This window comes from Microseira wollei NIES-4236 (assembly GCF_020521235.1).
GTDB lineage: Bacteria > Cyanobacteriota > Cyanobacteriia > Cyanobacteriales > Aerosakkonemataceae > Microseira > Microseira wollei.
On the sequence record NZ_BLAY01000001.1, the window covers coordinates 115,344 to 172,437 of the forward strand.

Genomic DNA, 57,094 nt, shown 5'->3' on the forward strand with positions numbered 1-57,094 from the left:
CGCCAATTTTCATGCACCGTGAAGTAAAACAGGCAAACACTTAAAATATGAGTCAGCGCCAAAAATGGTTTCATCTGACGAAAACATCCTTCTGCGATACCTTGTTCTAAAACCTTGAGCAGATGTTCGTGTAAGCTTAAAACGTTGCACTCTTTGAAATAAATTCCTTGATTTTGGCTTGCTTCTTGAAACCACAACATTTGACGTTGAGGATTCTGAGCTTCGTTTGCGATCGCAAGGCGAACGATCTGCTTCAGCGCTTCTTCGGGAGACAACCCATCTAAATTCAACTGCTCAAGCTTCGTTTGGACTTCATCTACCGGACGTTGTAAAACTGCGCGATACAAGCTTTCTTTGTTCTCAAAATAGTAGTGAAGCGTCGCCGTTGTTACCTTAGCACGAGTAGCGATCGCACTCATTCGCGCACCGTTTAACCCATGCCGTGAAAATTCTTGCTCTGCGGCATCCAAAATTTGCTGTTGTGTCATCTGGGCATCTCGGAATGGGCGGACTGATTTCGCTCCTCGCTTACTGGGTCGAACCACGGCATTTTAGCTCATTGTTTGCCTTTCTATCGTATCAAAAAGCTAGTTAAACTGACTATTTTCAATCTTTTACTTGACAACTTGACAAATATTTGATAAACTTACTGATTAATCAGTAAGTTTATTTTTGCGGTTATGAAGCAATTGCAAGGCTCACCGTGGCTCTTGGCACATCGTTCTATGCTGAAGCCGAATCAACCGATGAAAGTTTCTCTATTGGGTAACGATTATGTGCTTTGGCAAGACAGTCATGGCACGATTAGCGCCTTGCCGAATGCTTGTCCTCATATGGGCGCAATGCTGTCAGAGGGTTGGTGTGTGAATAAACCCGATGGTAGTAGTGGGATCGCCTGTCCTTTTCATGGATTAGAATTCGATCGTTCGGGTTGCACAGTTCTGCCCGGTTCCAATAAACAAACCAAATCGCTTTTGCAACCATTAGAGTTGATCGTTCAGGGAGATTTTATTTGGTCTTATGGTGGATATGAACAGAAAATTCCTATTCCCTCGATTATGAATGAAATTGCGGCAGAGTACGAGTTTATTGGAGTGACGGGAGAACGCAGTCTGCCAACAGACATTCTGAGTTTACTGTTGAATATGCACGATTACAACCATCAAAACGGCACTCATCGAGAATTATTTGAAATCGCAGAAGTGCAGCTGAAAAAGTTTATCGACGAAGGGCTACATTCTCATGCTTACTTGTCACAACCGAGGAAGCAACCTAAGTGGCGTGACATTCTGAAAAACCCTGGTCAACTGGCGATGCCAAAGGTGCTGGAAGCACACCTAGAAAACTTTTTCCCGTTCATGGGATTGCTGCATGGTGAGGATAAATTATTAAGCCTGAAGGAATGCCATTTTTACCTTCCAGAAGCCGAGAATCAATCTCGCGTATTTGTGTTGATGTATATGAAAGCTCATTCGGCGATCGCACACTTGCTCAAAGGCAATTTGCTGAAGTTGATTGATGTGGTCGTAGAGCAAGACGCAAATATTTTGAGTAAGATTTACGCCAATACACCACAGGGGATAAAATTGAACAATGAAGTGGGAATGGATTGGGTAAGGCGGAATTTTAATAGTTTTCCCACAGTCGTAGAACCAAATTTATCTCGGTAGTTGCTGCTCTCCCGTACGTGCGATAATTTTTATAGCAGTTTGCGACTTAGTGGAATACAGCCCTTGGGGCTTTGTTTGTGTAGCGGCAGCATTAATGCTGCCGCTACACAAACAGAGCAACGCAAGACAAGGGCTATTAAATTATGCAAAATAAAGTGTATTCTATCAAGTCGCTTTCCCGCTATAATCAATAGACTTCGACCATATCTCTTGTGGGATAGGCGACACGAGCAGTCAAAGAGTTTCTTTTTTGGAGAGGTCTATTTCACCTAGTTTGAATTGAGGGTCGCGAAACCCAACATGGTAAGCTTGGATAGTTGGGTTTCGTACCTCAACAGCACTGACGCAAAGAATCTAAAAGTAGGGTGCGTTAGACGAGAGTACGGCACCGCAACCACTATATATAGAGTCACTGCGTAACTCCTGCTCAACCCAACCTACAAGTCAGTTTGTGGTGCAAGTAGTAACTCAAATTGCCAGTTATCTCATGCATAGCGGCTAATGGCTCAATCAGGAAAAATGCTATATTAGCAATTAGCAATTAGCAATTAGCAAAATTTATGGACATCTCAGAAGATTATGAATTGAGTAACCTAGATTTTTACAGAAAAAATCATGGGTTACAGCTTTATTACAATTGGGCGGGCGAAGTTTGGTGGCAAGAATCACCAGACAAGACCAAAGAGAAATTATTCTCCATTATTGGCATGAATGCGACCAAAGTATTCATCAAACCCGATTCCGAATCCGGCGAAGTGGGGTATCGGATCAATCGGGAAATCGGTTTATTTTGCGACCCTTTGACGCAAGAAATTCTGCATTATTGGCAGCCGCCCCAAGCAAGTCAAGCCGTACCTGTCGTCCATATTGCTAACCGAATTGTACAAGGTGCTGTTAAAGAAAAGAAGTTTATTATTCCTGGGGGTCAAGCATATCTCACCTCGGTGCTAGAAATTCCCTTGGAATATCCGCATCCTTTAGCCGGAAATCCTCAATACTCGGACTATTGCCCCGGAGAAAAATTCCAGGGAGTTGAGTATTTTACATCCCATATTTGCCGCCCCGGTGTTGCGGATGTTCCACCTGCTAAATGGGCGAGAGATTGTCCCTGGATGCCTTGGATGAAGTTAGGATATGGTCATCCAGCACGATTGAGGTTTGAAACAACCATATCGAGGGTAGAGTTATTCGAGCAGTTGCATCCAAAGTTGGTCAATCTTGTCAGGGAAAAACTACCGATTTATGAATTCGCCCCTTCAGAAAGCGATGAACCAAACATGACGAGTACGCTGTATTTTAAGAAACATTTTGATTCCTACTTGAGGGGAGATGTTTTCCCAATAGAAGAAACTTGTTGATTTTAGCGTTGGTTGTATTACGATGCTTGTGCTTTATACTGATTGTGACTTAGGTGCGATCGCTCTGATTTTACAGCAGATTGCAGCCCGTGATGGTACACCTTCGTTTGTGTAGCGGCAGCATTAATGCTGCCGCTACACAAACCAAGCCATAAGGCTTTCCCTCACTCGGAAAGGAATGCGCTGTAAGTCAAGTTCTCCATTCAGATTCAGGAATTTCTGCACCTTGAAAGATACTGCGTAATGTGCCGATAGGCAAGGTTTTGCCTCGATGTTCGGGTACAATTACTTGAAGTCCAAGCAATTCATTCCTCCATTTGCGATGACTACCTTTCTGGGAAATCAGTTGAAATCCATATTGGCTCAAAATGCTTTCAACTTCCCTAGCTGTCATCCGACGGATACGACTACTCATTAAACACTAACCTCCAGTGCGATCGCATCTGGCGGTAACTCAATTGGATCGCGTTGTAAATAAAGTTCAATTGCTTCACGAATATTTTCTAAAGCTTCCTGTTGAGTTTCTCCTGCTGAAGTGCAGCCAGGTAACTCTGGACACCAAACTGCGTATTCACCTGTTTCTGGATCTGCTTCTAGAATTACGCGCCATTTCATAGCTAGTTCCTCTTAAGTTTTTCTATTGTAACGAATTACTTTAGGACGGTTTTGTTCATCGTAAAAATGGCATCGAACGGCATCGCAAACCATTTCCCGTAAGGTTTCTATATCATCAGCTTGAGTAAAAATCGATTCACCTAGCGCCCTAGCGGTATAGCCGCCGTCTGGATCGGTTTCAACTATAAAGACTATTTCAGTCAGAGCTAATCTTGCTTGAGTTTGTCCTTTATACTGATTATGACTTAAGTGCGATATGCCTCCGCAACGCTCGCGCGAACGCTTTGAACGGTTGTTGGCAGATCAAATCTTGCACCAGACACTCACCCGCCAGAGAATAAATTCTCTGGCTAATAGCGAAAGTCCACTTAAGTGGACTGGAATACCATCAACAGCCCACTTGAGTGGACTTTAGCTAAAAGCCTTTGGACTTGAGTCCACGGCGGGCGCAAAGCACAGGTGCAATATCTGAAGATAGACACTAATTTAGCGTAGAAAGCACAACCATTTCTAACCTACAATCCAAAAAAAGATCGGTTATAACCCTTTGATATATTGCCTCAGTACAGGTGGCAGATCGTAAAAACTTCCTTGTTGTTCTATCAAGCAGCGCCGCGATAAAGATTGCAGCGCGTTGAGTAAATCTGACGCTGACATTGTGCCATTTTCTAGCAATTTTGCCAGGTTGACTGGTGAGCTTTCTTTAGCCAACAACGAGAGGACTTGTTTCTCGATTTCGGATAAGCGATCGCACTGCTCCTGTAAAACATCTTTCAAATCTTCTGGCAACAATATGGTATCATTTGGTAAGAACTCAGTCACGCATCCTCCCAACTCAATAATCTGAGTCGCCACGCTTTTTAACCATAACGGATTGCCTTGGTAGCGGTGAATGAGTGCTGAATAATTATCGATTTCTCCTAACCCTTTATCTCTCAGAATTTCCCATCCAGCAGCGGTGTCTAAACCAGTGAGTTGTAAGGTACGAATGGGAGTGTTTTGGCTTTCTCTTTGAGGAACTTCTCTCGGTTGTTCCCAACCGATTAAAAGAAAGCAACTTTGATGGGATAATTTTTCTATCTGTTTGAAAAAAGAGCGATATTCTTCGTATCCCGCCTTATACTTTCCTGCCAATTCGCCGCTACTGAAAAGATTGTGAACGTCATCTAATACGACTAAACAGCGATGCTTTTGTAAATATTTAATTAGTGATAAATTTTTGGATAAATCTGGGTTTTCTGATTGGGATAAAAACTGTATCAGTTTATCTTGAAATTCTGTTAGGGTGGGAGATGATTCTAGACTGCACCAAATGACATATTCAAACTCATCTTTTATTTGTTGAACGAGTTGCACAGCTAGTGTTGTTTTGCCGATACCGCTGATGCCAGTGAGGGCTATTAAGCGACAGCGTTGTTGTAAAATCCAGGTGGTGAGGGTTTCGAGTTCCGGAGTGCGATGGTAGAAAGCACCCAACTCCGGCATCTCGCTTAAATCTTGATGTAAAGTTTTAGTTTGTTTTGGGTTGAATGTTTCCTCATTATGTGGGTGTGAGTTTGGTATATCTGGCGGGTGTCTAGCTTCTCCACAGGTGTTAAAGATACCAATCCCTACAACGTCTTTTGCAAAATTGGAGACATTTGAAACTTGCCATCTCTCCATTGCCGAGCGAAAATTTGATTTACTAACCTCTTCACCTAACTCTTCTGAAAGTATGCGCCATAATTTTGAGCCAACATCCCTGACATAACTCTCATTACAGTGACTCTCCTCAGCAATTTTGGTGTATTTCTCACCTTGCATAGTTCCCCGCAGAATCGCCTCTTGCAAATCATCAAGATGCTGACCCGTCTTGGCAAACACTATGTGGTCAGCCATTTTTAACACTTCTTTAAGATTCATGCAGTATTGATGGTAAGTGTCGTGATTTTCCGTATTATACCTAACATTTTCCAACATTTTATGGCATTTTCCAACATTTTTCAATCAGCGAGTTTGAATGGCAGACAAAATTGCCAACAAAATTGAACATTTTTGAGCTAGACAAACCTTTAATTTATAAGGAAAATAGCATAAATATTAAAGCGTAAATTTAAGCAGCTTCAGAGTCGGTAAAAAAGTCATGCCGTCATTAAAAGCTACTCAAAATGGGTGGTATTCACATGAGCAATATAAGAGTTTTTATAGATGGCATTGTCTACTCGCTTCAATGGTTTGGTGGATTAGTTACATATTGGAATAATGTAATTCTTCATCTAGGTATTTCGACCGAGCGCAAATTGAGTTTAGAAATGACTGTGGCAAACAATAACTACTTTCCTAGCTCTGAACTAGGTAAATATTTAACCTTAGTTACTGAGGAATCTAGACAAGAGTACGATTTATTTCATTCCACATACTACACGTTGCCACAAAATATTGAGTTGAAACAAATTTTAACAGTTCACGATACAATTTACGAAGATTTTTCAGAATACTTCATTCATGAAGCTAATTTCCAAAAGTTCATGAAACGAAAAAAATCTTGTATCAATCTAGCCGCTCATATAGTTGCTGTTAGCAATACAACCAAGGCGAATCTCCTACAACATTATGAAATCAGCCCTGCTCAGATTACAGTAATTCATCATGGCATTTCAAGTGTTTTTCACAATGCAAGACTCCTGGCGAATGAAAAAATACAAAAAGATATAAACAAGTTTTTTATTGATAAGCCTTTTTTGCTTTTTGTTGGAGGGAGAAGGTATTATAAAAATTTTGTTTTACTGCTAAAAGCTTTTGCTATATCGAAAATAAATCAAAACTTCATTCTTGTAGTCGTTGGAAGTGAGCGGAGTTTCTTTGATGAAGAAATGGAAATAATAGACAAGTTCAAATTGCCAACCCAGATTAAATTATTAGGATTTGTAAAATTGGAAGAATTGATATCGATCTACTTATCAGCCTATGGTTTTATTTTCCCAACAATGGCTGAAGGCTTTGGCTTACCGCTACTTGAAGCAATGGCGTGTGAAATTCCAGTAGTGTGTTCTGATATACCAGTTTTGCGAGAAGTTGGTGGAGTTTCCCCAATTTATTTTAATCCTCATGATGTAAATTCTTTGGTACAAGCAATTGAAGAGTTAGTCTTTAGCAGTCCAAAGGAGCGCATTCTTAAAGGAAAACAAAGAAGCCTAGAGTTTCAATGGCAAAAATCTGTCCAAGAACTTATTAATGTTTATAGTAAAGTTTTAAATTTATAAAACTTTTTCAATCTTTTGAATTTACTTAAGTTACAAAATAGGTAAAAAATGATGATGAAGCCCTCTAAGTTAAACTTTCGTACTCACTACAAACCTACCAATGAGACATTGTTGTTTAACACGTTAACTGGCGCATTTTTTGCTCTAGACGAAGAGACGATTGCAAAAGTTGATCGCATTTTTTACACAGGTGACAGTTGCAATGAGGATCAACTAATTCAAGAATTGACTGAGCAGGGTTTCCTTGTTTCCGATGAATTTGATGAAGTTGCAGTTGTTCTAGAACGAAGCAGGCTTGGCATTAGAGATAGTAATAGGCTAGATGTCATTATTATGCCAAATATGAACTGTAACTTTGCATGTCCATATTGCTATGAAGATCATCAAAAATCAGCAATGAGTGATGAAGTTGAGGAACGTCTTGTCACTTGGCTTGAAAAAATGATACCCCGTTTCAAGGTAGTGCTAATTAGTTGGTTTGGGGGTGAACCCCTTCTTAGCTATGATACTGTTGCGAGAGTGCAAGAGAAGGCTCGCAATCTTTGTCAAGAATCGAATGTGAGTTTTTCCTCTCATATAACAACCAATGGTTATCTCCTCAGTCCTGAACGATCTCAAAAATTGACTGAATTAGGCTTGTACAGCTATCAAATAACAATGGATGGCCCTCCTAAAATCCACAATCAAATGAGGGTTTTACGCGGAGGTGGGGACTCATTTGATCGTGTAATGTCAAATATCTGTTCCTTGGCAAAAACGCATCCAGAGGTTAGTGTTAAGCTGCGAATCAATTACAACGATGCTAATATAAACACGATTCCTGACTTACTGCACCTATTTCCTGAAGATGTGAGATCAAACCTCAATATTGTTTGTGAACGTATCTTTGGTGAAGAATATGGAAAGTTTTTAGACCCAATGCCAGAGCGACAAGTAGCTACGACTGTGGAAGATATTTATGAGTATGCTCGTCGCTTAGGTTTTACCGTTACGATGAATGATTTGTCACCAGGCAAACTTACATATTGCTATGCTGACAGAGTTAATCAATTTGTCCTCAATTATAACGGTGATGTGTTTAAATGCACGGTTGGTAAATTCAAAACAGAAGATCGTTTAGGATTTTTGGGAATTGATGGCACAATTCTGTGGGAAGGTGAAAAATTGAATCAGTGGAATTCAATTGCAGCATTTGAAGATAAATGCTTGTCATGTACCTTCATGCCTATGTGCATGGGAGGGTGTCGTAAACTACGGGGAATTGAAGGAACTGTAGGTGAAGACTGCACACTCCCTTTTTCAGGACTAGATAAACGCCTACAGCATCGTTATGCTACAGAATGCGGTCAAAATATCAACATCATTGTAGGTAAGTAAAAACCTTGTCTGTAGCGAATCTAGTGTTATGTTCAACCAAATCTAAACATAGGAGTCTTTCATGAAAAAAATCCAAGCGGCAAAAAGTGAGGCGGACATCTGTCGTGTTGCTCTTCCTCAAGCAACCAAGGAGGAAGTAAAGAAAGCAACTTGTTCTTGCGTCAACCACCTATGTGGTTGTAAATAAAAGTTAGTATTCTCAGTGCAAGTGACTATCAATAATTTGTACTGAGAAGTTTTCTTTTCATGCTTTAACCATTGAGTGCAATCGCGTCTCTCCCATAGGTTGGGTTGATTGACGAAACCCAACATTCATCGGCGGTGAGGCTTTTGTGAAGAGCGATAATGCTACGCATCGCTTACGCGATCGCACCACCAAAACAAACAGCGATCGCGTTTTTCCTTTACGAATCTTGATTCCTTATGGTTAGGGAAAATAACGATAAAATTCTCTCCGATGTAAAACGCGCATCACTTCTATAACATCTCCGTTAACTTCTATCCCAATACGGTAATCGCCGATGCGAATGCGATAGCGACCAGCGTAACCTCGCATGGCTTTAATGTCAGGAATCTCCTCCAAAGTGTTGATTGCTTCTAGAGTTGTAAAAGCAAATTCGTAGATGCGTTGGAATGATGTCGAACTCTTCAATTGTTTCAGGTCTTTTAGAAAAGCCTGACGATATTGAACTTCCAAGATAATTATTCCTCAAGATAGGCTAAGGCTTGCGCTCGATCTAACAAGGGTGTATTAACAGCTTCATCCATTGCTTTGTTCAGGCAATAGTCTTCTACCGCGTCTTGAAGTTCCTCAAAGGAAGCATTTTCACTGGGTAACAGTTGTCGCCATAGGTCAATAGGAATTACCACAGCGATCGCATCTCCGTCTTTGTTCGTAAGATATTCAATATTTAGCATTGTTTTTATGTCAGACAAAAAAACGTTTATCGATTCTAGCTTATCAACAGAGTAGTCGAAGGGGCAAAGAGATCTCGAAACGTGCCGCAGACGATCGCATAAGGTAGCAAATACCATAGCATTGGCATAATCGTCATCTTCATCCACTAAGCACCAACTGATGGCGACAGAACCTTCTCCCTTACTGAAAAAAGCGCGATCGCACACCCCAAACAGTCCTTGCCTTGCGGACATCTGGTTTCAACCTGGGGAATCTGGGGAATCCGCTTTCAACCACAGCGTCTAGGTCGTCTTAGAATAAAAGAAAAGATTGTATAGATTTGTATCGCAACCTCAACCATAACAAAATCATGGCTGCTGCCGTATTAATCGAAAAACTCCAGAAACGCTACGGCAACGTCGAAGCCGTCAAAGACGTATCCTTCCAAGTAGAAGCGGGCGAGATTTTCGGCTTGCTTGGCCCCAACGGCGCTGGTAAAACTACTACCATCCGCTGTCTGTGTACCCTCGCCGCCCCAGATGCTGGCAAACTCGAAGTCTCCGGTATCTCCGTCACCGCCAATCCGAAAGCAGTCCGTCAGCGACTCGGTTACGTCGCCCAAGAAGTCGCCATCGATAAAATACTCACCGGGCGAGAACTCCTCCAACTGCAAGCCGCACTCTACCACCTTCCCGGCGCTGTCGCGAAAGATCGGATTAACGCGATGCTGAAATTGCTGGGATTGGCAGAATGGGCGGATAAAAAAACCGGCACTTATTCCGGTGGCATCCGCCGTAGGATAGATTTAGCCGCAGGATTGTTGCACAAACCCGATGTGTTGGTTTTGGACGAACCCACGGTAGGGTTAGATATCGAAAGTCGCGTCGTGATGTGGAATGTCTTGCGCCAGTTGCGGGATTCTGGTATTACCGTGTTGATGACGAGCCATTATTTAGAGGAAATCGACGCTTTGGCTGATAGAGTGGCAATTATTGATAAAGGCGTGGTTATTGCTTCTGGGACGCCTTCGGAGTTAAAAGATCGGGTGGGAGGCGATCGCATCACCCTCCGCATCCGCGAATTCACCCCCCCGGAAGAAGCCGCAAAAGCTAAAGACATGCTGCAAGCGCTACCTTTCGTCCAAGAAGTCATCCTCAACACCGCCCAAGGTAACTCGCTAAACTTAGTCGTAAAATCTCAAAGCGACGCCCTTTTAACCATTCAGCAATCTCTCCGCGATGCTGGATTACCTACTTTCGGTATTGCCCAATCTCGTCCTAGTTTAGATGATGTCTACCTGGCAGCAACGGGTAAAACGCTAATGGATGCGGAACTCGCCGCCGTGGGTACTCGCGATCCCAAGGCTGAGAAAAAGCAAAATATGAGATAGCCTACTCAATTGTGGGGTAGGCATCCTGCCTGCCCTAGATCTCTTAGACCTCTCCAGAAAATAAAGTCGAAGGTCGAGAAAATAAAGTCGAAGGCAGGCGAGACGCCCACCCCACAAGAGTTTTTGCAGAGATTTATTTTAAACCGCGAAGACGCGAAGAACGCGAAGGAAAAGAAAGATGACTACTACGAATTCTTCTCCATCTGAGATTAAGTGGCAGCCAGAGTCTGCGACTCAATCTGATGTGGCTGCACCGAGTTTTTTTGGGGAGTTGGTGCAAGAAACTTTGGCTTTAACTCGTCGCTTGTTTATTCAACTCCAGCGGCGACCTTCAACTTTAATTGCTGGGGTGATTCAACCTCTAATTTGGTTAGTTTTGTTCGGGGCGCTGTTTCAGAATGCCCCGAAAGGGATGTTTGGAAATAGTGTCGATTACGGACAATTTCTCATAGCTGGGATAATTGTTTTTACCGCTTTTAGTGGGGCGCTGAATGCTGGGTTGCCGGTGATGTTTGACCGGGAATTTGGCTTTCTCAATCGCTTGTTGGTTGCGCCTCTAGCGTCGCGGTTTTCGATTGTTTTCGCTTCGGCTATCTTTATCGTTACCCTCAGCGGCATTCAAACGGCAGCGATCGTCGCAGCGAGTGCTATGCTTGGTGTGGGATTGCCAGATCCGATTGGTTTGGGTTTGATGGCGCTGATTGTTTTGTTGCTGGTTGTAGGGGTAACTGCTTTAAGTTTGGGGTTAGCTTTTGCCCTTCCTGGTCACATTGAATTACTGGCGGTAATTTTTGTGACTAACTTGCCTTTGTTATTTGCCAGTACTGCCCTTGCTCCTCTTTCTTTTATGCCCAATTGGTTGCAAACAATTGCTACTCTCAATCCACTGAGTTACGCAATTGAGCCGATTCGTTATGTTTATCTTCATAACAGTTGGGCATTTAGCAGTGTAGTAATGCAGGCTCCTTGGGGTACTGTTTCTTTAGGCGGGGCGCTATTAATATTGTTGGTGCTGGATCTGGTGGCTTTGCTGAGCATTCAACCCCTGTTGCGTCGATCTTTTGCTTAAATTACCACAACCCTGCAAATCAGTAGGGGCACGGCGTAGATAACTTTTGATTTCTCCCCAAAAATTGTGAAATGTTCCCTACAGTTTGAAATAAATTTCAAGGGCACGGCGTAGATAACTTTTGATTTCTCCCCAAAGATTCTCAAAGGTTCCCTACACTTTGAAATAAATTTCAAGGCACGGCGTAGATAACTTTTGATTTCTCCCCAAAGATTGTAAAATGTTCCCTACTTTTGATTTCTACCCAAAGATTCTCAAATTTTCCCTACAGCTTGAAATAAATTTCAACGCTTCTTGTCCAAGATGTAAGCTTAACTATAGCCTTCTCTATTTGTGAGGAGTAAACCGCGATGTATGTAAAATTATTTACCAAGTTAGCGCTGAGCTTTTTAGCGGGAACTGCGATCGCATCAATTGTGCTGCCTCAACCAACCTGGGCACAATTCACAGATGCCCAGCCCCTGCAAGACTGGCAAAACCCAGAAAGTAACCGCGATCCGTTTTCTGGCAAAGGAGACGGCGCCGATGGGGCTTTCGACGTGTTCAATATGATACATCGGGCTAATCTCGGCCCTACGCGCAGTCTGGGTGAATTTAGTGAAGAACAGCAGGAAAGTCTCGATGCTGCTGCGGCGGAATTTCGCAAACAACAACAACAACGGCTTCAGTCTCCGAATGGGGTAGTCCCTGTGACTGGGGGAGAGGCGATCGCACCACCCCAGTCGGGTAACTGACGCCCAGATGGGAGGACGCTCTCTTAGCTGCAATCTCCCTCTTCCCCCTCAGGCAAAGAAACCCGGTTTCTCCGAAAAATCGTTGGGAAAGGAAACTCGAGATATGCCTCCCTTCCGCTGCGCGAACGACTCTTCACCTTTGTTTCTGGCAACGCCCTTGCGTAATATCGTTGACCGTTGCTAAGGAATTACGACCTGTAGGGGCAATTAGCAATTAGCAATTAGCAATTACCAATTACCAAGAAAGGCCGATCATTCCGATGCCTAAGGATTTGATATAAGTCCTGGATCGCTTAGCCGAAAATGAAGTTGCTCGGATCGTTGAACTGAGCTACACTCACCCCCAGAACGGTTAAGAACGACACACCGCTATTGTTACCGCTAAAGCCATTGCGATCGATGGTTAAGATCGTGTCTAAACCCCTCTCCTGAAAGCGGACGTGCCCTGAAGCAATGGGATTCGTTCCCCGGTAGCCAATATCGTCAAGCACGTTAGTTAGGTCAATTTTGTCGCTACCCACAACAAAATCAGTAATCGTGTCGCCTTTGTCGGCAAGGCGTCTGTAACGAAACACGTCATTGCCAAACCCACCCGTGAGGATATCCCGACCTTGAGAGCCAATGAAAGTGTCGCTACCATCGGTTCCCACCAGGGTTTCCCGACCGGGTTTTCCCTGGATAATCCTGCCCGGACGAGTGACACCGATGTTGTCGAACGCAATACCGTCGGTCGTTTCTAACGAATTCGAGAACTGCTGGAACTTAATTCGCACATCGCAACCCAAGGTCAAACCCTTTGATTGGGCGAACTCGCTGAGGTTGAAGGTGTAGGGTTGAAACTTCTTCGTGGCGTTGTTTCCAGTTAAGCTGACCAGACGGTACCAGTTAACGCCATCGACGCTGAGGGCAACCCCATCCGCATTCACCGAACCCTTGAAGGTTTCCGGCATGGGATTATCGGTATCGCTGTTTGTCTCCTTAACGACAAAGCTGAGTTCTACCCTATTCGCGCTTGTGCCATCAATGTGCAGGATGGCTTCGTTGAGGGAATTTCGCTGCTCATCTAACAAGACATCGTAGACCGCTTTAGAGATGCCATTGCCCGCACTGTCTAGCCGCAACTGGCGCGTGACAATGGCATTATTCTCCGTCGTCACCTGAATCCGTCCGGCTCCGGTAGAATTGGTTTCAAAGGCACGGGGCAAGTCGCCATCTTCAAAGTTTTCGATGAAATTGAGTTTGGCGGGGACGGGAGGGCCGAATACGGCTCGGTAAGCGTCGATCAGTCCGTATCCAGTCAGGTTGTCATAACCCGGTGCGCCGATATCTTTTGCCGTTGAGGTCAGGCGGTCATAAATTTGCTGGGGGGTGAAATTGGGGTTGGCTTGTTTCACCAAAGCGGCAATGGCAGCCGCATGAGGGGCAGACGCAGAAGTGCCGGAGAAGTTGGGGAAGCCATCGCCCTCCGGATCGCGGGTGAGGGGATCTAAATCCCCAAAGAAGCTAGTGTTGGTGCGTTGCACGGCGGCGGCTGTGGGTTTCTGGCGGATTTCTGGCGTTGCCTTGCGGGTGCCATCCGGGTTAAACAGAATCTCCACTGGACCAGCAGAGGTGAACAACGCGGGTTCTTCTTGAGCGAAATAGTCCGTGGCTGCTACCGTAAAGCTATTGACTGCAGCTGGATTCCCGAAAATGGTGGGACTGTTGGTGGCATATTCCTGCACTACCTTTTCACCGGGTGGAAGACCGGCAAGCGGCAGATATTTGATCCGTCCCGGTGCTTGGGTACCGGGGCGTAACGCGATCAGCAGATCGTACTCTGCCGTCTCCCCTGTGGAGTTAATGTTAAATAAAAAGGTAAATGGAGATTGCGACAAGGTGCTGTCATCCACAGACGCGACTAAAGATTTTGTAGCAGCGTCCAACAGAAAAACGTCTAAATCCGTATCAACTCCATTGGTTGTGAAGAAGGGGTCGTCCCATTGCAAACAAAGCAACGAGAAACCCGCAGGTAGCTTGATTCGCTGGAGAACGTCTACACCCGAACCGGGATCGAAGTCATAAAACTGGGGCTGCTGATTGTTGTAGAACAATTCGCCGAAGAATGGCAACAAAGTATCAAAATCTTGGTTGCCAGTGGTTGGGGTGGAGACAAAGTTAATCTGCTTGGAGTCGTAAGCGGTATTACCGAAATTCGTCGCTGCCGAAAAGTAAGCCACCCCCTTCTGGGTCACCACCTCATTTACCGCAGCGGCGACGACGCCATCTTGAAAAAACGGATCGTTCAACCAAACAATATCATCCACAATTATGTCTGCCCCAGCATTCGCCAGCGCGCGAATGTTATCAGCCATGAGGCTAGGACCGAACTCGCCTGTGATTCTGGATTTGTTTCCTGTGGCAAAGGCAAGGGAAGCACCCGGAGCCAGGTCGTGGATCAGTTGCATCATGGCGCGACCTTCATCAGGCTGTGCAGCATTAAAGGTAAACCCCGGGTCAATCACCTCAATGCTGGCGGGCAGTTCGCCATTGGCAATATTCTGCTGGAGTGTTGCAAAGCCTGGTATTGCAAACGCATCTACAACGTCATGGCTATCGCTGATGACGCCAATCTTTACCCCTGTGCCGTCATAGCCTTGGGGTAAGGCAGTCCGGACGCGATCGCTTTGGTGTATAAAATCTGCTTGGCTGAGGGCAGGACCGGCACTACCCATGGGACGGGGAACAGACAGCACTCCCATTAGCCCTTGTCCGACGAGGGAATCCATCTGGGACTGCAACCCTGAAATATTGGCAATCGGTAACCAGCCTTCCACAAAATGGCGGTTTTGATCTACTGTCGATACTTGCAAGCCCAAGGGTGTCAGACTGGGCAGCAAGCCGTTAGGATTATGAGCCGTGATTCTGACAGCGACTCTTTGCTGATTCTGATCGACCACCAGGAAATCGCTCAAACCTGACGCACTTTGAGCGGCGGCGGCTGTTCTCATGCCGGGATTTGGGGCGCTCGATTCCGCCAATTTCAGCAAGTTGGAATCGATCCGGTTTGAAATTAATAAACTCATGATTGGTTTGCTTAAACTTAATGAAAAAACTGGGTATCCTAAGCAACCCGGTTTCTCTAAGAAACCGGGTTTCTTGCTGGCGTTTTATTTACGCCTAATATCCTGGGAAATCACCTCGGAATTGTACTCAAATAATAGATGTAACTTTCTATTTAATGCCAGTGTTTAGACGCAGAATTTATGAAAATTACACAAACTCTTCATCGAAACTTTATTTTTAAGTTTTTATAAAAAAAACTAATAAATCAGCGAGATTGATACTTTAACAGGACTTACGCCAAGAAACCGGGTTTCTAGGAAAAATAGTTGATTTGTCAACCAGAGATTTACGAAGAAACAAACGTGATGGCCTCCGAAGAACGTAATTCCTGATATCGTCTCTGCTGGCATTGCGACCCAGAGGGATTTGATTAGGACTTAGGCAGGAGAAGCCTAGAAACCCGGTTTCTTGCTGCGATATCTCGTTTCGTTTCCCAAGGATTTTTCAGAGAAACCCGGTTTCTTTGCGTAGTGATTTGCGTAAGTTTTGTTGATATTAAAACAAAAGAAAACACGCCTTGCTTGTAGCAAACTGCGTGTTGGATGTCAGAACGTACAGTTGTATTTGTGCGCGCGCTATCTTAGCTCACTTATGCGCCCACAGCTGCCAGCACATCCTGAGCGTGGGTATCGGTTTTAACAGTGTTAAACACATGAACAATCTTGCCACTGCCGTCGATGATGAAGGTGACGCGCTTAGCATAGCCGCCGCCATCCACATCGTAGGCTTTGGTAATCGCACCGTCGGTGTCGGCTACCAGCTGAAAGGGTAAACCGTACTTTTCGGTAAATTTCTTGTGGGAGGCTTCGTCGTCCATGCTAACGCCCAGCACCACCATGTCTTTACCTTGAAATTCCGGGTAGGAATCCCGGAAGCTTTGGGCTTCTTTAGTGCAGCCTGGTGTATCGTCCTTGGGATAGAAATACAAAACAACGGTTTTACCGGCAAAGTCAGACAAGGAGACGGTGTTGCCGTCCGTGTCTTTGGCGGTAAATGCCGGTGCTGTTGTACCAACCGATAAAGCCATAGCTAATATTGTCCTGTTAGCTTTAGATTTCTTTACATTTTACCCCAGTTCTTGTTTGTCATCTGCTGGTGGCAGGAGTTGGCTACTATCTCTAGCAGCAAAAAATGCTTAATATAAGAGCAAAGAAGCCCTAAGATTTCAGGCTAAACTGGCGTAACAAATCTGATGACTGTAACCAAACCGCAAGAAGCTAAATCCCTAACTTATCCCAAAAAAACCATAGAACGCGCCAGCAGAGCGCTGCGCTGTTCTCCGTTTCAGATGCCGTTATTTGCGACCATGGGTCGGCAAAGTGTCGATATGGGGGCGATTGCATCCACAAAAGGTGCTAATCTTCAATACACCCTTAGCCCCCTATCCGAGTTGGCAGCTGAAAATGCCTTGATGTGGCTGATTCAAGTAGGTGTGCTGCGGCGAGAAGTTGATGGACAGGGAATTACAGATAGTTTTCGCCTAACGCCTCTGGGACATCAGATAATAGAACAATGGCAGGCGCAAGGGCTTGTCGTGCCGCCCCCGACTTGGCGCGATCGCATCTACAATGCCTTAAGTCGCTGGCTACGAATATTCTGAATCGGTAATCGGTAATGGCTCATTGGTAATGGGTCATTGCTCGTTCTCAATCAGCCCCTCAAGCTCGTTACAAACGAATTTCTTATGAAAGCAATTATGGTGGTGGGGACTACGTCCCACGCTGGAAAATCGCTCCTGACTACTGCCATTTGTCGCATTTTGGTGCGGCGTGGCTGGCGCGTCGCCCCGTTTAAAGGGCAAAATATGGCTCTCAATGCTTACGTCACGGCTAGCGGTGGGGAAATTGGTCACGCTCAAGCGGTGCAAGCTTGGGCATCTGGAGTCGTCCCTTCTGTGGAAATGAACCCGATTTTACTCAAGCCCCAAGGCGACATGACTTCCCTGCTAATTATCAAGGGTAAACCAGTGACCAGAGCCAGCGCCCTAGAATACTACGAACAATATTTTGACGTAGGCTGGCAGGCGATTACCGAATCGCTGCAAGCGTTGGGGGCAGAATTCGACCTGCTCGTCTGCGAGGGGGCGGGGAGTCCGGCAGAAATTAACTTAAAACACCGCGATTTGACGAATATGAGGGTGGCTCGCCATCTCAATGCCCCCACGATCTTGGTAGTGGATATTGACCGGGGCGGCGCCTTCGCTCACGTCATCGGCACTTTAGAATTGTTGGAACCCGCAGAACGCAACTTGATTAAAGGTATCGCCATCAATAAGTTTCGCGGGCATAAAAGTCTGCTCGATCCGGGTATCCGCTGGTTAGAAGAACACACCGGCATTCCAGTAATTGGCGTTATTCCCTGGATTGACCAAATCTTCCCCGCCGAAGACTCGCTGGATTTGTTTGAGCGGCGCGATCGCAATCCCTCTGGCGACGTTAACATTGCCGTGATCCGCCTACCAAGGATTTCCAACTTTACCGATTTTGACCCCTTGGAAGCAGAACCCAGCGTTAACCTGAAATACGTCAGCCCTAAACAATCTTTAGGCTATCCAGATGCGGTGATTATCCCCGGTTCCAAAACCACGATCGCCGATTTGATCGTGCTGCACCAAACAGGGATGGCAGATACCCTGAAAGACTATGTCGCGGCAGGCGGTACTGTTTTAGGCATCTGCGGTGGTTTCCAAATGCTCGGTCAATTGGTCGCCGATCCAGAGGGCATTGAAGGTCAAGAAGGACGCAGCGAAGGGCTAGGATTCTTACCCACCAAAACCGTGATGACACCCCAGCGCGTTGCACGTCAGCGCCAAGTAACTTCTAACTATCCCCAACCAGGTTTACCCGTCACCGGATATGAAATTCATCAAGGTCGAACCCGAATTACCGAACTTGATGGCACTCTACCTTTGTTCGACGATCCGACTTTAGGTGTGGTTGACTCCGGTCAATTTATTTGGGGTACCTATCTCCACGGTATTTTTGATAATGGCCCCTGGCGACGCGCCTGGTTAAATCGCCTGCGCCAACAACGCGGTCTTCATTCTTTACCCACAGGCATTTCCAATTACCGCGAACAGCGAGAAGCCATGTTAGATGCACTGGCAGATAAGGTGGAAGCTTACATCGATTTAACGCCGATTTTGCCAAATAGCTAATGGCTAATCGCTAATGGGTAATAGCGTCTTCACAGGGCAGTTTGAGTTTGACCAAAAACGGGGAAGGGGGAAGGGGGAAGGGGATTTGGGATACTTGCCCCTGTTTTTAAACATGGATTAAAGTTGAAGATGTGTTTCCTTATACTTCGTACGAGAAATACAGTGTCGCAGTTTCAAGCCCCTAGCTTTAGTTATGGGGTTCCCTTTCCCCTTTCCCCTTTCCCCTTTTCCCTGCCTCATGACCAATTACCAATTACCCATTACCAATTACCCATTACCAATTACGAACAGATTAAGTAAAAATGCCTAAAATTCGCTTTTTACCGGATGATGTCACGGTTGAGGCAGAAGTGGGAGAGCCGCTACTGGATGTAGCTTTTCGTGCTGGGGTTTGCATTCCCACTGGTTGTCTGATGGGTTCCTGTCACGCCTGCCTTGTGGAACTAGAAGATGGAACGGCTATCCGTGCTTGTATTACGGCAGTTCCATCCAGAAGGGAACAGTTGACAGTTAATCTGTTCATCGATCCGACTTGGTAATCAGTTTGAGATTGACCGCTCAAAAAAACAAAATTATGTGAAGTTCTGATACGATTTGTACTTCGGTAGGCTATATATAGATAGTCAGCAACCTGATAAATCGCGGGGGATGAAACAATAAGGAGGGTTTTTAGGTGAAGCGGTCAAGCGGAAAGAGGTAAATTGTCATCGGCGATCCGTCAAAGGCAAGCTTATTGTCACCGATGACGGATAACCAACAATCCGCGACTCGTAACTCGTGACCCCACGCCCTTAAGCCCGTGCTTGCTGCGATCCCAAGCATTCCAGAAATCCCATAACCAATCGTTTTTCCTCTGTGCTTGTTTTTAATAAAAGCAAGCACGGCAAACCCGTTATGCCTAAACAATACCTCCGGGGAAATATCGCCAGAAAAAAGATTAATCTCTATAACCAAGCCGATAATTTTTTTATTGGTCGATATCTCACTTTTGGTGGTTGAATAATACATTCATCTGCATTTAAGTCAACAGTTCCTATTACTAAAGGAGGAGAATAGTGAGAACAGAACAATCTCTAGTCCAAGAAGCATGGCAAGCGCTGGAAAACTCGATTATTTACTATCAAGGTCGTCCGGTGGGAACGGTAGCCGCCCGCGAACCGGATTTAATAGCACTGAATTACGACCAGTGTTTTATTCGCGACTTTGTTTCTTCGGCGCTGGTATTTCTAATTAAAGGAAAATCAGAGATTGTCCGGAATTTTTTAGAAGAGACGTTAAAATTACAACCCAAAGAGCGGCAATTTGATTGTTCAAAACCGGGTCGGGGTCTGATGCCAGCCAGCTTTAAAGTAGAGGTTCGACAAGGGCAAGAATGTCTAAAAGCAGATTTTGGCGAACATGCGATCGCGCGAGTCGCCCCCGTAGATTCCTGCCTTTGGTGGATGATTTTGTTGCGCGCATATGTCAAGGCAACCAACGATACCGAACTAGCCTTCCGCGAAGATTTTCAAGAAGGAATTCGGTTAATTATGGATTTGTGTCTAGTGGCGCGGTTTGATATGTACCCCACGCTGCTAGTCCCCGATGGCGCGAGTATGATTGACCGTCGCATGGGTCTATACGGACATCCTTTAGATATTCAATCGGTATTTTATGCTGCTTTGCGCGCCGGTGGGGAACTACTGATCCCAAATAAAGAAAACGAATACCTGATCCGCGCCCTCCGCAGCCGACTGAATCCTTTAATTCGTCATATTCGCGAGAATTATTGGCTAGATACTCAGCGTTTGAATGCGATCTATCGCTACAAGGTCGAGGAATATGGCGAGGAAGCACTCAATCAGTTTAATATCTATTCCGATTCGATTCCGTTTCAACGGTTGACCGAATGGTTACCCGAAGACGGCGGTTATTTAGCTGGTAATATAGGGCCATCCCAGATCGATTGCCGCTTCTTTTCTCAAGGCAATTTGATGGCGATTATTTCTTCTTTGTCGGATGAAAAGCAGTCCCACGGAATTTTGCGACTAATCGAAGCCCGCTGGCATCATCTGGTGGGAGATATGCCGATGAAGCTGTGTTTCCCAGCCTTGGAAGACATCGAATGGAAAACCCTAACCGGATGCGATCCGAAAAACAGACCTTGGTCTTATCATAACGGTGGCAGTTGGCCCGTTTTACTGTGGATGATCGCCGCCGCAACTCAAAAAATGGGCAAACCAGAACTCGCTCACAAAGCGATTAAACTCGCTGAAAAACGCTTAAGCAAAGACGAATGGCCCGAATACTACGACGGTAAAACAGCCCGATTGGTGGGGAAACAAGCGCGTCGCTATCAAACTTGGACGATTGCGGGTTATTTATTAGCTTTAGAGCTAATGGAAAACCCCGAACACTTAAAATTAGTTTGCTTCGACGAATATCCTCAAGAACTTACTGCCACATAGCATAAGTTTTGCTATTTGTCAAGCATAAGTTTAATAGACCTGTGCAAAAAACAATGTCAAAGGCAGGCAGGATGCCTACCCCACAAGAAGTGGTTGGAGAATTGTCCAAGGCAGGCAGGATGCCTACCCCACAAGCAGTTGTGGCAGAATTGTCCCAGGCAGGCCAGTTCGTAGTAGGCGCTTCAGCGCCTGTTCCTTTACCGCAATGGAGTGAAGCGTTTTTTCTCCAGAGCATACTAAGTTTACCGGGATGGATGAGCGATCGCTAGAGGGGTAATATCATGTCCGCGAGAGATCGGTAGTGTATAGATGGCTAATTGCTAATTGCTCGCTTGCTAATTGCAAGCTTGTCAATTGCCTCCAGAGCAGCCTAAATTACTGGTGTGTTATTTACACCAGCCATGATTTGAGGATCGTTATCGTTGTAATACCATTGGTACCCAGCCATAGTTTGTTTTCCTTTTCTTTTTTAACGACGCTGGCGACGGTAAACTAATGGATTCATCGGCGTAACGGCTAAGTCTCCCGGTTGCAAGCCCGGAAAGCAGGTTATTCGCGTTTGTCGGCGGGCATTTTCAGCAAACTGTTCTGAGATGGGCGCGTCAGCCGCCAACTCTCTCGGCGGTGCGAGGCGAGTACCATCGGGGTAGTAAACTGCCACTAACGATTCCCGCGTGCGATCGCCCTCGTTATCGGTTGTGCAGTGCAGCAACCAACCGTCAATAAACTCGGCGTCTCCAGCTGCATACATTCTGCAAGTGGTCAGCGGATACCCTTGCTCGAATAGGGACTCGCCAAATTGGCGCATTTCCTCCTCGTCGCGCGACGTATTTCCTAAAGAACGTTCCTGGCGATGGGTGCCGTTGGCGAAGATCATCATAGCCATCTTGGGAGTTACGTCAACCAAGTGCAGCCACAGGGTAACCGTTTTTTTAGCATCAATCGGAAAAAAGTGGGCATCTTGATGCCAGGGCGTTCTGACGGCTCCAGGTTTCTTGAAAATCACCTGATTGCGATACAGCCGGACGGCATCTACACCGAGCAAGTCGGCTGCGATTTTAGCGAAGCGAGTGGCGAGGATAAAGCGACCGACAATCGCGTCGAGACTCCATAAATTATCGATATAGATCCAGTTCTCCCGCTTGGCGTTCATTAACTGTTCGGTCGAGAGTTGATACTAGACGCCTGATTTACAGGCATAACTTGGAATTTCCCGGTAATTTCTGGATCGGCATCCTCAACGCGAGGACTTGCCTCACACCATTGATTGATGCAAACAACTCTTGCTTGTCCATCTCGACAGAGTTTAGTCTCACGTTTATTTTGTAAGTTCTAGCTACCACTAGACGCTTGTCTTGTAGTTGTCGTACAATAATAATTATAAAATGGGGTGATAAAATTTGTATACGTCAATTAAGACAAGACTAAAACTGACACCAGAGCAACAAATATTGATGGCTAAACACGCAGGAATAGCCAGGTTTACTTATAATTGGGGTCTAGCCATTTGGTCTTCTTTGTATAAAGAAGGATACAAACCTAATGCTTTCTTGCTCAAGAAATTTTTTAATAATTCTGTCAAACATGTTTACCCTTGGCTCAAAGAAAAAGGAATATGTCAAAAAGTGACAGAGTTTGCGTTTGATGCACTAGGAAAAGCCTTTAAGAATTTTTTCTCTGGTCGCGCAGATTATCCAAAATTCAAGAAAAAAGGACGTGCCGATAGCTTTACCATTAATGCTGGTGGCAAGCCCGTAAACGTAGGAGGCACAAGCCTTAAGCTACCTACTATTGGATGGGTTAAAACCTATGAAGGCTTACCTCATACCACGACTAAAACCTTTACGATTTCCAGGCAAGCAGGTAAATGGTACATCAGTTTTAGTTACGAGTTAGAACCCAAAATAACACCTAAATCTAGAGACTATGTAGGAGTAGATTTAGGGATAAAAAACTTAGCATTTCTGTCTTATGGTGTCGTATTTACCAATCCAAAGGCATGGAAAAGATGTTCTCGGCGATTAGCCAGATTACAGCGTCAACTGCAACGTAAAGTTAAAGGGTCAAATCGATATAGCCGACAAAAGCAACGCATAGCTTTAGTGTATCAACGGATATGCAATATTCGTCGAGATGCCACTCATAAAGCTACAACATATATATGCAAAAACCACGCTGTTGTAGCAATTGAAGATTTGTTCGCATCAGGCATGATGGCTAATCATAAATTGGCTGGTGCTGTAGAGTCGTGCAAACTTCTATGAGTTCCGCAGACAGATTGAATACAAAGCCTCACGTTATGGTTCAACTGTAGTGCTGGTGGATAGATGGTATCCATCTACCCAGGTATGTTCAACCTGTGGACACAAGCAACCGATGAACTTGAAGGTACGTAGCTTCGATTGTGGGGCTTGTGGGTTTAAAGTTGACAGGGATCTTAACGCATCTGTCAATCTGGAAAAATATGCACGGAAGGTTAAGCCGTGCCTGGACGTAGACGGTTCTGACTCCTTAGTCACCGGATGAAACGTCAACTATTTTCCGGGTTTTACCGGATTTTAGATAACAGATTGTGGTCTTGATGCTGGTGTACAGCGGCTAAAATATGCGGGCGGTAGGCGTCAATTTCGGGTTGGGTAACGAGACTCGGTAAGAGAACGTGACCCCATTCCCGGTATTGTTGTATCTGCTCAGAAGTCAGGGGATAGTCGGCTGACAAATCGGGCAAGTCTAACGCTATATCTGTCATGGCATTTTTCCTTACATTGAACTAGCTTTTAGAGCAAAGCCAAAGAAATAAGCAGAAATTCTATACGCTTGGGCGAGCGGGTTTTACAGCTATTTTCAGGTAAATGAACCACATTTTTTCGGTTCACGCCAAGACACATTCGCCTTTAGGCGTTCGGTACTGGGTAGGCGCAAAGAAGAACGCACTCGTTGTGGTCTAAATATATGAAAACTGCTGTAAGCCGCAGCGATATGCATTCTCAGAAAGTTGAACTATCAGCTTTCCAAATCTGAGTAAAGGACTCAAAGGCTAAGCGGGCACTCTTAGATTCAGCCTCATCTTGATCGACAAAATTAGCGAGCAGGTAGGCTTTAGCTTGTAAACCTGCCAGCGGTTCAAAAACAAGCTTCAGGTGGCTCAAGTTTGCCTCACAGGCAGAGTAATTTGACAGCCATCCCCCATCGGAATGCGGTGGTATTGGCACAGATGTGTCACTGTCCCAACCGAATAGGGCTTCTGCTTTTTGCCTGCTGGCTAGCGATCGCTCCTCCAGCCAAGCTGTAAACGTAGCCAGCCATCTGCTGCCTTGTTGGCTGGAACTCGCATCTGCCATTGCAGTTGGGTAGCACTCCAGACCAATTCTCGGACCGATGGATGCAGCGATATCTAAAGTAACGATCGCCCTACCTAATAGATTGGGAATCTGCTCAATTACCTTGGCAAGTTCCGCCGCAACTGCATTGCAGCCCATAGTTTCTAGCCAAGCAGCTATATCCCCTACTTGTTCCCATCTACCAAAGTTGACTCTGATCGAAGATACAGGAGCAGTTCCTTCCTTCCTAGAAAGCATGACACCAAAATGAGTGCAACAGACACATTCCGGCAGTGTATTGAGGAGATTTTCCAGTCCTTGGTGCGTGGAGTCAGGAACATTTTTGCCCCTGAGTATCGCAGTTGCCCGACATAGTAACTGGGCAAGCAAACTCTTGTTTTCAGGCTGGGATAGTTCCGGGGAGACATCAAGAAACACCCCAGGTATGGGAATAGGTTGAAGCATCTGATCGCTGTCGAACTCGAACCAGAATACATGACTTCCAATCGACCCTGCCAACTCTCCACCTGTTTGGCAAGCGCGATGCAAAGAAATAATTCCTTCCCAAGGATAAAAACAACTCCATTCTCGTGCTTGGGAACTGAAATTTTCTGGAAAAGGTAGGGAAAGGTCGAGAGTTGAATCCGACTCCAACATTCTCAGTTCAAACAACAAGGAATTTGTCAGCGGTAGCTTCGCCGTCAGCGAACGGATCAATTCCAGAGAATGGGGTGGGAACAGAACCGGATCGAATTGTTCCTTCGCTGCATCTAGAAGATTCACAAGCTGCGGTTGCTGTATCAAGCCAAGCGATCGCGTGCTGTCAGACAAAGTTCGTACTCCTATAATCGCATTCAGCTAAAGTAATAAAGCGTTTTGTCGTCTTTCGAGAAGCTGATAAATCCGCCAATAGTAATGCGCGGGATTGTCCCCTTAACCTCGGAAATCTGATGCCAAATCTGTCCGGCATTGAAAATTATCAGGTCTCCTTCAGAAATGGAAATTGGGGTAGGGTTGCAGTGGGACTCTAGGTATTTTGGGTTAGTTTTATTCCCGACTCCATTACCATTTTGGTTCTGCCAATTGAAATCGTAAAGAACAAGTTCTCCTCCAGCTTCAGGCTTCGTCATTACCATAAAGAAGCTAAATATGGTGTCTGCTGCTGCAATCCGATCGATCAGCTTGAATGACAGCGTTCCAGCCTTGAAATAAACTTTTTCGCAGTGAGGTGCGATCGATCCACCCGGATCTACCCACCTGATGGTAGCGGGAGAGTAGGGATTACCACCGGAACCAAGGGGCAACGATACTGTTCTGCCCCCTGCTATTTTTGAAAGTAATTGCGCCAAGTGAGTCTCAAAACTCTCTTGGGACCCAAAAAATTGCTCGCACTCAGTTCTAAATACCTGCGCGTCCTCAAAATACTGTTCGGATTGGTTGCCTATACCGATAATGGTGCGTGCATAAATGCGACCGTAGGGACACGAACTGTTGAGCATCAACGATGGATTTTTGATCAAACTTTTGCCACGGGAAAGGGCGATGTTTGGTGAGATGAACTCCTTAATTAGGATACCATCAATTTGTCCATTGCGGATACTGCCCATGACATCACCGCACTCATCCAAGGCACGGGAGTTCATTTCTAATAGTTTACACGTACCCATTTTTCACCTTTTTCTCCTCAGATTTTATCCTCTTCAATATTCTCTCGTTCGACACCTATTCTTAAACTTTGTTTGCTTGAATTTAATATTGTTAGTAAAGCCTGGTTGCCCTGAAGCTTTATCTACCGCTAATCTTGCTATTTCTGGTATTTTCGTTTTTCCGGCCAACTCCGGAGCTAAGGATTGCCACCATTCAGCCAATTCCTCGTACTTTTTAGGTTTTGGGCTTGGTTCTATTCGAGTTAATAACTCTTGTTTCTCCATAAATGTGCCATTCTTTTAATTAGATTTTTTGACAAGTTTGCCCTGTTTAGTTTGTTTTACAGGTTGCTGCTGCACTCAGATCTGTGCGTTCAAGTTGGTATTGGACAATATCGATATAACCACCAGGCGATTGGGCGGGTGTATTGGGTATGGGAGCGACTGGTTCTTTGACAGCCAAGCTGAGAAATTTACCATTGAGTTCTAGCAATAGTTTGTCGTTTCGCAGTTTATCAATCGCAGGTTTGATGTCGTCCCAAGACATATCGGACTGGTATTCGTTGCGTATGGCTTCCAGCAAATTCCGAGAACTGCGGGCCCGGTCACAAAGGCGGTATATCCAACTCTCAAGTCCCTGCAACAGGTACAACATCTTAACTGCTACAGGTCTGGTGTCTAGAATCTTGATTTGCTGACCATCGTCGGTTTGGCTCAATGTGGGAGCCTTCTGTTTGGTCTGGGAGTCGCCAAATCCTAATTGACTCCATAGTTGATTCCACCGCACAACTGCCGCTCTAGCTGCTCTCAAACCGGGTCGTTTTTTGAGTTCAGCTGTCATGGAGTCGCGATTTTTATCTTCAAAATAATAGGCGAGGTCGGTTAACAAATCTGGGGGTAGCGGATAGACATAGGCATAAGTCCAATAAGGCTCTAAGTCTAATCCAAATTCTTGAGGGCGTTGGAAGTAAGGACTAAAGCGGTGATACTGAATCCGACCAAAACCAGGGGGTTGGAGATGGGTAATCAGTGGTAGCCATTGAGCCATTTCGGCATACCATTCATCTTGCTCTTTGGGCAAACCCCAGAGAAAATTCCAACCCACGAAAATCCCCAATTCCCTAGCCCATTTGAGAAACTGCACATTCATGATGGCTGTAGTTCCTTTATCCATCAACTTCAGCACTTCATCGTGCATACTCTCAATACCGGGCTGGATGTGGCGAATACCAGCGGCGGCTAACGTTGCCATTTGTTCTCGCTGCAAATTAACTTTTGTTTCAAAAAAGAGCTGGTAAGATTGGTCAGCTTTCGCTAGTTCTGGTAAAACAGTTTTGATGTATTTTAAATCGAGAATATTATCGACCACAATAAAATTAGTGACGTTGTACCTTTTTGCCAGATGGTCGAACTCCTCCACTACGCGCTCTGGTGATTTCGAGCGATATGCCATTGACGCGCCATTGAGTCCGCAGAATGTACAGTGATGCACTTGCCCCCACCAACAACCTCGTGATGTTTGTACTGGCAATCCGGGGTGAATTTGACCCTCCCCCCTCTTAGAGGGGGATTCTACAAGGAGGCGGAGCAATGCGTCTAAAGACGCATTGCTCCGCTTTACACTTGCCAATTTCCACAGGAAAATCCTGGGCGGGGAGGTCAAAGTCCCCCTACTCAGTCTGCTTAGATCGAGTCCTTGCATTCCGGCTACTTTTCGTAGTATATTAGCTGCACCGTTAGCATCTGCGTTGACATAAAAGTTGTTCGCAGTGCGAAACAATCCGCGCTTCACTCGCTTTCCTGACGACTTCCAGTCTGTGGGTTTTTCACCGTATTTAGGAACTGTATCGCCGTCCAAAAAAGATGCTGCCGATGTGTTAGCTTCTTCAGTTTCAACAAACTGTATGCCGTATTGTTTGCATAATTGAGCAATGCGGCATTTTAATTTAGCCGTCGGGATTTGAACAAAAGCTTGGTTGTTGCGCTTGCCAATATTTATCTCTTGTTTAATCCCCTGATTCCAACCAAAAACAATGCGCCCAATCTTACGTTCCAAGCAGTGGTTAATTACTATCCTTGCCGCTTTATTAATGGCATCTCGCATCTGCCGATTGCGCTTTTCCGTTAGATGGGCAAGGCGCTTCGACCAAAATCCTTGTGGCTTGCCTTCTTTGATTTTGGCGACTGATTTATTAAACCATTGGTTGAGCGATTTGACATGTCTCCCATCAATAATGAAAGACGTATCGACGTTGCTGACGCACGTCAACCAGTTGGTCACTCCGCTATCAATGCCCAGAACCCGCGATGGATCTAATTCAACCGATATAGTCTTTTGAAGATACACCCACTCGGCATAAAAGCATCGATTGCGAGGTAAAACACGAACTTCTTTGATGTCTTCAAACCGCAGGTTCGATGGCATTGTTAACCAGAATGCTTCTACCCCAAACCAAGTTTTACAAAGCTGTCCCATCGGCAAGCGCACTTGCTTTCCTATTAGCTTTAAGGCTTGCTTGGGATAGGTGGCAATCGCCATGCCGTTTGATTTACGGTATTTGGGTGGACGAGGCTTATTTTCTAATTCGCCCTTTTTGTAGGAACTGATTAACTCTTGAAACGATTTAAAAGATTCAGCGATGCCGTTAAGCGCTTGGCACGGCAACTTGAGAGTAAACTGCACCGTAATGCAAAGAAGATTTCATCTCCTTGCACAGCCCCGCACTTCCTGCTTTGCCGGACAAGATTCTTCCAGTTTTAAAATAAATCTGGCGAGCATAGTAGATGCCACAGTTTGTTAGATCGTTAATTTCGCTGCACAAGTACTCTAGCACAGGCGTTAACTCTTTGGTGTTTGGTATTAGTTCTTGCTGGCATCCGTACAAGCAAATCACCTCTTTTAACACAATTTAAATATTATCATTTTTACCGCTGGTAATATCTTTTTGCATTAAAATTTAATGCTCTACATCGACAGGCAGGATAAATCCTGCCCCCTGGTTTTCATCCCCTGCCTAAAAGGCAGGGGCTTTCAACCTACCTTTCTACCTTTTGGTAAGCACTAATTTGCGAGGTTTGGATAGCTGCAAAATAATCGTCGTAGTCGGGGATAGGCACTCGATCCATATCCCAAACAGAAGCTCGGGGAGGGGAAGACTTCCCATTCATATTACAGACACCGATCGCACCTTCCGGTAGTTCCGCAGCGCTAACGTTGCGACCAAAGTCAAGTAGCTTGCGGCAGAGGTCGTAAAACAAGGTATCGCCTTCCCCTGAAAAGACAAAATCTACCCAATCAAACGCTCGCTTAGTTGCCAGTCCCATAACTCCTTCGCAATTGGCTCCCCCGATCAAGGTAATTACTTCTGGTGCCAGTTCTCGAATTCGCCTGAGTAAGGCAAGCGAAGCCACGTGTTGACCAAAAGTTGAAGTACAACTAACAATCCGTGGTTTTTGTGCCAGAATGGCTTGCGCTACCCGATCGACAAAGGCAGGAGCTTTTTCACGTACTTTCCGAAATTGCTCCGGCAAATTTTCCCGTTCCAGATCGAGGCGTTCGTACAGCATATCCCGCGTTGCCAAGGGTTTGCTGGGATAGATGGTATCATCCGGTTCAAAGTCTGGGAAGGCAGCTTTAGCAAAGGTCCACTCTCCAATCAGTTCCTCGTTCTTGCCCTCAAACAGAGCAATATAGGTATCCAGCCCAATTTCTTGGGCAAACCAGATATTGGGATAAAGTACGCTGGCTTTGATTTCTGTTTCCTTCAGTGCGCCCTTTAGCAATCCTAAAGCAATCGAAGGACCGTTGAGCGATGAGTATGGCATTGACACCAAACATATATCTGTCATGACCAACCTCCTGAATCTTTGACTGTTCTCTCTTCGACGATTGTTAAAATCCCGCTCCCAATCATCCGCTGCACCAATTCTAATTTGGCATCATCATTTAGGAGCGGTAATTCTTTGATGGTAAATTTGCTATTGGTATTAATGTAATCCAAAGCTGCTGCAAATTTTTGCGACATCTCTATCTTGGTGCTGAGGTACTTAACTGTGAGCGAATTTTCGCTGGTTACTATGCGGAATATAGTACCTTTTCTTTTCTGTACAATAGTCTCCAAGTTTATCTTACTGAGATGGTCGATCCGCCGGAAATATCCATCCGGCAAGGGATTTTTCATATTTTCTAGCAGACTATCAGTGAGTTTTTCGATGCCGGATTCCAGCTTGGCTTGGGTTGCTAAATATTGCAGTATTTCCTGAAATTGTGCTTCTAGGGAGTTTTTTATCTGGCTGTCGCGGATAAAACCTGGTGGCAATGCACGGCGAAAGGCAACATCTTGTTTGGATAGCGATCGCAACATTCCAGAAAGCAAATCGCTCCAAGTATAAATAAAGATGCCCACTGTCAAATGCAAGGATGAGCAGTTGGATGTTGAAACATTGTGACCATAACCGCGAGGCAAATACAACATGTCACCTGGTGCCAAACAAATATCGGCTACCACAGGCGGAAGTTGCTCTTTTGGTAGTGACTGTTCGCCGCCGGCAAATTCCTTATTAGGTAGTTCGACAATCGGTTCGTAAATCCGCCAGTTTTTTGTTCCCTCAATCTGAAGAATCAAGACATCGTGGTCATCAAAATGCGGCACAAAAGCCTGGGAATTCTTGGGTGTCAAATATAAATTTATCCCTACAGGATGGTTTAGAAAACATTCTAATTCCCTGGCGAATGCTGACAATGGCATCCAACGTTTATGTAGGTCTAAAAGAATGATGGAGTAGCCTTGTTCGTAAGCATTGTAAAGTTGAACAATGTTAGCAGACCCGTCAGGGTGCATAAAGTTGTGGGCAAAAAAGCCCCCCTGCTTGACGAGGCGCAAGGTCTTCCAATCTGGCCCAAGACTGTAGATAATCAAATCAATATCTGCCATCGTCAGCAGATTGGTGTAATAGTCTGGCGTTTGCCTGGAAACAACTAGGGGGCGTTTTTCCCAATATTCATCGAAGAATGTATCTACTTGAATCGGAGCGATCGCTTTGGCAAAATCAAAGTCTGTGCTTGTCACTTCTGTTTGATGCTATTTTCAAGTGTTTTTGCGGTAAATCAGCGGATTCATTGGCGTCACCGCCAAGTCTCCTGGTTGTAGTCCTGGGAAGCAGCTATTTAGCGTTTGTTGGCGCATCTGTTCGGCGAAGCGCTCTTGAAGTGGAGCTTGGGAATCCAATTTTTTTGGTTGAGCGATGCGCGCGCCATCGGCATAGTAAACTATCACGAGGACTTCGCGATTGCGATCGCTTTTGTTGCTGGGCGCGCTATGCAATGTCCAGCCAGAATGAAACGTGACATCCCCCGCCGCAAAGGTTCCGTAGGATGTTATTTCATAACCTCTCTGGATAATTGACTCGGCAAATTCCTGCATTTTTGCTGGCTGTGGCGTGGAAGTGCCAAGGTATTTCGCCCCCTGATGCGAACCAGTGACAAAGCTCATGGGAGCCATCTCTGGTGTCACTTCTACAAGGGGGAGCCACATGGTAATAATTTTTTCTGTATCCAGGGGCATAAAGTACCCATCTTGATGCCAAGGAGTGTCAGTACCACCGGGTTTTTTGAAGTACGTTTGATCGCGAAACAGCCGCACAGCATCCACACCCAGGAGTTCAGCAGCAATTTGTCCAAACCGAGAAGCCAGAATGAACCGACGGGCAATGTCATCCAGACGCCATAAATTGTCAATATATATCCAGTTTTCTTGGTTACCTTTAACTAGCTTTTCGATCGCATGATTTTCCTCTAAATTGCGTTCAATGGCTTTTAAAATGTAAGGGCGATATGCATCAATCTCTGCTTGAGAAACCACGCCGCGCAACAAAATATGACCCTGTTCTTGAAATTTTTGTATTTGCTCTGTTGCCACTGGGTATTCACTTGACAGTTCTGGCAGATTGACCTCAACCTCGATCATCATTACACTCCTATTTTGCTGTTTGATATCCGACAATCTTAACCCAAGTTGCTAATTATAACTGGTTTTATCGCATTGCTAATCGCAAGCTTGCTAATCGAGCGTGAGAAGATTTTTCGGTTATATCATTAGCCATTAGCTATTAGCCATTAGCTATTAGCAGCCCTAAAAAGATAACTAGCAACAAGCGTTATTAGTATTGCTATTATCCAAACACTTCCTATTTGTTTTTTTGATATACGACGGGATTAGTAGGGCTGCCAGCCAAATCTCCCCGCTGTAAACCAGAGAAGTACTCTTTGAGAAAATGCTCGCGATATTTTACGGATTGCAATGCCTGGGAAGATGACAAATAAAAGTTTTCTGGTTCGCCAATGCGAGCCCCATCGGCGTAGTAGCTGATGGCGATGACTTCCCGCATCCGATTGCTAAAATTCTTGGGGGCGCTATGGAGGGTAAAACTGCTGTGGAAGGAAACATCGCCAACAGCCATACTTCCTACGCTCGTTAACCGCAAGCCTCGTTCTTGGAGCATCTGCGCGATTTGTTCCGGAGAATATTGGTTGTTGTTGGCAAACTCGCAGAAACCCGACCGATGGGAGCCGCTAGCAAAGGTTAGGGGACCCATATCTGGGGACAGTTCCACCAACGGTATCCAGGCTGCTATTACTTTATCGGTATTTAAGGGAATGTACAAGCAATCTTGATGCCAAGGCGTTCCCAACCCCTGTGGCGGCTTGAAAAAACAGTTGTAATGCAGCAGCCTGACACTATCAACTTCCAACAATTCGGCTGCTATTTTGGCGATGGCAAAAGAGGTGATAAAACGCCATACAGCCTGATGTACTTCTCGCAGATCGTAGACAAATCTGGAACCACTGGTTCCTACCGCTCGTTCGCAGTCATTGAGCTTTGCCAGTTCTCGGTTAGCCGCCTCGACGAGAAAGGGACGATAGGCGGTGACATCCGCCGGAGCCAAGGCTTGAGGTACGACGAGATGACCATCTTGACGATACTGTTCGACCTGTGCGGGCGACAAAGAACATCTGTGGGAGAGTTCGGGTAAGTTTTCGACTTCCAGCACCCCCACGAGATGTTCTTTGCTGTTTAATGTCTGTTTATTCATTTTTCCACCACCCTAACTCACTAAGGCGCTGCAATGCTTGCAATGCAGTTGCCGTGGTAAAAATGCCGTTCTGATCGAGAGAGAAAATATTAAAGGTATTTTCCAGAACCTTTTCCAGAGTGGGAGGACCTGCAAATTTTCCCGTCCACCGTTGCCAATTCTGAACCAACTCTGGATCTACCATATCAGGACGCGGCACGCGCAATCTGGCGGATGGTTGCCAAGAACCATCTGCTCTTTGACTCTCGATCAGGTGTTGCACGCCCTCTAAACAAATCTCGCGTACAGATGTTAAATCTTTTCCCAGTGTCAGTATTTGCAAACACCAGGCTATAGCAAATTCCGCTGGCTGCAAAGCACTCAGTAGCTGCTGCAACCGTTCAACAGCCCAGACAACGGCTTTTTCTACCCGCTGGCGATCGCTATCAGATTGCCCATGCAGCGCTAGAGCAGTGGCAGCTCTAGCCGTGCAGTACTCATCTTCAAACCACCAGTAGCTGCACCATCTGCCATCTGCTGCTTGCCGTTGCCGCAGATAGGGAAGAATTTGTCCGCTTAACTCCGGTAAGGAGGCGGCTGCTGCCGTCACACAGGTATGGGCACCGCACCATCCCTGAAACGAGATTATTCCTTCAGGCAAACCAATATACTCTCGGATCGGGGATTCTTGCTCGTAGGTAGAGACGCCACCATTGCTTTTGACGTGACGCGCCAAAAAGGCGTAGGCTTGCTGGCAGCGTTCCTCATGCCCTAGTCCCAGTGCTTCAGCTAACTGCAAGCTCCAGAGGGTCGTATCTGCATCTGCTGGCACCTTGGCGTGATATCCCCAGCCTCCCTCGTAAGTCTCTCGGTGTGCCAAAAGCTGCCAAGCGGCATCGGCTGCTTGTTTAGCGCCAGCATCTGGTATGCCAGCCAGCGTTGTCCCCACAAATCCAGTTACCCAAGCATCGCTGACACCTGCGGGTGTGAAAAAATCTTTCCACCACCCTCCCTTGTCCCGCGCTTGCAACAAGAAGGTGACGGCTTGACTCACAGTTTGATGCAGGTGTTGCTTACCTATCTCTGCACAATTTGTCATGAGATCTTTGTTAAATTATGTTCTCTTACTTGGTATCGGATTAAACCCTGCGCCAAAGTATGCTTTTGCTTCTGGGGGTTGATTGGGAGAAAAAACAAGTTTAATGTGCTGCAACCCCCGCAACAAAAGCCCATCGGACATCGAATTCAACTCTTGTCCTCCTGAAGATTGGGTAATTGGTACGTAGCCCGTCCAGCCTAGTAAAGCCTCTCGCTTTTCGGGTGTACACAAACCACGCTCTACAAGCTTATCGAACAACTGGAACCATCGGGTTTCTTTGTTGGGCTGTCGCTTCCAAGGGTGAAGGTTGTCGTATAACAGTTCTATTCCAATGCGCGGGTATATTACTTCACCAATATCCAGGTGCAAGCACAGCGAGTCCACCAACCCTGCAAAGTCTGCGATCGCCTGCTCTATTTCTGCCAAGCATTCCTCAATGCCAATGCGAGATAAAAAACTGGTAATCTCATCCCCCGTAATGTTAAAAATACATAGTCTTAGCACGTCTATGTTTCTAGAAAGCATACTGCCAACCTGGAAATACAAGCTAGGCATAGCCAACTCAATGCACTGCAAAAAGTTACGCTCTAGATCGTCTGGCAGCGCCGCACCTCGCAAAATCGGTAGGACAGTTCCCGTCAGCCAATTCAGAGGACGCTGAACCACCATTTTACTGTTAAAACTATCTAACCAATAGGCAAATAACACGACGCTGGGGACGAGTTGAGCCGCCGACAGCCGATCCATGTCAAATTCCAACCACACCTAAGTAATACGGGAGCGTGGTAGCCCCGCATTTTTAAATCGGGGCCCAAACGCGATACGGGCGATTTTAATCGCCGTCCGACAAAGATATTATCCACTGCTCGACATACTCACTCAGGCTTAACCCGTTGTTTCGGGCAACGCGCTGCAATTTACCCCAAGAACTAGGCGTAATTAACAGGGTATGCCTAGTTTTCTTTTCATCGTACAAGACGGGGATACCGCGCAATCTTTTTTTGCCTTTTCCTGTTGACATAATAGAAGTGATTGTTATACTAACTATAGATTAACAAAGGAATAGGAGGCGATATCAAATGGCACGGAGTGCGACTCCATCATTCGTAGTTGAACTACCAATAGTTGTTGACAGCAAGCAGGAACGCGAGTTAGAGGTGCGGTTTCAGGTTGGTAGGCAACTTTACAATGCTTGTCTTAACGAAGCTATGGTGCGGATGGAGCTAGTACGTAATTCCGATGCCTACAAAGCAGCTAAGAAAATTCCTAGAGATAAAAAGAAAGAGCGTCAGAAAGCCTTCAATGATGCTAGGAATGCTTACAGGTTTTGTGACTATGATTTACAAGCTTATGCAACAAAGGTAAGTAATGAATCCTCGTGGATAGCTGAAAAACTCGATTCAAATACCCAGCAGACCATAGCCACTCGTGCCTTTAAAGCTAGTGAGAGGGTAATGTTTGGGCGTGCCAAGAAGGTGCGCTACAAAATACCATCACGCTTCAAGTCTCTAGAGGGCAAGACCAACAAGCAGGGGATTAGATGGAAGAATAACCAATTGGTCTGGGGTTCGCTCAAGCTAAATGTGATTATCGAACAATCCAACCCAGTAATTCAGCACGGGTTGAACTCACCTGTAAAGTATGTCCGCATTCTCTGGCGTGAACTCAATGGTAAGCGCCGGTGGTACGTTCAGCTAATATGCCTCGGAGAACCCTACCAAAAACCAAAAAATTACGTGTTTGATGGGGTGGTTGGGTTGGATCTGAACATCTCCAATATTGCCTTTGTTGGTGATAAACATGCTGGGTTGCTACCTTTTGCGGAAGGTGTACCGAGATGCGAGAACGAAATAAGAGCGTTACAGCGTAAGATGGAGCGTTCTCGACGTGCTAATAATACCGACAATTACGAGCCAGACTTCAAGGGCAAGAAGGGGCGCAAGGTAGTCAAAAAGAAGGGTAAAGCAAAGAAGGGCAAGCGTAGATGGAACAATTCTCAAACTTACAATAAAACTGCGGCTAAAAAGCGCAACTTGGAGCGTAGAAAAACTGCTTACGCCAAGTCTCAGAATCGTAAAATAGTCAACGAGATTCTCAGACATGGCAAGGAAGTCAAGACAGAAAATGTGTCGGTGAAGGGATGGCAGAAGCGTTACGGTAAAGCAATTTCTGCTAAGTCCCCTGGTTTTGTTCAATCTGAACTGAAACGCAAAGCTGAGAAGGCTGGCGGTTCATTCACTAAGTTCTCGACCCAGAAAACGGCGCTATCCCAGACTCATCTGAATGGAGAGCGTATTAAGAAGCCTCTATCAGAAAGAGTTCACAGGGATGTCACAGGTGTAGTAATGCACCGTGATTTATTCACTGCCTATCTGAGTCGGCACGTCAATCAGGATAGTCTTTCATTGCATGATGCTGTAAATCAGTATCAGGGGGCGGAGCCGCTCCTGCTGGAGGCATGGAAGCGATATCAACAAACTGCGAGACGAGTAGGCGAGTCCCAAAGCCCGTGCGCTGATTGCCCGGTAGAGCAGTTCTCCTCAGAAGGCAAAAAAGTTAGCCAGATAGCCAATAAGGGCGAAAAGCTTACTCCACCTTTGCCTGAATCTCCGAACTTCTAGTTCGGAGAGTGGCTCAAGCTGTTAGCATCTGCAAATGGTGATGAGTTTGTTTTTCCCCATTCCTGAAAAAAATGGCTCACCCGCTTCCACCTCTCTTCTTGGCGGAATACTTCTGGCTGCGATTGGTCAAACAGCTTCCAGGCAAGTAATTCGCTCCCTTTTGCTGTCATGTTTATGGCAAAATCCGTGCGTCCAGAGTTGCTGTTGAGCCGAGATTCAAAGCCAAACACATTCGGGACGAAGGTAGGAAACAAACCAGCTACTCGCCGAATAGCAGAGACATACTCACTAGAGATTAAACTTGGCTTAATATCAGGCTCCAATACCTCGAAATAGCTATCCAATGTCTGCGGTGCAGCGTTCAATTTCTTCTTACCTCCATCAGATCGGGAAATAACCGCTCCATCAGAGAGCCGCAGTAAAAAGAACAGCGTTCCTCCAGCAAATCTTGGTCTATATACTTGAGCCAATCGTAACCTGGAGGCGCTTGATTAGAATGCTTGGCTTCCTCAATCAGAGATTCGGGTGTAACGCCAACCAAATTTGCTATTTGCTCAAGGGATTGGGAAAGTTTGTGAGTTGGAACTATCAGAGAACGTTCTGGTGGCAGAAGATCCAAGATGCGCTGGTTACTTTTTTGCCAGTACGATAATAGTCCATCGATGACCTTGGGCATTTCCTGGAGCATTGCTTGCCGTGAGGAAACTGCAAGGCTATCGATTTCATAGCCAATATAAAATTTGCTGTATCTGCGGAACATTAACATCCAGTCTGGTATACCATCAGCGTAACGCAGACCCATATTCAATACGGAGTTCAGCCAAGAATAGCAATCTCGAACAGTGAAAATATATTTTGCTTGCTGAAAATTTTTTATGAAAATGTGCAGGTAATGATGATTAAAACAGGCTGAATCTAATTCTAGTTGCCCTTGTTCGTCGCGTTCAAGAATAAATTCCTCGAACAACTCTGGTGAAATCTGACCCTCTTGCCATGCAGCTATTTGGGCCATGGTTTCCTCGAACATAAAATCATGCTCAGATCGATAGCGTCCAAAGATAGCTGCAATCGAAGTCGTCCCTGTTCTAGCAAGACCGACGCAATACGCATGAAATTGACGAGATGATGTGCTTTTTTGAACCACTTCTTTCGATGTCATCTTTTCGTTCGGTTTGTTTTCGCCGCTAGTTAACATCAAGGTAAATTTACACTGCTATTGCTATAGAGGGTATCGTTAAAACGCCAAATTAAACAAACCTAGAACCTAGAGAAATATCAGGCTCCAATACCTCGAAATAGCTATCCAATGTCTGGGTTGCAGCGTTCATTTTCTTCCCACCTCCATCAGATCGGGAAATAACCGCTCCATCAGAGAGCCGCAGTAAAAAGAACAGCGTTCCTCCAGCAAATCTTGGTCTATATACTTGAGCCAATCGTAACCTGGTGGCGCTTGATTAGAATGCTTGGCTTCCTCAACCAGAGATTCGGGTGTAACGCCAACCAAATTTGCTATTTGCTCAAGGGATTGGGAAAGTTTGTGAGTTGGAACTATCAGAGAACGTTCTGGTGGCAGAAGATCCAAGATGCGCTGGTTACTTTTTTGCCAGTACGATAGCAATCCCTCAAGCGCATTTGGCAATTCCTCTAACATCGCTTCGACAGATGAAACTGCGGAGCGATTAACTTCATAACCGATAAAAAACTTACCGTATTTGAACATCCAGTCGGGTATGCTATTTCCCGAACGCCAGCTCATATTCAACAGAGAGTTCAGCCAGGAATAGCAATCGCGAACAGTGAAAATGAATTTGGCTTCGGAAAACTCTTGTATTAAAATATGCAAATAATTATGGTTAAAGGTCGCCGAATCCATTTCCAGATCCCCTTGCCGATCGCGGTAGAGAATATAAGCTTTAAACGACTCCGGTGAAATCATCCCTTCTTGCCATGCTGCTATTTGTGCAACGGTTTCTTGGAACATAAATTCGTGTCCTGATCTATATCGCCCAAATAGGTCAGCCATAGAGTTTGTTCCAGTTTTGGCAATACCGACACAATAGGCACGAAATCGACGAGATGATCTGGTTCCCTCAGCCAGCTCTTTTGATGTCATCTTTTTGTGATCTACGTTTTCCTCGCTAATTATAAATTGACACTGCTGCCAAACGCCTAATCAGAAAAACCTAGAGAACGAAACGTACAATAGGTTACGTCTCGCTCTCTTAAAAGCAGGGTCAATGCATCTCAATTTGGCTTGCCCTAATATGCACGTGCATAGATTCCGGAAAAAATTAGGTAGTCAGCTGTTACGCCAACATATAGCTAATTGAGCAAAATACATTTACCCTGCTTTGAGGATTCTGTTTTAGCCAATAGAACTTTGACAATTAGCTCCCCAAGTGCATCCTGCCAGGATCTCATCATCTGCTATATCCATTTCTGGCTTCTGAGGTGCATCGATCGCGGGAAGAACGATATGCAACTCGTTCCGGGACTCTTGGTGAACCGACACCTTTAAGTCTGACGGCAGATCCATATTGATAAAGCTTGACAGCGTTTCTTTGGGAGTGCCAATCAATCGTGCTGCAAATTCGGTATCTTTTGCCGCTTTTTCTGCTAATTCAGCCTGCAAATTTTCGCTAAGTAGAGTTGTCATTGTTGCTACTCCTTCTTTTTTTTCGTGGTGGTTCAAACCAACGCCAGACTTAATCGCGATTTCCAGACTTTCTATTTTTTCGCGAGAGCCGCTATATCGTTTTGCAGCGATTCCTGAAGTCCCTTATCCTCTTTTAGCTGACTCATAAAGTCCAGAAGCTGTTGCTCTTGAGTGGTAACTACACCATCCGCAAAAATTGCTTTCGCAATCTTCTTAGTGAACACCTCCTGTGCCTGTTCTTGCGGAAGGTTCTGCTCCTCTGGTGTGAGTGCCAGATCGTCAGCTTTAGCACCTATTTGCGTGAGTAACCGCAGATAAGTTGCTAAAGTGCTATTTGGGTCTACGCAAGCGTTAAATGCTATAGCAGCGCCTATTTGTTCGGGAGTGAAACTCATGATTGTATTCTCCTCGGAACGAAAATATCTAAAGTTGAATTGACAAAAAAAACATCTTCCAATCGCGTAATAGTCCACCTCTCGTGTTTGAAAACGAAACCTCAATCATAAATAGCTTGTAAGCCGATATTATGCTTACAGGCATAGACATTGAATCTTTTTCAAACACTTAGGCGATGGCGCAACGCGACAATCAGTTATGTGCGTGAATGATGAACAGTTAGGAACCTATTACTTAATTAGCTGGGCAATAAGTTGGAGATTGAGGATATTGCTGATTGAGCCAACTATATTAACCCTGATCTGCTGTAACCCGTTCTAGCCAATAGAACTTTGACAATTAGCTCCCCAAGTGCATCCTGCCAGGATCTCATCATCTGCTATATCCATTTCTGGCTTCTGAGGTGCATCGAATGCGGGAAGAACGATATGCAACTCGTTCCGGGACTCTTGGTGAACCGACACCTTTAAATCTGACGGCAGATCCATATTGATAAAGCTTGACAGCGTTTCTTTGGGAGCGCCGAGCAATCGTGCTGCAAATTCGCTATCTTTTGCAGCTTTCTCAGCTAACTCAGCTTGCAAATTTTCGCTAAGTAGAGTCGTCATGATTGCTTCCTATGATTTTTTAGTTGCCGCTGCAATTTTATCTTTTCACCAAGTCACCTGCAAGAGTGAACCAATAGAAAATCATAGTTATTTTTTATGAAAATCACGAAAAAACATAACAATCTTATTTATTAATCCACCCATTTTGATATTTGACAAAAATATTTATGTATTGCGGGCGCTCGCCTTAATATCTCGTACACTTTGCCTACATTTTAACTATCTTAAATTTATATAAAGATTAATTAAATATCCAGGCAAGCATTTGCAGGACTTAAGCAAAAAAACAAAGGTGAAATCGATTAATCGTTGGTTGACAGTCGCGACATTGACGCATCACCAAAGTTTTTGGCCCCGCGTGCGTAAGTCCTGGTCCAATAAAACCAAGCTTGACAAAGTCAAGAAGCAAAACTCTTAAGCAGGAAATGCAAGCATGTTCACTCCCGAACAAATAGGCGCTGCTATAGGGTTTATAGCAGTTGGTGACAAGGTGGAATACAGCCCTTGGGGCTCGAGTTTGTATAGCGGCACCCTTAAGGGTGCCGCTATACAAACTCGAGCCCGTCTACACGGGCTATTAACTCATGAAAAATCAAGTGTATTCTATCAAGTCACAATCCGCTATAACCCCTTGTCGTTACCCACATTTTCTCAGGAGTTCGATTGACGCTTTCCCGGTCAGTTTGCCAGGAATTAATATCATCAGGACTTCCGCAAAAAAAACTTTGGTGAAATCGATTAATCGTGGGTTTAGAGTCGCGAGATTGACGCATCACCAAAGTTTTTGGCTCCGCCTGCGTAATATGATGTCCGCCTAATTACCCTGAATAAAAATCTCTCTGCGTCACCGTGTCATTCCTAACTATGGGTGAAGAACCGGACATGATATAAGTCCCGATCGTGTTTGTTCGCGTGCTGCACTAAGGGGCGGGTTGATTTATCCAGTGCGCTGGGTTCAAAGATCTCTCGTAAAACCCGCCCCTACTCCGGTCAAAAACACTTGCACTACCTTTGCTTAGAATGTCAATCTAGCAACAGAACGGATGGTAGCAAATTGGGGTGAGCCAATCTTAGCAACTGGTAGCCAATACCTGAAGTTCCTTGGAAGAACGAGGGATGGAATATACCCTGAAGAAATTTGTCAAATAAATGATAGGAACCTCGCCGCTTGGCTCTGCGTACAACTAGGGAAGCTTGCTGGTTCGCTAAATCAAATAAGTCGGGCCTGGAAAAGGTTTGGGCTGCAACTTGGAGTACTTCTATTCTGCCAAAGTTACCGCAACAGAGATAATCTTTTCCTCCCAGGCTGAATTGTCGGGTGGTCTCGATCGCGGCTGCGATATCTTTTTCAATCTCATCTGTATCTAAAACCTCAAGTCCGCCGATTCTTGCCAGAGCAATGCCGGGTGCGCCGTGACACCAAGCCGTCATAAATCCAGGTTTACCATTTGTTGGCATCGCGGCGCGAAAGTCGGGCCAATTGCCTGCTAATTGGTCAAAAACGCTTTGTTCGTAAGCGATCGCTTCCGTGGCTGCTTGTAGAAACTTATTTTCACCAGTCGAATCGTACAAACGTAACAGAGCATAGGCAATCCCCGCCGCACCATGAGAAAACCCAGTCACAAAGTCGGCGCCAATTCTATGCCAAGCTTTCCATCCCAAGTTGTTTGTCGTTCGAGTGTTTAATAAATGCTCGCCGCAGCAGAAAGCTGTTGCCAAAATCTCGGCAGCGTTCGTTTTTTCATATAGAGCTAATAATCCCAAAATCGCCCCTGCCGATCCATTTACCACATCCAAATTTTTGTCGCTGGCAATCTGCTGGGGAGAAATTAATGATGCAGCCAGTTTAGCATCTTCCAGCCAGGAGGGCTGCTGCAAAAACTCAGAAATGCGGGTAAAAGCATAGACGAGGGAACCGATACCAGCTACGCCGCCAATAGTATATCCGTTGCGAGACAAAGTTTGAATTGGTGTGGTGGCGATCGCTTCTCGTAAGGGAGCGATCGCGCCCTGAATCAGTTCTGCATATCCAGCGCCACCAGTTACTTTTTCCAACCCTGCCAAGAAGACAACAACGCCTGCGACTCCCCCGTAAAGATCTAATCGCAGAGGCTGTAATATATATTTTTCGGCTTGCAGTTGCCCAGCGATCCAAGTGGCGCTACCGTCATGGGAGTAAATTGCTAGTTCTTGTAACTCAAGAGCGATCTCCTTCGCACAGGCAACTAGCTCTTCAGGCGAAAGTACAGCACTCTCATCTTCTTTTTCCTTCTCTACTAAATAAGTGCTGTGTTTGCCAGAGACCGCGCTCAGATGTAGGGTACTTTCGATTAAACGAATTTGCGCGTTTAGATCTTGTTCGTTAAAAGAATTAAGGCGATTAATTGCGTTCTCAATACTTGTATTTTCACAGAAGCCTTGCAGGACTTCCCCATCGGGCAAATCTATCGCCGTGCTATTTGCACGTATTGAAAACAAGGGGATATCCATCTGTTCTAAAGCTGCGGTTTCAAACTTGACTAAAGGCCAATGAATCGCTTTGTTGCCCTTGTCCAGAGACATGCGACTGACAACATCCATTTCGATGCTTCTATCCGCTCCATCTCTTAAATATTCCGGTTCCAGCAGCGTTTGCAAGGTCGATGTATAAAACTTGGTGTTGCGTAGAATGTAGCGCACTTTTTGCCCAGCCAAGTTTTGTAGGGGACTGTGGGGAGCGAGTAACTCATTTTTTCTCTCCATCAGAAAAAGATACATCTGCTGGAAACCAGCCACAACCTCGCCCACGTAATCGGTTGCTTTCAAGCGGGTACCATTGATATGAGGCACGCTCGCTTTGACGTCGATCTCCATAGGTTGATAGTCTCGCTTCATAGCATCCGAGTTGGCGTCTTGCCATACTGGTCTTTTAAAGGGCAATACCAATTTACCCGCCTCCCTCAGACCTCCAATATCGTAGGCCATCTTCCCATCAGCGCTTAGCCGCCATGTAGGCAGCAATCCCACGCGAAATACTGAATTCCACCAGATGATATCGATCGGTCTAATATGATAGCTTTGGGAGTATTCTCGCTCTAGCTTGAAGTTGTTGTGCATCAACGCTTCCATATCTACTAGCAATGGATACTCACCGCTAGCAATGATATTTTCATAAAAACAGTCCACCCCTTGGAGGAAATACATCAAGCACAGCAGCATCCCCGCACGCTGGTAAAATCGGCGCGCAGCATCAACATTCTCACAAGGCAGGTTCTCGGCATACTCTACCCATCCGTAATCTTTCTGGTTGATAACTTTCAGGGATTTGAAGGGTAGCGTTATTCCTTGCAGATTCAACCATTCTAGAAACGAGAAATAGGCGCAGTCAATTCCTAAATCTTTGGGCTTATAAACGATTTTATCCCCAGACTCAAACTGCAAAATTATCACCGAGCGCCTGCCGTTGTGATAGTCAGAAAGTGCTGGCTTTAACTCTACTACTCGCCCTATTTCTCTGCTATTAAAAAATTTACTCTGAATCGTTTGCCAGTCTGAAGATAACCTCTGCAAAAACTCTGCATTTGCCTCGATCCACAAATTTGTTGTTGTTGATAGCAAGCGTGCTAGTACAGCATACTCTTGGAGAAATGAAAGCAGCTTGCCTTCAAACATACTAGAGACAAATTCTTCATATACTTTCGTACTTTTTTCTTCGCTTTTTTCCAAAATTAGGCGCTGTAAAGCAGATATTTTCCGCGAACGAAAGATACTAAATTCGAGATATAGCGCATTGCTTGCTATCCAAGAAAGGTCTTTGATTAAATTTAATTCTAGGCCAGATGCTGCTTCTGGTGTCAATATTTCATACACTGACCCCACTTGGGCAATTAATCTTTTTTTGGCTATTAAAACAAAGGGATACAAAATTTCGGCAAAAGGGTACGCTTGAAATTGCTTGCCCTCGCCTAAAATAACATGCTTTTTAATATCGGGTATAGAGTTCAATACTTCTTGTAAAATATTTGCCCATCCCGGTAATTTTTGTCTATTTTCTAAGCTAACTGCCCCTAATAATTGCTGAATTATATCCAGTTCAATTCCATCCCACTCCCAGCGCTTTTTAAATATTTCCCAGTTGCCTTTGGCAATTTTTTCACACCAATCCTCTATTCTTTTTTGGCCTATTTTTTCACATTCTGCATTCATTTTTGGCAGATATTTTCCGTTTAATCGCTCCCAAATTGAGCTAGATTTTTCCAGAATATATATTATATTTAATTCCATGTTTTTCGGGGTTTTTTTCACTTTTTGGGATTCCCTTAGCTGTTTAACTGTTTATCAGTCGCCCTTGACGCTCGTAGCCAATATGTTTGCCCACTTCCGACTGTGGGTGGTTCGGGTTAATCGTAGATTTATAGAGGGCTGAGCATATTTGATTTGTCTAATTTTCAAGAAGCCACCTCTGACAACTTCAATCGAAATCAGATTAACTCCTCTGTGGATATCTGTCAAGTCCCCACTAACTTGTGCAATAATCTTGTACTTAGGGATGATATCATGTCCGCGAGAGAGCGGTAGTGTATGAATAGCTAATTGCAAGAAAAGCTAATTGCTCGCAATTCAATTGCCAAAAGAGCTGCTCAGTAATTATTGACTGTTTCTTTTTTATTTAGCCAGCGATTAGCTATTAGCAGTTACACAACCGTTGCCAAAGGACATGAGCTGAGAAAAATTTGAAGATATCGGCGACGAATCCACTGTTTTTTTGATTGTTTTTATTCAGGATACAACAATTTGCTCCCCAGCAATAGGGTGGCATGAAAGCTTCTCCAGGCACAAGGCTACTATGATTGAATAGATCGGTCTTGAATACCTCAATTGGTGTCATCGACTGAGGTGGAGCGATCGTTTTTTGTATCTAAATACCCGGGGTTCCTCGAAATACTGATCGAGTTGGTTGCCCGCAGTTATAATTGTTCTATAAATGCTCACCTAGGGGCAAGGGCTGTTTCGCATCAGAGATGGATTCTCTATCAGACTTTGGGCACAAGAGAGCGCGTTTTTGGTGAGATGAAATCCTTAACAACGATGCCATCAAGGTGTCCACTGCGGATACTGCTGATGACATCGCCCCATTCATCCAGGGGGTGGGGGTTCAGTTATAAGAGTTTACGCCTTTTTATCCTAAAAACTGGCAAAGATAGCTGGAAAAGGAGGTTTAAACTGGCACTATACTCAGCGATGCTTCCCTCAAAGTAAATTTTAGTGGATGGCGAGCGGCAGATATAGCTGGTTGCCTGGTTCCTCCCTAGCAAAATGTTCTTATAAGAACATTTTTACTTTCCCACCTGGGTTATCTTCCCCAGCTTCCCGATCTTCCTCACCTCGTACAGCAAGGGTAAAAACGCAAGATCCTACTCGATCTGTCTCTGATTGATTTTGAGGTAACTGCATAAGTCCTCTCCACCCAGATATATATGTAAGTAGAAGGGTGATACCGAAGTATTTCCAGAGGAAGATTATGCTCTACCTAGCGACCGTTCAAAAGCAAACCAGATTCTTCAGCACTGTGAAGGCGGAACTCAAACTGCTAGCTTGTAAGCGAGGGGATAACAGCTGGAGTCCCGTCGCCGGGGATGAAGTCATTCCAGCACCAGAGGCGAGTAACTTCAACGGGGGGGTATTGGTGCTAGTTGACGTGACGGCGAGTAAAAAAGCACAGAATATTCGGGAAGCAGCGCCTTCATTAGTCAAAATTTTACAAAATTTCTCTTATCTGCAAGAAAAATGGGAAGCTAAGGAAAAAGAAAGAGATTTTTGGAAAGAAGCTCTTACCCATCAATCTGCGGAACTCAATCGCCGCGAGATGGAACTGAGAGTACAACAAGAACAATTAACCAAGCAACGCCAAGAACTTGATAAAGCTCGTCTTGAACTCCAAAAACTGCAGATAGAACTTGAACAACAAAAAAAGGCGAGATCTAACCCGAATTATATGTCAGATGCCAAGAAACTTAACCTCCACGCATCACCACAGGTGGAGAAGAAGGTTGTCAATTCTGACCCAACAAATAGTGGTGATATGTCCACTCTAGTGCTAGACAAGTCTGTTGGCATTGGCATCAGGAGAACCCCCGTTCGTTAAAATTGGCACAGTACAGTTGCGAAAAGCACCCACTCCCATGACTGCTGTTACCCTTAACCTCAAACCGATCATCGAACTGACTGACGACCAATTTTATCAACTTTGCCGCTCCAATCCGGATGTAAAATTTGAACGGAATGCTAGAGGAGAAGTTATCGTAATGTCACCTACCGGGGGAGAAACTGGATACTGGAATTTTGAGATAGCCACTGATTTCGGCATTTGGAACCGACAAACTCGACTGGGAATTTGCTTTGATTCTTCCACTTGTTTCAAACTCCCCAATGGCAGCAATCGCTCCCCCGATGTTGCTTGGATAACAATAGAAAGATGGAATAACCTCACCACCGAAGAAAAAGCGAAATTTCCCCCCATAGCCCCCGATTTTGTTTTAGAGTTAATCTCTCCTAATGATAGTTTGAGAGACAGGCAAGCCAAAATGCAGGAATATATGGAAAACAAGGTGAGACTCGGTTGGTTAATTAACCCCAAAACCCGCCGCGTGGAAATTTATCGCCCAGGACAAACCCCAGAAGTTTTAGAATCTCCGACTGCATTATCGGGGGAAGATGTCTTACCGGGTTTGGTTTTGAATTTGCAATTTATTTGGGAATAATTTGAGAGAAAATAACAAGCGAACGCACCAGTTCGTATTAGGGGCTGGTAATACCTGCCCAGTCTGCGGAACTAAGAGATATGTCGTTAAACCCGTCGCTACAGGAATCATATCGTTTCCTTAGGCATCGGAATTACGACCTGTAGGGGCAATTAGCAATTAGCAATTAGCAATTACCCAGAAAGGCCGATCATTCCGATGCAACCGGATTTGATATCACGAAATATCTCGTTATATCGATTCCGGTTGTATCTGAATCATTGGTAGGGACACGGCATTGCAAAAACTTTGCGCTGGCGATAAAACTTTCTTTAGCCTTAGTCCCTACAATCAATTTTGATCGTTTACAGCGGATTGCTTTTCTTGTGAGGGAAAGCGTTATCGCGAAAGTTTGTGTAGCGGCACAATTAATTGTGCCGCTACACAAACTCAGGTGTACCTCATAGGGCTGCAATCCGCTATAGATGTAACCGGAAACGATATTAAACCCGCCCCGACAAACCACCTACTCAAAATACCGCTTAAGATTGAGCGTAAGCTTTGAGCGCGTATTCTTTGAACCGTTCTAAATCTGCCTGAAGTGTCGATTCAACCACCCGCCCTAAAAATAGATTATCCATCAACTTGCCAAGCCACCCAGGAATAGCATAAGCCACTGTTAACTTAACGATGCTGCTACCTTTGCGATCGTAAAAACGAATCGCCCCCCGGTTAGGCAAACCATCTACAGATTCCCATTGAATAATTTGGTGGGGAACTATTTTTAGAATCCGAGAAAGCCAGGTAAATTCAAGACCTCCAGTCCCAAGTTTCCAGCGAGATAAATCCGGATTATCTTCTAGGACTTTAACCGATTCAATCCACTTCATCCAGCGGGGCATTTGTTCTAAATCTGACCAAAGATTCCACACTAAATCAATGGGAACCTCTACTTCTACCTGTACGCTGTGTTCTAGCCAATCTGCCATTTTGATAATAGGTAATGGGTAATAATTAATTGCAGGTTTTAGATTTCAGATTGTAGATTTAATTGGATTTCAAATCGGCAATCTGAAATTTAAAATCTCCAATTCATGCACTATTTTTTCTGTTCTAGGATTGCCTTGGCGGCGCGTCGCCCGGAAATGGTCGCACCTTCCATGCTATCGATGTAATCTTGTTGCGTGTAACTACCCGCTAGGAAGAAATTGGCAATGGGTGTTTTTTGATCGGGACGATATGGTTCCATGCCGGGGGCTTCGCGGTAGAGTGATTGAGCCAGCTTAACTACACTGTACCAGGTCATGTTGAGTTCGCGAGCAGAGGGGAATAGGTCATGAACTTGCTTGAGGACGTGTTGAGCGATCGCTTCGTTACTCTCCTTAATAAAAGGATCTCCCGGTGTCAGCACTAACTGCAACAGGGAACCTTGCCCTTCCCGATAGTAATCCCCCGGACTGGTTAAAGCCAAGTCGGCAAAACAAGAAAAGTCAGCATCGGGAGTATAAAGTAGGTTATCAATACCCGCTGCTTGCTCTAATTGTTTCCTCTTTTGAGCATTGTGCAGTTCGGTTACCCAACCGTCAAACCGCAGTTGCACCGTCGCCACGGGAACCGTATCGAGTTTATAAATATTGTCAAATTGCTGCCATTGACGCCATTCTTGAGGCAACAGGCGCTGAATTCCTGGTACATCACAAGCGCAGAGATAGGCATCGGCGGTAATGGTTTCTTCCGTTTCCCCAGAGGCTACCACAATACCCGTCACTCGCGTTTGTTCCCCGTCTTTAGCATACAGGATTTCACGTACGCGACTGCGAGTATAAATTTTGGCTCCCCTTGCTTGTATGTAATTAACGATCGGTTTGTGTAAATACTCGTAGGGAGAGCCTTCCAGCATTCGCAACTTGGACGCCTCAGTGCGGGCGGCGAACATCTGGAAAATAGTTAACATACAGCGCGCGGAGATATTTTCGCAGTCGATAAAACCGAGTGCGTAGGCGATGGGGTTCCACATGCGCTTGATGCTGCCATCGCTGCCGCCGTGACTGCGGAACCAGTCGGCAAAGCTGATTTGATCGAGATTGCGGATAGTCATCATGGCGCCGTCAAAGTCCAGCAAACCGCGAACGATGGGACTGGTGCCGAGAGCGATCGCATTTTGCACTTTATCTTGCAGCGATAGTTGGGACGTAGTGAAAAACGCCTTCAACCCATTAAACGGCGCACCCGTAATAAAGCGAAAATCTAACGCACCCGTCCTACCGCCAGAATTGATGAAGGTGTGGACATGTTCTTTCAGGCGCAAGTTGCCACCAGCCCCCACTTTATGCATTAACTCTAGTAGCTGGTAGTAGTTGCCAAAAAAGACGTGCAAACCCATCTCGATGTGGTTACCCTCGACATCTACCCAACTACCGACTTTACCCCCCACAAAAGGACGGGACTCAAAGATTTCCACTTCCCATCCGGCATCGACTAAATCGACAGCTGCAGCCATTCCAGCCAGTCCCGCTCCCACGATTGCAACGCGCATTCCCTGTTCCTGCTCAATTTCTTTACATATTTTAAACAAATAAGGGTTTTTCCACGCCAAGAGACTTGGCGCGGCGTTGGGTAGTTCAATTTGCCAGATATTCTGCTATAACGTTGCACCCATGGACCGCGCTGTCCGGTGCATTTCATCGTCGATACTTTCCGGGAACACTTCTGGGGAGAACATTTCCCGCAATGCTTGAAAATAAGGTACGAATAGTGACCGTTGTTCTGGTTTAACGCGGCTGCTAAATTCTTTCCCCATTAAATTGATCATTTGCCGCACTAGCTCCCAGTGTACTTTCAATGCTGGATAAAGCATCACGCACAAGGGGAACAACTCTTGTTGAATTGCGGCGATGTTATTTTCCAGAACGCATACCCACAAATATACCTGGAACATTTCCACATCGCGGATGCTGGAAGTTTTAACGACTGGATGATCAAGCGAACCGCTGTGGCTCAAGTACCGGGGATATAATTCGATAACTCGCTGACAAATATTGCTCGCAATCTCAGTACTGCACGGCAATAGGGTCTGGACAACTGACAAAGCTGGCGAGTCGTAATCTTGGCTAGCTGCTGCATCATAAGCTCTTTGCAGCGGCATATATAAATGGTCGTCAATTACTTTGAAATAGGCCAACAATTGGTTTTGTTCCCACTGACTAGACACTTCAGACAGCAACATTTGTCCCGTGTAGTGGAACTGCAAGGCAACAAACCCAATTATTCTGGGGTCAGCAGAAGTATATTTATCGCGGATGTGTCCCAGGTATGCGCCGATAATTCTTGCCAGCTGCTGCGGGGCAATCATCTTGGCGTAGCTTTCTAAAGCTTTTTCATATATTTCAAATGCATCTTCCGAAATTCGCCACGGATCGATCAATCTGGGATTGATTTGATGTCTCTGAATTTCTCTACCTATCAGGTACTCTGTTTTTTGCCAAGCTTGAAGGCTCGTATATCTCATCGAGTACATTAACTTTTCAGCAATCTCATACCTTTCTTTCCCGTAAGCACTTACCCAGGGTTTTTCTCCCGTCGCTGCTTCCTTGTTTTCTAAATTTTGGATATATTTTTTAGCCCAGAATTTTGCCAGGGATTGGCTCGGAGTTTGATTGATGCTTTCTTCACCCTGATTTGGATTTTGCTTCATCATTTTATAGTTTACTCCTTTTGTCTTGTTAAGGTTTTGTCCCACCACCTATCTTAAACGTCTGTTGTCAACCGTGGTTTTGACCATGTGGATTTTGCTGACCCCTTTTGAATTTATTTTAAGTTTTTATAAATTTTGCGTATTTCTTACGTAAGAATAAAAAATTGAGACCTCAAGTAGGGAAATTCCTCTGTTATTTCCCTATCCGTGATTGCATCATGCCAAGCTGATTTTTGAGGCGATCCAAATCACACCTAATTAATTTCCTGAAAAGGAAGGGGGAGGAATGGTGAGAGATGAGAGAAGTTGGCAAAAAAGGGGTTTTTAAAGCAGATTTCGGCAAGGGTTATGGTTTAACTCTGCAAAGCTTGTTGCGAAGTCCGGATGTTGGTGGGGGATCGCCCGCCCGCGCGTTCGCGTAGCGTGCCGGAGGCATATTGCTAGACCATGACCCAGATTCTATTGATTTCCCTCGAAATTTATTCTGTGAAATAAAAAGCGGGGCAGGGGGTCAAACCCCCGAGGCAACTTCTGCCTCTCCCCGCTAAATTCACTCAAAATCAAGGTGAACGATGCGTTGCAGCGTACCCAATCCCAACTCCTTACCCGAAAGACTTCGCGCTTCAAACAAAGCCATCATATCTGGCAGTTGGGGATTTCCCCGGGAAGCGCCTGTCAGTCCTTTAGCAATCACTAAACCGCAGTAGCCCTTAGTTTTCTTGCACCGCTGATCCCAGCGCTTGCGCGCTTCGACGTGAATAGGTTCATCCTTGACAAACTCGCCAAACAAATGCATCTCTCCATTATTAGTTTGAATAATGCCGATATCGTAGCGAGTCTCCTCAAACGGGTCTTCCCCCGGATTAAACAAAATCCCTTTGAGTCCGCCTGACGCCTGGATTTTTTCGATCAGCATCTTAGCTTTGGGGCGGGAAGTTTGGATCAAAATCACCGGAAGTCCATCTCCCGCCGCCTGCATTTTGATATCAGCTTGGTAATTCCCCGAAGTCGCCCGCAAATATTCCACCATTTCCCAAGGCACCATGCCAATACTGAGGAAAGAATTTTGCGGCACCAGGTCATCGCGCAGGGGTGGCATTGCTTTTCCCTCCGCGTCATCGCTGTCGGAGTCGAGTTGAACCATATCGTACAGCTCGTCTGCTACCTTTGGTAGCGTTGCCACCTTCACAGACAAAGGCGCAGTTGCTTCAGGCTGATCGGGAGAGGGAATGCGATAGCGACTGGTGATGCTGGGGAAATCTTCCCCTGCCAGTTTGCGGCGCGAGGCGCGGAAAAAGCGATTGAGAGCCTCCAGGGCTACTAAAACTACGACTGCTTCTTCTTCATAAAGCGAAGACCGCAGCCCTTCTAAAGGATGAATGTTACCAAAGCTTGGCTCGATCAGGGATATCGGTAATTCAGCTAAATCGATATCATCATCATCATCATCATCTCGATCCCCTGCTGGCTCGAAAGTTATAAACAGACAATCTTGCCCCAAAAAGGCTTCTTCTAGGCTTTCCATCGAGTCGTCCCGGTGTATAACTGCGGCGCGAAATCGCTTGAGCGAGTCGAGGGAACGATACAGCAAAATTCCGTACTCCATCCCCGACATTCCCATGACGCAGGCATAAAGCGTGCCGATATCCCATTGATTGAGTTCAATCGATAGGATTTGATGTTCTGCTAAGTATTCCCAAGGGGCAGATTGCCAAATTTTATACGCTTCTTCTACCAATTTTTCTGCGTACTGGGGAGGCAACTGGGGAGGGTGAGCATAAGCGCTTTCTTCAAATTCGCGAAACAGTTCGTCAATTAAAGGCAGCGACGGTGCGTAGTCAATAGAAATTCCTAACTCTTGCAGGACGCCCCGCAGGTAGAACTGAATTTCGCGATCGCGCACGACTATTTTTTGCGGTCGTCCGGGGGGCATCGGGCCGTGGGGATGTTCCATTGCCCGCAGCAAGGTACGTACAACCGCTTCCGGTCCGGTGTCTGGCGCTACCATATCCATCGCGCGGACAACACCTTGGGAACCATCTACCCATAAAATACAGTCGCCTTTGGCTTCGTCTTCCAACTCGACAGGAGCCGATAGCGGACGGCGATCGCCCTCCCACACGCTGGGAATTTGCTGTAACTGTTGTAACCGACGACGGGTAGAGCGATTGAGAGCTGTCATAGACTAAGGGAACAAAAGAAAAATTGGGCTTGCGGGTCGAACGAACAAACCTCTGATCAACACTAACCCTTAAAAGACCGCTTTGACTTGCAACCGGGCTACCAATCTAAGATGGGACATTCTGGCAAATGGGGAAGGGAAAAGGGGGAAAAGCGAAAGGGTTTGTTCATCCTTCCCCCTTTTCCCTTTTCCCTTTTCCCCAAACAAGTGTATTTTCCCGCTTTAGGCTGGTAGCAGGCAACAGTCGCTTTTCTGGTTTAGGTCATAAAATGTTCTTCCCACGTTAGCTTAATCGGTCAGAAGCCCCACGTCCTACCGCAGGAGGCGTGGGATGATCTCCCTTGCCATCAAGGCACGTCCCCCGACCTATGTTGACCGTCGGTTAACGCGGAAGTGGGGACAGTGCCTTGATTGCCAATTTCTGTGTTGGGGAGTCGGTCAATCCAGTCTTCAACTATTTGGGTTACTGTTTTATCTTTGCTTGCTGCATATAACCGCAACTTATTTAATCTTCGCTCCGACATCCGCACATTTAATCTTGTTGTCTTCATTATTATAGGCTACCCAATGTTGTCACAATTATCCTATCATATACACAACAAAGGAGGTGATTAAAATGTTGCTTAACTATCAGTATCGTGCCGCTCCAGACACTAATCAAAAACTAGAACTGAATACTTGGTTGAAAATTGGCAAATACTGGTATAACAAGCAACTAGGGGATAGATTTGATTGGTGGGAAAACAACCGCAACAGCATTAATGCTTGTTCAATAATCAGTTGTCCGTTACCTCAACTACGGGACAATCCTGATTTTTACTCTCAAAAAAAGCAACTTCCAACCATCAAGGAAGACTTGCTTAAGGTGGGACACTCTGGCGAACTCCTTGATTTTACCCGCGTTCCATCTCAAACATGACAAGATGTCTCCAAACGAGTTGATTTGGCTTTTTCTCGCTTCATTAAAGGGGATAGCAACGGTAATCGGAGCGGAAAACCAAGATTTAAAAACGCTGCACGTTACCGCACTCTGAGAATTGAGGGTCAAGCCATTACTGTTGAGCGTGTTGAGAAAGACTGGTTGTTCTTGTCTTTCTCAAAGCTGAAAGGCTGGGTGAAGGTGCGTTTACATCGTTCTTTACCCAATGGCTTTGTGCTTAAGAATGCTTTGGTGACAAGCAAGGCTGATGGCTGGTACATCACTATATGTCTAGAAGACCCAAATGTATCTGTTTTTACTCCTGACGACGTAATCCCAACTTGGGACAACACCCTTGGATTGGATGCAGTGTTGCACGACGATGACTATCTGGCAACTTCAGAAAATATCAAGTTACCCGCGCTAAAGTCTTTCAGAAAGTCTGAAAAGCGGCGAGCCTTAGTTTCTAACCGTAAATCTGCTAAGACAAAAGGTAGTAAATCGCGCCGTAAACTAGCCAAGAGGGAAGCACGAGAACATCAACGCATTGCTAGAGCTAGGATTGACCATGCATTCAAGACGGCTCACGCTGTAGTTCGGACAAATAAAAAAGTTTTTGTACATGAAGATTTGAACCTCAAAGCTTTGTCCTTGCGCAACAAAGCTAAACTCGATGAGGACGGTAAATATTTACCCAATGGTCAATCAGCTAAATCTGGGTTAAACAAATCCTGGTTAGATGCTGCATTTGGACAGTTTTTCACAATCCTAGAATACATAGCTGCAAAAGCACCGGCTGTGGACAATAGCAGTAAAACCTGCATACACATCTCAATTACTCGCGTATCGTGACGAGTTCGTCTTTACTGATTGCGGCATACGCGAGTACTGGGATGGAAAAGAATTGCTTTGGGTTGACCGCGACGTTAATGCCGCTATCAACTTAAAGCGTGTTGGGCTGGGACTGTTCCCAACAATAAAACGCCGTAGAGGGAATCCAGTAGTAGGTGACTCTACTACTAATAACTCAAGTTGCTAGTTATCTCTCTGGGAGCGGCTAATGGCGTGACCAGGCTCTGCCCTGGTCACGAGGCTAATCGATCGATTGGTAAAAATCCTAGATTAGCAATTAGCAAGCTTGCAATTAGCAACGCCCAAGTTTATAACTAGCAACTTGCGTTAATAGTACCTCGAAGCAAGTTCACCGAAACGTTAAGAGCGTGCCAGAAGCCTACACCGACCTGCTTGCAGGCGGTGTAGGTAGTTCACTGGGAAGCAAGTAAAGTTTGACTTCTCCACGCTTTGAAAAACGTGGATTCTAAAACGTTGTTACAAGGGCGGGTTAAAACCACGTTGCTTCACTTCATTTCTATTTGAACGCTCAAATTTTGGCGCAGATCATTTCGCCCTACCCGCCTCGGCTTGTTGCTAAGATGTGCGGTGAATTTGGCAGCGCATATCCGTGAATATTTTACGCACCAACGGCTGTATTTCTACACTTCTTGGTGCAACTCCATATCTTCAGTTGTCATGGTTCAGTATGGCATCACGTTTGTTTTTTTTGCAGTTTTTCATCCTGTCTTACCATGACATCAGCATAACATAAGAAAGAGAAACAACAGGTTTAAACCTGCCCTTGTCGGGTTTCATCCCCTGTCTTTAGACTAGGGGTTCTCACCCTCCCACTATGTTTTGATAGAAAGGTTTTGCCTTGGTCGGCTCCCAGGGGCTAAGAAATTTAAGAACCCCGATACAATGGATTTATCAGTAAACAGCCAGTATAGTGCAACTGGCATAAGGAGTCGAGGCAAAAATGACATCAGCTACTCAGTCACAACAACGGGGGATTCAGCTGACCGATGCTGCCCTGCGCCAAATTTCATTCTTGCGCGAAAAACAGGGCAAAGACCTCTGCCTGCGGGTGGGAGTCCGTCAAGGTGGCTGTTCTGGGATGTCCTACATGATGGATTTTATCGATCCGAGTACTGCTAGAGAGGACGATCAAGTTTTTGATCACGATGGCTTCCAACTCGTGTGCGATCCCAAGAGCCTGCTTTACCTTTACGGTCTAGTGCTAGACTACAGCGATGCCATGATCGGCGGTGGCTTCCAATTCACCAACCCCAACGCCTCTCAAACCTGTGGCTGCGGTAAGTCTTTCGCCGTCTAAATAGGCAAAAACTCATATCTATAGCTTGCAGTCACACCCCTGCCAGACCCGATCCCTGACCGAGGTCTGGTATATTTTTTTGGGTAATCGGTCATGGGTCAACATCCAACCAATTACCAATTCCCAATTCCCAATTCCCAATTCCCAATTCCCAATTCACCAATGACTGAATCAGTTTCAACTCTTTTTGATACGGGTATCGAACGTTACAAAGCCGGGGAAGGGCCGGAAACTTTACTGCCGGTGTTTAAAGAAATTTGCGATCGCTCTCCCAAAACCGGCGCCGCCTGGACTTGTTTGTCTTGGTTGTACCTGCTCGATAATCAACCGGAGCGAGCTTACAAAGCAGCCCAAAAAGCTGTCAAGTTAAACCCCCAAGACCCCCAAGCACGCATTAACCTGGCAACTGCCATGCTGGAAACAAAGCAAACCGGCGTGCGGCAGCATATCGATCTTGTTCGCCAAATGCTCTTCCTCGATGCCGAGTTGCGTCCAGACATTGAGGAAAGCCTTAAAGATGGTTTCAGCAGAAAACCTGATTGGGATAGTTTAAACCGGATTAAAACCTGGTTGTTTGAGGCTTGAGCCGTTACTATCCCAATCGTTTCCAAGCTGCGACAAAACTTTTCAGTTCGTAATGATTTCTCTAATAAATTAATGCCAGATCTAGAAACTGGCATGATATTATTTTTTGAACTCAACGATTAGTTGCCCTAATAACCAATCGTTGAGTCATTTTTAACAGGGATTTTAGGTGACACAAATATGGACATCGTTGCAGTTAAGCCAGAAACTCGCGATCGCAAAGGCTTTTTTATCCACGAAGCAGCGTACAAACTGATGGGTGTGGATCGGTCTGGATGGGCGATCATTTGTCGGAATGACGCCACCTGCCACTACGTAGATCCAGATGACTTGCAATTGCCGGATG

The 57,094-nt window shown here is 45.4% G+C and carries 57 protein-coding genes and 2 pseudogenes (2 of these 59 only partly in view); 22 read left to right on the forward strand and 37 right to left on the reverse strand.

Features of this window, described 5'->3' with window-relative positions; translation table 11 throughout:
- On the reverse strand, positions 1–488 hold the 5' portion of the coding sequence (locus MiSe_RS00520) for a TetR/AcrR family transcriptional regulator (protein WP_226572681.1). The gene continues 103 nt to the left of window position 1, outside the view; only the first 488 of its 591 coding nucleotides appear in the window; it begins with the start codon at positions 486–488; its stop codon lies beyond the left edge, outside the window.
- 192 nt (positions 489–680) lie between these two features.
- Between MiSe_RS00520 and MiSe_RS00525 the strand changes: the two genes are divergently transcribed.
- Positions 681–1,670 carry a Rieske 2Fe-2S domain-containing protein gene (locus tag MiSe_RS00525; protein ID WP_226572683.1) on the forward strand — a complete coding sequence of 330 codons (990 nt, stop codon included), beginning with the start codon at positions 681–683 and terminating at the stop codon, positions 1,668–1,670.
- Positions 1,671–2,230: 560 nt separating this feature from the next.
- Positions 2,231–3,028, forward strand: a complete 798-nt coding sequence (locus tag MiSe_RS00530; protein ID WP_226572685.1) for a DUF1838 family protein — start codon at positions 2,231–2,233, stop codon at positions 3,026–3,028.
- A 190-nt stretch (positions 3,029–3,218) separates the two neighbouring features.
- Here the strand turns inward: MiSe_RS00530 and MiSe_RS00535 are convergent, their stop codons facing one another.
- The 4 genes from MiSe_RS00535 to MiSe_RS00545 all read right to left on the reverse strand — a co-directional run bounded on the left by MiSe_RS00535 (position 3,219) and on the right by MiSe_RS00545 (position 5,545).
- Positions 3,219–3,443: a type II toxin-antitoxin system HicA family toxin gene (locus tag MiSe_RS00535; RefSeq protein WP_226572692.1), complete on the reverse strand. Its 225-nt coding sequence runs from the start codon at positions 3,441–3,443 to the stop codon at positions 3,219–3,221.
- The gene (locus MiSe_RS00540) at positions 3,443–3,643 is read right to left on the reverse strand and encodes a type II toxin-antitoxin system HicB family antitoxin (RefSeq protein ID WP_226572695.1); all 201 of its coding nucleotides are present in this window, start codon (positions 3,641–3,643) and stop codon (positions 3,443–3,445) included. Before MiSe_RS00540 ends, MiSe_RS00535 begins: the two co-directional genes overlap by 1 nt.
- A gap of 12 nt (positions 3,644–3,655) precedes the next feature.
- Positions 3,656–3,847, reverse strand: a complete 192-nt coding sequence (locus MiSe_RS53555; protein ID WP_444980442.1) for a type II toxin-antitoxin system HicB family antitoxin — start codon at positions 3,845–3,847, stop codon at positions 3,656–3,658.
- Between the two features lie 333 nt (positions 3,848–4,180).
- A complete protein-coding gene (locus MiSe_RS00545) occupies positions 4,181–5,545 on the reverse strand; it encodes a helix-turn-helix domain-containing protein (protein WP_226572933.1) in 1,365 nt (454 codons plus the stop codon).
- 245 nt (positions 5,546–5,790) lie between these two features.
- On the opposite strand from MiSe_RS00545, the gene MiSe_RS00550 reads away from it, so the two are divergent.
- Complete coding sequence (locus tag MiSe_RS00550; protein ID WP_226572696.1) at positions 5,791–6,885, forward strand: glycosyltransferase family 4 protein; 1,095 nt, start codon at positions 5,791–5,793, stop codon at positions 6,883–6,885.
- A 48-nt stretch (positions 6,886–6,933) separates the two neighbouring features.
- Positions 6,934–8,262, forward strand: a complete 1,329-nt coding sequence (locus MiSe_RS00555; protein ID WP_226572698.1) for a radical SAM/SPASM domain-containing protein — start codon at positions 6,934–6,936, stop codon at positions 8,260–8,262.
- Between the two features lie 427 nt (positions 8,263–8,689).
- On the opposite strand, the gene MiSe_RS00560 is transcribed toward MiSe_RS00555, so the two are convergent.
- Both MiSe_RS00560 and MiSe_RS53560 read right to left on the reverse strand, forming a co-directional pair.
- On the reverse strand, positions 8,690–8,959 hold the full coding sequence (locus tag MiSe_RS00560; protein WP_226572705.1) for a type II toxin-antitoxin system RelE family toxin: 270 nt from the start codon (positions 8,957–8,959) through the stop codon (positions 8,690–8,692).
- Between the two features lie 5 nt (positions 8,960–8,964).
- Positions 8,965–9,180, reverse strand: coding sequence for a RelB antitoxin-like protein (locus tag MiSe_RS53560; protein ID WP_444980443.1), 216 nt, complete (start codon positions 9,178–9,180; stop codon positions 8,965–8,967).
- 350 nt (positions 9,181–9,530) lie between these two features.
- Here MiSe_RS53560 and MiSe_RS00570 point away from each other — a divergent pair, with 350 nt between their 5' ends.
- From MiSe_RS00570 to MiSe_RS00580, 3 genes are all read left to right on the forward strand, one after another.
- Positions 9,531–10,550 carry an ABC transporter ATP-binding protein gene (locus tag MiSe_RS00570; RefSeq protein WP_226572708.1) on the forward strand — a complete coding sequence of 340 codons (1,020 nt, stop codon included), beginning with the start codon at positions 9,531–9,533 and terminating at the stop codon, positions 10,548–10,550.
- A gap of 178 nt (positions 10,551–10,728) precedes the next feature.
- Positions 10,729–11,619, forward strand: coding sequence for an ABC transporter permease (locus MiSe_RS00575; RefSeq protein WP_226572710.1), 891 nt, complete (start codon positions 10,729–10,731; stop codon positions 11,617–11,619).
- A gap of 350 nt (positions 11,620–11,969) precedes the next feature.
- Positions 11,970–12,353, forward strand: a complete 384-nt coding sequence (locus MiSe_RS00580; RefSeq protein ID WP_226572719.1) for a hypothetical protein — start codon at positions 11,970–11,972, stop codon at positions 12,351–12,353.
- A gap of 293 nt (positions 12,354–12,646) precedes the next feature.
- Here the strand turns inward: MiSe_RS00580 and MiSe_RS00585 are convergent, their stop codons facing one another.
- The gene (locus MiSe_RS00585) at positions 12,647–15,418 is read right to left on the reverse strand and encodes a S8 family serine peptidase (RefSeq protein WP_226572721.1); all 2,772 of its coding nucleotides are present in this window, start codon (positions 15,416–15,418) and stop codon (positions 12,647–12,649) included.
- 629 nt (positions 15,419–16,047) lie between these two features.
- Complete coding sequence (locus MiSe_RS00590) at positions 16,048–16,485, reverse strand: peroxiredoxin (protein ID WP_226572723.1); 438 nt, start codon at positions 16,483–16,485, stop codon at positions 16,048–16,050.
- 165 nt (positions 16,486–16,650) lie between these two features.
- Here MiSe_RS00590 and MiSe_RS00595 point away from each other — a divergent pair, with 165 nt between their 5' ends.
- The 3 genes from MiSe_RS00595 (at position 16,651) to MiSe_RS00605 (ending at position 19,154) form a co-directional block, all read left to right on the forward strand.
- A complete protein-coding gene (locus MiSe_RS00595; protein WP_226572724.1) occupies positions 16,651–17,058 on the forward strand; it encodes an Npun_F0494 family protein in 408 nt (135 codons plus the stop codon).
- Between the two features lie 84 nt (positions 17,059–17,142).
- The gene (gene cobQ, locus MiSe_RS00600) at positions 17,143–18,615 is read left to right on the forward strand and encodes a cobyric acid synthase CobQ (protein ID WP_226572726.1); all 1,473 of its coding nucleotides are present in this window, start codon (positions 17,143–17,145) and stop codon (positions 18,613–18,615) included.
- Positions 18,616–18,917: 302 nt separating this feature from the next.
- Positions 18,918–19,154, forward strand: a complete 237-nt coding sequence (locus MiSe_RS00605; RefSeq protein ID WP_226572732.1) for a 2Fe-2S iron-sulfur cluster-binding protein — start codon at positions 18,918–18,920, stop codon at positions 19,152–19,154.
- A 130-nt stretch (positions 19,155–19,284) separates the two neighbouring features.
- Here MiSe_RS00605 and MiSe_RS00610 read toward each other — a convergent pair whose 3' ends face one another.
- Positions 19,285–19,623, reverse strand: a complete 339-nt coding sequence (locus tag MiSe_RS00610; protein ID WP_226572734.1) for a hypothetical protein — start codon at positions 19,621–19,623, stop codon at positions 19,285–19,287.
- Between the two features lie 47 nt (positions 19,624–19,670).
- On the opposite strand from MiSe_RS00610, the gene MiSe_RS00615 reads away from it, so the two are divergent.
- Positions 19,671–21,062, forward strand: a complete 1,392-nt coding sequence (locus MiSe_RS00615; protein WP_226572736.1) for a glycoside hydrolase 100 family protein — start codon at positions 19,671–19,673, stop codon at positions 21,060–21,062.
- 71 nt (positions 21,063–21,133) lie between these two features.
- Positions 21,134–21,331, forward strand: a complete 198-nt coding sequence (locus tag MiSe_RS00620) for a hypothetical protein (protein WP_226572738.1) — start codon at positions 21,134–21,136, stop codon at positions 21,329–21,331.
- Between the two features lie 200 nt (positions 21,332–21,531).
- Here MiSe_RS00620 and MiSe_RS00625 read toward each other — a convergent pair whose 3' ends face one another.
- Positions 21,532–22,215 carry a phytanoyl-CoA dioxygenase family protein gene (locus MiSe_RS00625; RefSeq protein ID WP_226572740.1) on the reverse strand — a complete coding sequence of 228 codons (684 nt, stop codon included), beginning with the start codon at positions 22,213–22,215 and terminating at the stop codon, positions 21,532–21,534.
- A gap of 301 nt (positions 22,216–22,516) precedes the next feature.
- On the opposite strand from MiSe_RS00625, the gene MiSe_RS00630 reads away from it, so the two are divergent.
- Positions 22,517–23,326 (forward strand): RNA-guided endonuclease InsQ/TnpB family protein, encoded by an 810-nt coding sequence (locus MiSe_RS00630; protein WP_264196263.1) that lies wholly within the window; start codon positions 22,517–22,519, stop codon positions 23,324–23,326.
- Between the two features lie 49 nt (positions 23,327–23,375).
- Entirely contained in the window at positions 23,376–23,588 is a 213-nt protein-coding gene (locus MiSe_RS00635; RefSeq protein ID WP_264196264.1) for a zinc ribbon domain-containing protein, read from the forward strand.
- Between the two features lie 22 nt (positions 23,589–23,610).
- Here the strand turns inward: MiSe_RS00635 and MiSe_RS00640 are convergent, their stop codons facing one another.
- The 13 genes and pseudogenes from MiSe_RS00640 to MiSe_RS00700 all read right to left on the reverse strand — a co-directional run bounded on the left by MiSe_RS00640 (position 23,611) and on the right by MiSe_RS00700 (position 35,219).
- Entirely contained in the window at positions 23,611–23,811 is a 201-nt protein-coding gene (locus MiSe_RS00640; protein ID WP_226572748.1) for a hypothetical protein, read from the reverse strand.
- Between the two features lie 238 nt (positions 23,812–24,049).
- Positions 24,050–25,213: a hypothetical protein gene (locus MiSe_RS00645; protein WP_226572750.1), complete on the reverse strand. Its 1,164-nt coding sequence runs from the start codon at positions 25,211–25,213 to the stop codon at positions 24,050–24,052.
- 23 nt (positions 25,214–25,236) lie between these two features.
- Positions 25,237–26,049 carry a 2OG-Fe(II)-dependent halogenase WelO5 family protein gene (locus MiSe_RS00650; protein WP_226572752.1) on the reverse strand — a complete coding sequence of 271 codons (813 nt, stop codon included), beginning with the start codon at positions 26,047–26,049 and terminating at the stop codon, positions 25,237–25,239.
- Positions 26,050–26,082: 33 nt separating this feature from the next.
- A complete protein-coding gene (locus tag MiSe_RS00655) occupies positions 26,083–26,313 on the reverse strand; it encodes a hypothetical protein (protein WP_226572754.1) in 231 nt (76 codons plus the stop codon).
- A gap of 46 nt (positions 26,314–26,359) precedes the next feature.
- The gene (locus MiSe_RS53565) at positions 26,360–27,658 is read right to left on the reverse strand and encodes a RiPP maturation radical SAM C-methyltransferase (RefSeq protein ID WP_444980444.1); all 1,299 of its coding nucleotides are present in this window, start codon (positions 27,656–27,658) and stop codon (positions 26,360–26,362) included.
- Positions 27,638–28,913: pseudogene (locus tag MiSe_RS53570) on the reverse strand (RNA-guided endonuclease InsQ/TnpB family protein); the annotation flags it as partial. The gene MiSe_RS53565 and the pseudogene MiSe_RS53570, both read right to left, overlap by 21 nt.
- A 151-nt stretch (positions 28,914–29,064) precedes the next feature.
- Positions 29,065–29,877, reverse strand: coding sequence for a RiPP maturation radical SAM C-methyltransferase (locus MiSe_RS00670; RefSeq protein ID WP_226572760.1), 813 nt, complete (start codon positions 29,875–29,877; stop codon positions 29,065–29,067).
- Positions 29,874–31,097, reverse strand: coding sequence for a cupin domain-containing protein (locus MiSe_RS00675; RefSeq protein ID WP_226572761.1), 1,224 nt, complete (start codon positions 31,095–31,097; stop codon positions 29,874–29,876). The genes MiSe_RS00670 and MiSe_RS00675 overlap by 4 nt, the downstream gene beginning before the upstream one ends.
- Before the next feature lie 18 nt (positions 31,098–31,115).
- A complete protein-coding gene (locus tag MiSe_RS00680; protein ID WP_226572763.1) occupies positions 31,116–31,997 on the reverse strand; it encodes a phytanoyl-CoA dioxygenase family protein in 882 nt (293 codons plus the stop codon).
- Between the two features lie 217 nt (positions 31,998–32,214).
- Positions 32,215–33,120 carry a phytanoyl-CoA dioxygenase family protein gene (locus MiSe_RS00685; protein ID WP_226572765.1) on the reverse strand — a complete coding sequence of 302 codons (906 nt, stop codon included), beginning with the start codon at positions 33,118–33,120 and terminating at the stop codon, positions 32,215–32,217.
- Entirely contained in the window at positions 33,113–34,198 is a 1,086-nt protein-coding gene (locus MiSe_RS00690; protein ID WP_226572771.1) for a prenyltransferase/squalene oxidase repeat-containing protein, read from the reverse strand. Before MiSe_RS00690 ends, MiSe_RS00685 begins: the two co-directional genes overlap by 8 nt.
- 15 nt (positions 34,199–34,213) lie before the next feature.
- Positions 34,214–34,945, reverse strand: a complete 732-nt coding sequence (locus MiSe_RS00695; protein ID WP_226572773.1) for a hypothetical protein — start codon at positions 34,943–34,945, stop codon at positions 34,214–34,216.
- Between the two features lie 85 nt (positions 34,946–35,030).
- Entirely contained in the window at positions 35,031–35,219 is a 189-nt protein-coding gene (locus MiSe_RS00700) for a hypothetical protein (protein ID WP_226572775.1), read from the reverse strand.
- 58 nt (positions 35,220–35,277) lie between these two features.
- On the opposite strand from MiSe_RS00700, the gene MiSe_RS00705 reads away from it, so the two are divergent.
- Positions 35,278–36,819, forward strand: coding sequence for an RNA-guided endonuclease TnpB family protein (locus MiSe_RS00705; RefSeq protein ID WP_444980440.1), 1,542 nt, complete (start codon positions 35,278–35,280; stop codon positions 36,817–36,819).
- Here the strand turns inward: MiSe_RS00705 and MiSe_RS00710 are convergent.
- The 8 genes from MiSe_RS00710 to MiSe_RS50720 all read right to left on the reverse strand — a co-directional run bounded on the left by MiSe_RS00710 (position 36,816) and on the right by MiSe_RS50720 (position 45,912).
- Positions 36,816–37,184, reverse strand: coding sequence for a hypothetical protein (locus MiSe_RS00710; RefSeq protein WP_226572778.1), 369 nt, complete (start codon positions 37,182–37,184; stop codon positions 36,816–36,818). The two genes, MiSe_RS00705 and MiSe_RS00710, sit on opposite strands and share 4 nt — an antisense overlap.
- The gene (locus MiSe_RS00715; protein ID WP_226572780.1) at positions 37,181–37,978 is read right to left on the reverse strand and encodes a sulfotransferase; all 798 of its coding nucleotides are present in this window, start codon (positions 37,976–37,978) and stop codon (positions 37,181–37,183) included. The genes MiSe_RS00710 and MiSe_RS00715 overlap by 4 nt, the downstream gene beginning before the upstream one ends.
- A gap of 165 nt (positions 37,979–38,143) precedes the next feature.
- The gene (locus tag MiSe_RS00720; RefSeq protein WP_226572782.1) at positions 38,144–38,932 is read right to left on the reverse strand and encodes a sulfotransferase; all 789 of its coding nucleotides are present in this window, start codon (positions 38,930–38,932) and stop codon (positions 38,144–38,146) included.
- Positions 38,933–39,184: 252 nt separating this feature from the next.
- A complete protein-coding gene (locus MiSe_RS00725) occupies positions 39,185–39,475 on the reverse strand; it encodes a hypothetical protein (RefSeq protein WP_226572784.1) in 291 nt (96 codons plus the stop codon).
- Positions 39,476–39,546: 71 nt separating this feature from the next.
- A complete protein-coding gene (locus tag MiSe_RS00730; protein ID WP_226572786.1) occupies positions 39,547–39,870 on the reverse strand; it encodes a hypothetical protein in 324 nt (107 codons plus the stop codon).
- Between the two features lie 318 nt (positions 39,871–40,188).
- On the reverse strand, positions 40,189–40,479 hold the full coding sequence (locus tag MiSe_RS00735) for a hypothetical protein (RefSeq protein ID WP_226572788.1): 291 nt from the start codon (positions 40,477–40,479) through the stop codon (positions 40,189–40,191).
- A 1,023-nt stretch (positions 40,480–41,502) separates the two neighbouring features.
- Positions 41,503–44,742 carry a type 2 lanthipeptide synthetase LanM family protein gene (locus MiSe_RS00740; protein WP_226572790.1) on the reverse strand — a complete coding sequence of 1,080 codons (3,240 nt, stop codon included), beginning with the start codon at positions 44,740–44,742 and terminating at the stop codon, positions 41,503–41,505.
- Positions 44,743–45,780: 1,038 nt separating this feature from the next.
- On the reverse strand, positions 45,781–45,912 hold the full coding sequence (locus tag MiSe_RS50720; protein ID WP_264196267.1) for a hypothetical protein: 132 nt from the start codon (positions 45,910–45,912) through the stop codon (positions 45,781–45,783).
- A gap of 67 nt (positions 45,913–45,979) precedes the next feature.
- Between MiSe_RS50720 and MiSe_RS00745 the strand changes: the two genes are divergently transcribed.
- Complete coding sequence (locus MiSe_RS00745; RefSeq protein WP_226572792.1) at positions 45,980–46,603, forward strand: HmpF-related protein; 624 nt, start codon at positions 45,980–45,982, stop codon at positions 46,601–46,603.
- Positions 46,604–46,640: 37 nt separating this feature from the next.
- A complete protein-coding gene (locus MiSe_RS00750; RefSeq protein ID WP_226572794.1) occupies positions 46,641–47,219 on the forward strand; it encodes a Uma2 family endonuclease in 579 nt (192 codons plus the stop codon).
- A 521-nt stretch (positions 47,220–47,740) separates the two neighbouring features.
- Here MiSe_RS00750 and MiSe_RS00755 read toward each other — a convergent pair.
- The 3 genes from MiSe_RS00755 to MiSe_RS00765 form a co-directional block, all read right to left on the reverse strand.
- Positions 47,741–48,187, reverse strand: a complete 447-nt coding sequence (locus MiSe_RS00755) for an SRPBCC family protein (protein ID WP_226572803.1) — start codon at positions 48,185–48,187, stop codon at positions 47,741–47,743.
- 110 nt (positions 48,188–48,297) lie between these two features.
- Complete coding sequence (gene zds, locus MiSe_RS00760; RefSeq protein ID WP_226572937.1) at positions 48,298–49,734, reverse strand: 9,9'-di-cis-zeta-carotene desaturase; 1,437 nt, start codon at positions 49,732–49,734, stop codon at positions 48,298–48,300.
- A gap of 105 nt (positions 49,735–49,839) precedes the next feature.
- Positions 49,840–50,895: a bilin-binding protein gene (locus MiSe_RS00765; protein ID WP_226572805.1), complete on the reverse strand. Its 1,056-nt coding sequence runs from the start codon at positions 50,893–50,895 to the stop codon at positions 49,840–49,842.
- Between the two features lie 293 nt (positions 50,896–51,188).
- Between MiSe_RS00765 and MiSe_RS50725 the strand changes: the two genes are divergently transcribed.
- Complete coding sequence (locus tag MiSe_RS50725) at positions 51,189–51,314, forward strand: hypothetical protein (RefSeq protein ID WP_264196268.1); 126 nt, start codon at positions 51,189–51,191, stop codon at positions 51,312–51,314.
- A 128-nt stretch (positions 51,315–51,442) separates the two neighbouring features.
- On the opposite strand, the gene MiSe_RS00770 is transcribed toward MiSe_RS50725, so the two are convergent.
- Positions 51,443–53,074, reverse strand: coding sequence for a DUF6930 domain-containing protein (locus MiSe_RS00770; RefSeq protein ID WP_226572806.1), 1,632 nt, complete (start codon positions 53,072–53,074; stop codon positions 51,443–51,445).
- 347 nt (positions 53,075–53,421) lie between these two features.
- The gene (locus tag MiSe_RS00775; protein ID WP_226572809.1) at positions 53,422–53,625 is read right to left on the reverse strand and encodes a hypothetical protein; all 204 of its coding nucleotides are present in this window, start codon (positions 53,623–53,625) and stop codon (positions 53,422–53,424) included.
- Between the two features lie 65 nt (positions 53,626–53,690).
- Here MiSe_RS00775 and MiSe_RS53575 point away from each other — a divergent pair.
- From MiSe_RS53575 to MiSe_RS00800, 4 genes and pseudogenes are all read left to right on the forward strand, one after another.
- Positions 53,691–55,032 (forward strand): annotated as a pseudogene (locus MiSe_RS53575) (RNA-guided endonuclease InsQ/TnpB family protein).
- A 774-nt stretch (positions 55,033–55,806) separates the two neighbouring features.
- Complete coding sequence (locus tag MiSe_RS00790; protein ID WP_226572821.1) at positions 55,807–56,163, forward strand: HesB/IscA family protein; 357 nt, start codon at positions 55,807–55,809, stop codon at positions 56,161–56,163.
- Positions 56,164–56,325: 162 nt separating this feature from the next.
- Positions 56,326–56,748, forward strand: a complete 423-nt coding sequence (locus tag MiSe_RS00795) for a tetratricopeptide repeat protein (protein ID WP_226572824.1) — start codon at positions 56,326–56,328, stop codon at positions 56,746–56,748.
- Between the two features lie 180 nt (positions 56,749–56,928).
- Positions 56,929–57,094, forward strand: the 5' portion of a protein-coding gene (locus MiSe_RS00800) for a hypothetical protein (protein ID WP_226572826.1). Its footprint extends 23 nt past the window's final position; the window shows 166 of its 189 coding nt (coding positions 1–166); the start codon lies at positions 56,929–56,931; its stop codon lies beyond the right edge, outside the window.

Excerpts from the sequence above, each read along its gene's own strand:
- MiSe_RS00765 (WP_226572805.1), bottom strand. The coding sequence starts at position 50,895 with ATGATGAAGCAAAATCCAAATCAGGGTGAAGAAAGCATCAATCAAACT.
- MiSe_RS00770 (WP_226572806.1), bottom strand. The coding sequence starts at position 53,074 with ATGACAGCTCTCAATCGCTCTACCCGTCGTCGGTTACAACAGTTACAG.
- MiSe_RS00715 (WP_226572780.1), bottom strand. The coding sequence starts at position 37,978 with ATGACATCGAAAGAAGTGGTTCAAAAAAGCACATCATCTCGTCAATTT.
- MiSe_RS00755 (WP_226572803.1), bottom strand. The coding sequence starts at position 48,187 with ATGGCAGATTGGCTAGAACACAGCGTACAGGTAGAAGTAGAGGTTCCC.
- MiSe_RS00720 (WP_226572782.1), bottom strand. The coding sequence starts at position 38,932 with ATGACATCAAAAGAGCTGGCTGAGGGAACCAGATCATCTCGTCGATTT.
- MiSe_RS50720 (WP_264196267.1), bottom strand. The coding sequence starts at position 45,912 with ATGCAGTTACCTCAAAATCAATCAGAGACAGATCGAGTAGGATCTTGC.
- MiSe_RS00545 (WP_226572933.1), bottom strand. The coding sequence starts at position 5,545 with ATGAATCTTAAAGAAGTGTTAAAAATGGCTGACCACATAGTGTTTGCC.
- MiSe_RS00535 (WP_226572692.1), bottom strand. The coding sequence starts at position 3,443 with ATGAGTAGTCGTATCCGTCGGATGACAGCTAGGGAAGTTGAAAGCATT.
- MiSe_RS00540 (WP_226572695.1), bottom strand. The coding sequence starts at position 3,643 with ATGAAATGGCGCGTAATTCTAGAAGCAGATCCAGAAACAGGTGAATAC.
- MiSe_RS00530 (WP_226572685.1), top strand. The coding sequence starts at position 2,231 with ATGGACATCTCAGAAGATTATGAATTGAGTAACCTAGATTTTTACAGA.
- MiSe_RS00690 (WP_226572771.1), bottom strand. The coding sequence starts at position 34,198 with ATGACAAATTGTGCAGAGATAGGTAAGCAACACCTGCATCAAACTGTG.
- cobQ (WP_226572726.1), top strand. The coding sequence starts at position 17,143 with ATGAAAGCAATTATGGTGGTGGGGACTACGTCCCACGCTGGAAAATCG.
- MiSe_RS00570 (WP_226572708.1), top strand. The coding sequence starts at position 9,531 with ATGGCTGCTGCCGTATTAATCGAAAAACTCCAGAAACGCTACGGCAAC.
- MiSe_RS00695 (WP_226572773.1), bottom strand. The coding sequence starts at position 34,945 with ATGGATCGGCTGTCGGCGGCTCAACTCGTCCCCAGCGTCGTGTTATTT.
- MiSe_RS53560 (WP_444980443.1), bottom strand. The coding sequence starts at position 9,180 with ATGCTAAATATTGAATATCTTACGAACAAAGACGGAGATGCGATCGCT.
- MiSe_RS00610 (WP_226572734.1), bottom strand. The coding sequence starts at position 19,623 with ATGTATTATTCAACCACCAAAAGTGAGATATCGACCAATAAAAAAATT.
- MiSe_RS00655 (WP_226572754.1), bottom strand. The coding sequence starts at position 26,313 with ATGGAGAAACAAGAGTTATTAACTCGAATAGAACCAAGCCCAAAACCT.
- MiSe_RS00725 (WP_226572784.1), bottom strand. The coding sequence starts at position 39,475 with ATGACAACTCTACTTAGCGAAAATTTGCAGGCTGAATTAGCAGAAAAA.
- MiSe_RS00735 (WP_226572788.1), bottom strand. The coding sequence starts at position 40,479 with ATGACGACTCTACTTAGCGAAAATTTGCAAGCTGAGTTAGCTGAGAAA.
- MiSe_RS00625 (WP_226572740.1), bottom strand. The coding sequence starts at position 22,215 with ATGAACGCCAAGCGGGAGAACTGGATCTATATCGATAATTTATGGAGT.
- MiSe_RS00700 (WP_226572775.1), bottom strand. The coding sequence starts at position 35,219 with ATGTCAACAGGAAAAGGCAAAAAAAGATTGCGCGGTATCCCCGTCTTG.
- MiSe_RS00630 (WP_264196263.1), top strand. The coding sequence starts at position 22,517 with ATGGCTAAACACGCAGGAATAGCCAGGTTTACTTATAATTGGGGTCTA.
- MiSe_RS00575 (WP_226572710.1), top strand. The coding sequence starts at position 10,729 with ATGACTACTACGAATTCTTCTCCATCTGAGATTAAGTGGCAGCCAGAG.
- MiSe_RS00795 (WP_226572824.1), top strand. The coding sequence starts at position 56,326 with ATGACTGAATCAGTTTCAACTCTTTTTGATACGGGTATCGAACGTTAC.
- MiSe_RS00670 (WP_226572760.1), bottom strand. The coding sequence starts at position 29,877 with ATGACAGATATATGTTTGGTGTCAATGCCATACTCATCGCTCAACGGT.
- MiSe_RS00790 (WP_226572821.1), top strand. The coding sequence starts at position 55,807 with ATGACATCAGCTACTCAGTCACAACAACGGGGGATTCAGCTGACCGAT.
- MiSe_RS00525 (WP_226572683.1), top strand. The coding sequence starts at position 681 with ATGAAGCAATTGCAAGGCTCACCGTGGCTCTTGGCACATCGTTCTATG.
- MiSe_RS00590 (WP_226572723.1), bottom strand. The coding sequence starts at position 16,485 with ATGGCTTTATCGGTTGGTACAACAGCACCGGCATTTACCGCCAAAGAC.
- MiSe_RS50725 (WP_264196268.1), top strand. The coding sequence starts at position 51,189 with ATGAGAGAAGTTGGCAAAAAAGGGGTTTTTAAAGCAGATTTCGGCAAG.
- MiSe_RS00585 (WP_226572721.1), bottom strand. The coding sequence starts at position 15,418 with ATGAGTTTATTAATTTCAAACCGGATCGATTCCAACTTGCTGAAATTG.
- zds (WP_226572937.1), bottom strand. The coding sequence starts at position 49,734 with ATGCGCGTTGCAATCGTGGGAGCGGGACTGGCTGGAATGGCTGCAGCT.
- MiSe_RS00555 (WP_226572698.1), top strand. The coding sequence starts at position 6,934 with ATGATGATGAAGCCCTCTAAGTTAAACTTTCGTACTCACTACAAACCT.
- MiSe_RS00680 (WP_226572763.1), bottom strand. The coding sequence starts at position 31,997 with ATGATGATCGAGGTTGAGGTCAATCTGCCAGAACTGTCAAGTGAATAC.
- MiSe_RS00605 (WP_226572732.1), top strand. The coding sequence starts at position 18,918 with ATGCCTAAAATTCGCTTTTTACCGGATGATGTCACGGTTGAGGCAGAA.
- MiSe_RS00640 (WP_226572748.1), bottom strand. The coding sequence starts at position 23,811 with ATGACAGATATAGCGTTAGACTTGCCCGATTTGTCAGCCGACTATCCC.
- MiSe_RS00740 (WP_226572790.1), bottom strand. The coding sequence starts at position 44,742 with ATGGAATTAAATATAATATATATTCTGGAAAAATCTAGCTCAATTTGG.
- MiSe_RS00745 (WP_226572792.1), top strand. The coding sequence starts at position 45,980 with ATGCTCTACCTAGCGACCGTTCAAAAGCAAACCAGATTCTTCAGCACT.
- MiSe_RS00595 (WP_226572724.1), top strand. The coding sequence starts at position 16,651 with ATGACTGTAACCAAACCGCAAGAAGCTAAATCCCTAACTTATCCCAAA.
- MiSe_RS00550 (WP_226572696.1), top strand. The coding sequence starts at position 5,791 with ATGGGTGGTATTCACATGAGCAATATAAGAGTTTTTATAGATGGCATT.
- MiSe_RS00705 (WP_444980440.1), top strand. The coding sequence starts at position 35,278 with ATGGCACGGAGTGCGACTCCATCATTCGTAGTTGAACTACCAATAGTT.
- MiSe_RS00775 (WP_226572809.1), bottom strand. The coding sequence starts at position 53,625 with ATGAAGACAACAAGATTAAATGTGCGGATGTCGGAGCGAAGATTAAAT.
- MiSe_RS00650 (WP_226572752.1), bottom strand. The coding sequence starts at position 26,049 with ATGGGTACGTGTAAACTATTAGAAATGAACTCCCGTGCCTTGGATGAG.
- MiSe_RS00750 (WP_226572794.1), top strand. The coding sequence starts at position 46,641 with ATGACTGCTGTTACCCTTAACCTCAAACCGATCATCGAACTGACTGAC.
- MiSe_RS00620 (WP_226572738.1), top strand. The coding sequence starts at position 21,134 with ATGCCTACCCCACAAGAAGTGGTTGGAGAATTGTCCAAGGCAGGCAGG.
- MiSe_RS00730 (WP_226572786.1), bottom strand. The coding sequence starts at position 39,870 with ATGAGTTTCACTCCCGAACAAATAGGCGCTGCTATAGCATTTAACGCT.
- MiSe_RS00685 (WP_226572765.1), bottom strand. The coding sequence starts at position 33,120 with ATGAATAAACAGACATTAAACAGCAAAGAACATCTCGTGGGGGTGCTG.
- MiSe_RS00580 (WP_226572719.1), top strand. The coding sequence starts at position 11,970 with ATGTATGTAAAATTATTTACCAAGTTAGCGCTGAGCTTTTTAGCGGGA.